Below are 48450 nucleotides of genomic sequence, written 5' to 3' on the forward strand. Positions count from 1 at the left end.
GAAAAAAGTGGGTGATTTTTGAAAAATAGGTTCTGAAAGCCCCATGAAATAAGGGCTGAAGATTCCGAGAAGTTATAATGCGTCCAAAGGAGGATTGTTTGGTGAAGCTGATTAAAACCGCCGCCCTGACAGCGGCCCATAAGCGCGATCTGGGCAGGCTGGAGGATGCCTGTAAAAACGGGGCGGACGCCCCTGTCCGCTTTCCCCTTGAGGATGCGGATCTCACATTCCTGCTCTATGAAACAACCCCGCCCGCCCGGCTTGCCGCCGCGCTTTTTCTTATTATGCCCCAAATCCCGGATTCTAACGACGCGGCCGAATGCATTGCCTATACCCATCCCGCGCTTCGCAGGAGGGGATACTTCTCGCGTTTATTTGAGGCGGCCGAAACGGAGATCTCAGAAACGGATCTTCTGTTTCCCGTGTGCCGGGGCGGCAGGGGGACTCTCAAAGCCTTAGAGGCCCTGGGCGCTGAATTTTCCCATGCCGAATACCGGATGGATCTCTCCCTGCCCGGGCGCGGTCCCCTTTCCGGCGGCGGCCTTTTTGCCGTGTCCCGGCCTCAGGCCGCCGCCGGCCTTCAAGCCTCGCCCCCGCCTCAGAGCCGGAACCGCGACGCCCCCCTTATCTGCGCGGTCACCCAGGAGGCAACGGACGTCTTTTCCTACTCCTTTTCTCTTGGAAACGGCGAGGACGCCGCCTGCCATACCATACGCTGTGGGACGTCTGCCTGCCTCTACGGCTTATCCGTCCGGCCCGCCCTGCGCCGCAGGGGGATCGGAAGCCGGGCCCTCTCCCATGTCCTGGCATTTCTCGCCCGGGAAGGCGTGCGCCTCGTCTTCCTCCACGTTTCCGGCGATAACCTGCCGGCCGTATCGCTGTATAAAAAAGCAGGGTTCCGTATCGCCGAAACCCTGTCCTACTATCTCTATTGAAACGCTGTAACGGTTCCGAGCGCCTCTCAACCGCTACAAAACGCCGCCGCTGTCCGCAATCGCCCGCCGCCTGAACGCTAAGTATTATCCACAACAAAGCCCTTATCCTCAATCCGGCGGCGGATATCCAGCATCCTCCAGTCCGTTCCTGCTATGATCTCCGCGCATTCCTTGAGCTGCGCGCCGATCTCGGCGGCGTCAAATTCATCAAGCTGCTTTTTATATTTCAACTGATGGTCAAGGCTGGCCCAGAAATCCATGGCAATGGTCCGGATCTGCACCTCCACCCGCATCATCTTTTTGCAGTTTGAGAAAAACACCGGCACCTCCACAATCATGTGATAGCTGCGGTACCCGTTTTCCTTCGGGCTGCGGATATAATCCTTAATGGCGATCACCTTGATATCATCCTGCCGGGCCAGCATCCGGCTGATCTCATAGATGTCGTCAATAAAGGAACATATCACGCGGATCCCCGCGATATCGTCCAGATGCTGCGTCATGGATTCCACCGTCACGGGAAGGCCGCGCCTGTGCAGCTTATCGATAATGCTTTGCGGCCGCTTCACCCTTGACTTGATCATCTCAATCGGATTTCTGGACTTCTTTACGGAAAGCTCGTCATTCAAAACCTCCAGCTTTGTCTTCACTTCCCGTATGGCGCAGGTATACTGCATCAGGCTCTCCTTAAGCTGCTGAGCCATCCCCATCAGGCTCTCAGGAATCTCAATTTCCTTTGGGGCATTCAGCGCAAAATGGCTGATCTCGCTGCTCGGATTCAAATTCGTGTTCATCAAAAGCACCCCATTTTTTCTTTCGGTTTAATCTGCTTTTATTATACATGAGACGCCGCTTTGACACAACTAAAGAATCCATTAAATTTGTATCGGCCGGATGCTAAACCCGCTCCGCCGCATCCACCGCCTGCGCAAGCCACGGGGCTTCTATATATTCCACGGCGCCCTGATCCACGGCGTCCGCAATCTTCGGGTCAATGGGTATTTTCGCCAGCACGGGAATCCCGTACTCCTTCGCCGTCTCCTCCACCCGGCTCTCCCCGAATACGGAGATCCGCTTTTTGCAGTCCGGACATTCCAGGTAGCTCATATTTTCAACCAGACCGAGAATCGGGATGTCCATCTTTCTGGCCATATTGACCGCCTTGGCCACGATCATGGAAACCAGCTCCTGCGGGGAGGTCACGATGATAATGCCGTTCAGCGGAAGGGACTGGAATACGGTCAGCGGCACGTCTCCCGTCCCGGGAGGCATATCCACGAGCATATAATCAATATCCTTCCAGAGCGCCTCGCTCCAGAACTGCTTGATCACCCCGCCCACAATCGGGCCGCGCCAGATCACGGGATCCGTTTCGTGATCCAGAATCAGGTTGGAGGAGAGCGCCTGTATTCCCGTCGCGCTCTCCGCCGGCAGCATGAGCTGATCATCGGTCACATGCACTGTCCCATGCAGGCCGAATGCCTTGGGGATCGACGGCCCTGTGATATCCGCGTCCAGAATCCCCACCCTGTGGCCCCGCGCCCGCAGCCCGCAGGCAGTCAGGGAGGTGACAAGCGATTTGCCCACGCCCCCCTTGCCGCTGACCACGCCGATGACCTTTTTCACCGAGCTCTGAGGATGTAACGGCTCCAGAAAACTCTGCGCCGTGCGCTGCGAACAGTTCTCGCTGCAGCTTTCACAATTATGATTGCAACTTTCACTCATTTTTACATTTTCCTTTCTGCATATATGGAAGTTTGACGGCGCGTCACCTGCGGACCGCGGCCCGGCAGCTCTTTCCTTCCTTCCGGCCCCGGATCGTCCGCACAAGGCCGATCGCCTCCAGACGGCTCACGATCAGGTACACAATCATGGAGTCCACCGGCCATTTAATCAGGTTCTTGACTGCCCGCACCGGTAAAAGCGCGAGAAACGCCTTGCCCGAGGTCAGGCTGAGCCACAGCGTCGTGAGGCCCATATTGACGATCAGCACGATCGCCAGATGCACGGCGAGCACACGTGCAAACGACAGCGGCCTCTTGTAGAGGAAGGTTCCGTAAATGACGCCGGCCAGGGCGGCGTTAAACGTATATCCCGGAAAATACGGGCCTGTGGGCTTGGCCACAAACTTGACGATATCCAGGATTGCCCCGTACACACCGCCTAACACCGGGCCGAATAAATAATAGACAAACTGGTTTACCACGCTCCCAAAGCCGATCTTTAAATACGGCCCGGCCTCGATGGTAAAATACCCCAGAACGACGGAAATTGCCATGAACATGGCCGCCGCGGTAACGGCCCTTATGTTTTTCAGTTCACGGTAGGAATCCCTGTAAATGGCTGCAAACTTCTTCATAAAAAAATACCTCCTTTTCATGCAGGCCTCTCGATCTACATCAGAAGATATTTCCTATCCACGATGCAGCGGGATGCGGGGTACAGACCGCGGAATATACCGCGGTTTCGCCCTTCTCCCGGCCGCAAACCGCGTCTACCCTTCGTCCGGCTGGCAACTCCCCGTCCAGCCGGCACTTAACGCCTGTATCCCTACTCTGCGTTTCTCTGATTGTCATGTTTTGCGTGACTTTTTTTTCGCATGTCCAGTATACCATATCTTTTGTATTTTTCAACCAAAATATGTACACAGACCGCGATCACCGCGCCCAGAAGCATCCCGCACAGCACGTCCGTCGGAAAATGGACGAACAGATACATCCTGGAAAAGGCGATGCATGCGGCCAGGGCAAGCATAACGATTCCAAAGGGCCTGTGGTAAAGAAACACGCTGACCGCTGTCTCAAACGCCGCCAGCGTATGGCCGGAGGGAAACGAGTAATCCGCCGGGCTCGCGACCAGCAGCGCAACCGTCCCGTCCAGCCAGCAGGGGCGGCTGCGCATCACCGCATTCTTAAGGAACAGATTGCCAATCAAAAAGCCGCACAGGAGCGAGAGGAGAACTGAAATCCCAACCCGTCTCGTCCGTTTCGGGACGATCAGCAAAAGCCCTGTCACGATAAACAGCCACCCGCCGTTTCCCAGAAAGGAAACCCGCTCCATGAACCAGTCCAGAAAAGGCGCGCGCAGCTCCTGGATACGGTGCAGAAGAAAAAATTCCGCTTCATAAAGCCCCTGCATCCGTCAGCCTTCCTCCCCGTTTTCCCCTGTATACTCGCGGAACGCCTTGTCCATCTCAAGGTAATTGCGCTTTAAGGAAACGGGCTTTCCGTCCCGGTTCAGAAAGCAGTGGCGGCTCTCTCCCACGCAGCGCACCATGTCCGTCTCCTTGTCGATCACCGTGTATTCAAGCGTCATCCGGATCCCGTTATACTCTTTTAAATGAACCAGAATCTGGACCGTCTCCCCGAACCGCGCCATGCTCTTGTACTCGCTGTGGACCGAGAGAACCGGGCATATAATCCCCTGCTTCTCCATCTGCGCGTACCCCATCCCCATCTGATCCATCATATCCACCCTGGCCTCCTCAAACCAGTGCAGATAATTCGCGTGGTGGATGATTCCCATCTGATCCGTCTCATAATACTGCGTCTTGTGCTCATATACCCTTAACTTCATATCAACGCTCCTTTTGCTGAAAGGAGAGTATCGCCCCCTGTGCAATACTCTCCCCCTTTCGTAACTGCAGGAGCTATACTCCCGCAGTTCCTTACCTTTCACTTCCCGTACACATCCCGGCGCGCCCCGCTCCGGGGCCTGCCTTTTTCGGCGCAGGCAGGGCTCAGCCCTCTCCCAGCCCGCTCTCGATCGCCTCTGAAATCGTCTTAAGCGCCTCCGCCTCATCCGGGCCGTCGCAGATAAGCTCAATCTCCGTACCGCACTTGATCCCCGCGGCCATCACGTTTAAAACGCTTTTTGCCTTGATCTCCTTCTCCCCGCACTCGATCGTGATGTTGCTCTTAAATTTCATCGCGGTCTGGGATAATACTCCCGCCGGCCTCAGATGAAGCCCGGACGGGTTTACTACCGTTAATTTTTTCGATAACATCGTTCTCTTCTCTCCTCCCTTTTATGCAGCACTGCTGTAATTTACAATAGAAATTTCCTGTGTAAATTGTTTCGCCTGCTCTGTGATCTGCTCCAGCCTCTTAATCACATCGCCTGTATAGATAATTTCATTGCATTCCGTACATTTATAACAAGGGACATTCCGCACAATCAACAGACAGTTTCCCAAATCTGTAACACTTGTTGTATATCCCTTGTCTGCTCTCGCCCCGCATTCCATACATACCATCATCATCTCCCCCTTCTTACCTTAAAATCACTTTCCCATCGATCTGGATCAGGAAAATATGCTGTTATTAAATATATGAAATCCGTATCACAGCTTACAACTATATGAATATGTTGTGATTTCACAGAAAAACCCAAGAGCAGACAACTTGGTAATGGTTTATCATCTTCATACTGTTTGATAATCTCACCTGTATGGATACCGTTTACAATACCATCAATACTTATCATCCGCTCATATAAGCGGATTCTGGCATGCTCTGTTATCGCTATATTTTCAGGCTTATTTAACGCTTTTAGCTGTTCTATCGTCACCATTTCGCACCGGCTTTTTGATTGATAATTTTATTATATCAAATTTTTCCGTAAATTCAAGCCATATATACCTATTGTCCATGTTATTCCAGAAAGCAGCCGACATAATGCAGACGGGGAAACGCCGTAAGAAGGAGCAGAGGCGGGTCCATGCCGCCTGAAACATTTACATGTTATATACCCTCTTCGCATACTCCACCGAGGCCATCGCGTCCTTACAATACGCATCCGCTCCAATCGTCATTGCATATTCCTCTGTCAGCACCGCGCCGCCCACCATGACCTTCGCCCAGGGCGCGTCCTTTCTCAAAAGGCGGATCGTCTCCTCCATGGCCGGGACCGTGGTGGTCATCAGCGCGCTTAAACCCACCAGCTTCACATGGCCTTTAACCGTCTCTTCGGCAATCCGCTCCGGGCTCACGTCCTTGCCGAGATCCATGACCTGAAAACTGTAATTTTCCAGCAGAACCTTTACGATATTTTTTCCGATGTCGTGAATATCGCCTTTTACGGTGGCGAGGATCACCCGCTCCTTTTGTCCCTGCGCGCTGCCGGACGCTTCCATGCTCTCCTTTATGACGCCAAAGGCCGCCTTGGCCGCCTCTGCGCTCATAAGAAGCTGGGGCAGGAACACGGTTCCGGCCTCAAAGCCCTTTCCGACCCGGTCAAGGGCAGGGATCATGCAGGAATCAATAATCTCCAGGGCAGGGCGTTCCTTCAGAAGCTGCTCTGCGGCCCGCGCGGCCTGATCCTTTAAGCCCCGCTCCACGCTGGCCGCGAGGAACGCCTCCGAATCCTCAGGGGATAGCCGGGCCTCAGAGGGCGCCGCGGCTCCTGATAAGCCCGTCTCAGGAGATGCTGCTGGCCCCGGGAGCGCTCCCTGGCCGCCGGCCTTCTTTTTCGCGGCCGCCTCCGGCCCGTAGATGCGGATATAATCGCTGCAGTACGGATCCAGCGCATGGAGGGCGCGGAAGCTATGGTACGAACACATCATTTCCCTTGAATTCGGGTTTACGATCGCCGCGTCAAGCCCGGCGGACAGCGCCATGGTAAAAAATGCGGCGTTGATGTGTTCGCGCAGCGGGAGGCCGAAGGAAATATTGGAGACGCCAAGGATGGTCCGGCCGCCCAGCTCTGTTTTGACGCGGCGGACCGTCTCGAGAACCGTCAGCGCGCTCTCCGGATTGGAGCTGATGGTCATGCACAGGGCGTCGATCAGGATGTCCTCCCTGCCGATTCCGTATCGCTCTGCCTCCGCGTAGATCCGGCGGGCGATGGCGAGCCGTCCGTCGGCCGTCTCCGGGATGCCCTCTTCGTCGAGCGTCAGGGCGACCAGTACGCCCCCGTAATGCCGCACAAGGGGAAACACGGCGTCCATGACTTCTTTCTTTCCGTTCACGGAATTGACGAGCGGTTTTCCGTTGTAGACGCGCAGCGCCGCCGCGAGAGCCTTTGGATCCGACGTGTCAAGCTGGAGCGGCAGCTCGGTCACGGACTGCAGCTCGGCCACGATCTCCGCCATCACAGAAGCCTCGTCGATCTCAGGAAGCCCGGCGTTTACGTCCAGAACCGCGGCCCCGCTTTCCTGCTGGGCAATCCCCTCCCCCAGGATGAACTCCAGATCATGCCCGATCAGCGCTTTCTTAAGCCGCGGCTTGCCCGTGGGGTTGATCCGCTCGCCGATGATCACAGGCTCCCTGCCAAATTCCACGGCCGCCGCATAGGAGGCTGCCACGGTGCGGTTCTTTTTTTCAATGCGCGGCGCGGGACGCACCCTTACGCGCTCCTTTAAAAGGCGCATGTGCTCCGGCGTCGTCCCGCAGCACCCGCCCACGGCGGAAACGCCCAAATCCAGGATCGAATCCATGACCTCTGCAAATTCGGAAGGCGTAATATCATAGACGGTCCGGTCCTTCTCGCTCCTCGGAAGGCCGGCGTTGGGGTTGACAATCACAGGGATCGACGCGCAGGCGGTCAGGCGCTCTGCCAGTGGCTTCATCTGGATCGGCCCCAGGCCGCAGTTGATGCCCAGGGCGTCCACGCCCAGGCCCTCCAGCATGGCCGTAACGGCCTCCGGCGTACCGCCTGTTAAGAGCTTGCCCGAGCCGTCAAAGATCACGGTCGCAAAGATCGGAAGCTTCGCGCGCTCCTTTGCGGCCAGAACCGCCGCCTTGAGCTCATACATATCGCTCATCGTCTCAATCACGATGAGATCCGCGCCTGCTTTTGCGCCTGCCTCCGCAACCTCCCCGAATACAGCGACCGCTTCCTCAAAACCGAGATCGCCCATAGGCTTTAAAAGCTTTCCCGTAGGCCCGATATCCAGGGCCGTAAAACCCCTGCCCGCGGCCTTTACGGCCCGCTTTGCATTCTCTGTGCCGGCCCTTACGATCTCCTCCACGCCGGGCCCGCCCGTTCCTGCATATTTCAGCCGGTTTGCCCCAAAGGTATTCGTTAAAATAATATCGCACCCGGCGGCAAGATATGCGCTGTGGATGTCATACACCGCCTCCGGATACGTCAGATTCCACAGCTCCGGGAGCTCGCCTGGCTTTAGGCCCCGCTCCTGCAGAAGGCTTCCCATCCCTCCGTCAAACAATATGATCCGTTTCTTAAGCTCGTCCAGTATTCCCATGCTCTATCCTCTCCGGTAAGGGCAGTCCGCCTTCCCGCATGCCTCGCACCCTTCCATCTCACAATGCGCATCTGTCCTTCCCGCCCCGATCACGGCCGTCACAGATTTCGACGGAGCCATCAAGAGACGATCGGTCAGGGTAACGCCAATCTGCTTTTCTGCCTGCAGGGCCCTGAAAAGCCCTTTCTGCGCCTCCAGCGGGAAGTCGCCGTATCCCGGGCTGAAGCGCGGCCGCAGATAGAAGCCGCGCGCCCGCGCCTCCTCCTTTAAGCGTTCATTCTCCTGATTGCAGTACGCCTCCAGAAGGGCCGACGACGCGGCCTGCAGCACAACCGCCCGGCTCATGGACACATGGCTGCAGCGCCGCAGTAGGAAATCCACCCCTGTGCCCAGCGTGGCCGCAAAGAGAACCGCCTCTTCGCAGCCCTCCAGATTCTTCTGTAGCTGGCCGCTTTTCACGGTAAAGCAGCTAAAATCAAGCGTCCCGTCCGGCCATATCCGCAGCGGAAAACGGCGCGAACAGGAACGCGGCGACGCGGCCTCCATAAGCTCCAGAAGGCAGCTCTCTGTAAGCTCCCTCACCCGTTCATCCGGTCCGGCGCTCCCATAGCCCATATAGCGGTAAATTTCACGGCGGTTTACTTCCATACTCATCCGGCTCCTCAAAGAATTTCCGACAGGCTCTCCCGGATCTGCCCCGCCACGTCCGGCTTATTCATAGAATACACATGAACCGCATCGACATGGTTGGCAAGCAGATCAATGATCTGCTCCGTGGCATACGCGATCCCCGCCTGCTTCATGGCCGCCGGGCGATCCCCGAAACGGTCCAGTACCGCCTTAAAACGCGGCGGCAGGCAGGTCCCGGACATGCCCACAATCCGTGCGATCTGCTTCACATTCGTCACAGGCATGATCCCAGCTACCACCGGAACGGTAATCCCCTGCTCCCGGATCCTGTACAGATAATTGTAGAGGAGGTTATTGTCAAAAAACATCTGCGTCGTCACAAAATCGCAGCCGGCCTCCACCTTCTCCTTCAGGTGGACGATATCCGCTGTCTTATTCTCCGACTCCACATGGCCCTCCGGATAGCAGGCCGCGCCGATACACAGATCCGGGGCCGCCTCCCTGATATCGCGGATCAGTTCCGACGCGTACCGGTAGTCCGCCGCCAGCGGGCCGCCTTTGGGGATATCCCCCCGAAGCGCAAGGACATTTTCAATGCCGGCCTCCCGCATCTGCAAAAGGCGCTCCTTCACCTCGTCACGGGTTGAAGAAACACACGTCAGATGCGCCAGGGCGGTAACGCCGCATTGTCTTTGCAGATCCGACGCGATGCCGATGGTATAGCGGCTCGTCCCGCCGCCCGCGCCGTACGTAACGCTCATAAACGCCGGCTTAAGCTGTGCGATCGAAAACGCGGCCCGCTCAACGGACTCATAATTGCTCTCCTCCTTAGGCGGAAAAACCTCGAACGAGAGCGTGGGCTTTCCTTTGCCTAAAATATCTCTGATCTTCAATGTTCATCTGCTCCTTTGTCCCTGTTATTTCCCGGTATACTGTCCGCATTCATCCGAAGCGGACGTACATCTGCGGCAAACGCATGGCCGGGCCGCCCTTCCCCTGTGATGAACGGCGGGGCGGCCGGCCTACCGCTTCTGTACGTTTCCGTCAAGGATGTCCTGCAGGGTGATACTGTCCAGGTATTCGTTGATCACCTGGTAAAGCCCCCTCCAGACCGGAAGCGTCGGGCACTGGCCGCTTCGGCTGCACTCAACCGGATCGTGCTTTAAGCAGGCCACCGGGGCCAGCTTTCCCTCCGTAATGCGCAAAATCTGCCCCACTGTATATTCCTCCGGCCTCCCAAATAAACGGTAGCCCCCCTGAAAGCCGCGGGTCGCCAGGAGAATATCCGACTGGTTCAAAAGCGGAATAATCTGCTCCAGATACTTCTTGGAAATCCCCTGCCTGACTGCAATATCCCTCAAAGCAATGTACCCTCTGTCCTGGTGCTCCGCCAAATCAACCAGCATACGGAGCGCGTATCGTCCTTTTGTTGAAATTGTCATAGCTTCCCCACCTCGCTTGTCATCTGAAGTATTCCAACTCTACTAACATCTACCGGCTTATGTCTCATAAAATCAGGTTACATGATGGCGCTCAGAAGCATTTTTTGTAACGGTGCGGATATCCTGACCGTTACCATCTATAACGATCCGCCCCCTTTACAGGACGGGCCGCCTCAAACATGCCGCAGGCAGGCCAGCGGCCCCCGCTGCATGTCTCAAAACAAAAACACAAGGAAGGGAAGCATCCCGCCCAGCGCAATCAACAGGAGGATGATGATCGTGATAATAACAAACACAGAGGTCATCCCTCCCATCCCGTCGCCTGCCTGGGGCGTCTGCGTGCTCTTCGCCCCTGTCCGGGCCGGCGCGGGCGGCAGATTCCTCATCCCGGCGCGCCCCAGGGAAGTCTGCACGCTCCCCATCCCGGCGGCGCGTCCCGGCCCTGCCTGCGCGGCCCCCGTCCCGGCGCGCCCCGGAGACGGCGGCGGGTTTCCTGTCCCGCGGGCCGGCGCAGGCGGCTGCGCGGCTCGCCCGGGCGCGGGCGGAACCTGGGAAAACGCGTGGTATTCGCAGTTCCTCTCATTCGCCGGATGGCGCTCATTTAAGTAATAATTGACATCAGCCACGTCCGGCCGGCGCACAAAGCTCCTGCAAAAATGGCAGTAATGTCTGGTTTTCATTTCATGATCACAGATCGGACATATCCTTTTACGCATCCCTATTCTCCTTTTGCACATCCCGGCGGCCCGCGCCCTGTCGTCCTCCTTTATTACCTATATTATAACATATCGCAGCGAATGCCTGCAATGAAAATTCACAAAAATGAAAGTTGTCAATCTTCGATTTTCTTTTTGCCGTAAATATGCTACAATAAGATAACGCGCACGCGCGTTAAAATTATCCATCTGCAAAGGAGGGCTTCCCATGAGCCAGACTGCTTTTAAGGATTTTCTGAAACGAAAACAGGTCAACATTTCCGTCCAGGCCTATCTGATCGACGCCCTGGGCGCGATGGCCTTTGGCTTATTCGCCTCGCTTTTGGTCGGAACCATCTTCTCCACCCTTGGCCAGCGCACCCATATCCAGTTTTTTGAGATCATCTCTTCCTACGCAAAGAGCGCTACCGGAGCCGCCCTCGGCGTCTCCATTGCCTATGCGCTGAAAGCCCCGCAGCTCGTCCTGTTTTCCGCCGCCACGGTCGGAATCGCCGGAAATGACCTGGGCGGGCCGGTAGGGGCCCTGATCGCCACAATCCTCGCCGTGGAGCTGGGAAAGCTTATCTCAAAGGAGACGCCGGTCGATATCCTCCTGACCCCCGCCGTCACCATCATCAGCGGCGCTTTTGCCGCCCGGTTCGTCGGCCCCGGCGTCTCTGCCTTCATGAGCGCGTTCGGCAATCTCGTCAAAACCGCCACCGTCATGCAGCCGTTCTTTATGGGGATCCTGGTTTCCGCGCTCATCGGCGTCGCCCTCACGCTCCCCATCAGCAGCGCGGCCATCTGTATCATGCTGGGCCTCGACGGCCTGGCCGGAGGCGCGGCCACAGCCGGGTGCTGCGCGCAGATGATCGGCTTCGCCGTCTTAAGCTTTTCCGAAAATAAATGGGGCGGCCTCCTGGCCCAGGGGCTCGGAACCTCCATGCTGCAGATGGGAAACATCGTCCGCAATCCCCGGATCTGGATCGCCCCCACCCTGGCCTCCATGATAACAGGCCCCGTCTCCACCGTGATCTTTAAGCTGGAAAACATCCCCGAGGGCGCCGGCATGGGGACATGCGGCATGGTAGGCCCCATCGGCATCTATGCCGCTATGCAGGAAAGCCGCAATCCCGCTATGTGGCCCGGTATACTGCTTGTCTGCTTCGTGCTTCCCGCGGCGCTGACGCTTTTGTTTGGGAGTGCATTGAGAAGGCTCGGATGGATCCGGGAGGGGGATATGAAGCTTGATTTATAACGGGCTCCTTATGGATTTAATGTACTCTCGGAATCTCGCTGTGCCTGATTTTGTGAGATGATTTTTTGTCAGATGTGCACAAATTTATGAGGCGTACGTGGAGCGTACGTTGATTAAATTTGGGTGCATCTGGCGGAAAATCAGCCGCAAAAGCAGGCGCAGAGAGATTCCGAGAGTACATTTTAGTATCGGACTCTGGCTGCAGGCCCGGCAAGCTTTAATAAAAGCAACAGATAACATGGCTCATCACGGCTGTATCATAAGAAACATATTCTTACCCGTCTATGCCAGACAAAATTAATACAAAACTTTCGGCAATATGAGATTCGTCCCAAGCCCGCTGATAACGCAGCCAGCTCCTGTATCCATAAGGAACCCGCAGAAAACCGCCGGCGCTTAGCGAGGTCTTTTCGAGCTTAGCGTCCGCTGCGCTTTTCTCCGGGCGGAAGCGGGGTTCCGCTGGATACAGGAGCTGGCGGCCCCCTCACAATAAACCACAGCTCACATACGCCTTAAGCAAATGACACTTCTTCACAAAACCCGAACCGCTGCATCCAAATTCACCCCTCGACCTCCTTCACCTCAACCCCATCAAAGAAAAAGGTCAGAATCGCCTCATAATCCTCCCCCTCCTTTGCCATCTGCTGCGCGCCGTTCTGGCTCATGCCCACGCCGTGGCCATACCCGCCGCCCCAGATAGTAAAAGTCCGTATCCCGGTTTCCTCATCCCTGGCCGTCTCATCCACATCGATAAACGCGCTCGGCAGGCTTGCCCAGTCGGTCATCGTGCTCGCGTCATTTCTTGTATACACAAGCTCCCGCGATCCCAATGTAGAGCGGATCGGCGTCTGCCCCTTAAGCGTCTTCTCCCCTTCGCTTCCGATGAGCTTCACCGCCTTCGCGATGCCGCCGATCCCGCGCTCCGTGACCATGATCGCCTGGAGCCTGCCGATCTCCGGCGCTTTTTCCTCGATCATCGCGCTCGTGACCGTCGTTTTCCACCGGTACAGCGGATAGTCCGAGTCATAATTGCGGCTTCCCTGTCCTCTTATAAACTCAGAAAATTCCTCATTTCCCGGCACGCCGGCCGCCTTCCTTCCGCTGTTTAGGAAAAAGCCTTTGAGGTACGGCACATCCTCCGGCGCGGCGCCCCAGATAGTCCCGTCCGTGGAATAGCCGCAGGAGGTTGAGAAATAAAAGGTCTCCACCGGCTCCCCGCCATAAAATACGAGCTTTCCCTCGGTCTCCTTCACCGCCCGGTCCGTCCGCTCGCTGGCCTTTTCATCGTTATACACCTGATAATTCGTGCTGTCGTCCACATGCGCGCCGTACTGGCTGTAATAATTGGCCTGAATCTGGCGGTATGCATAAGTCCTCGCGCAGACGGCCTGCGCTTTCAGCGCCTCCAGCTCAAAGGAGGTCAGCATCTCGCTCGGCACCACCCGCGTCAGATAATCCTCAATATCCAGCTCATTTAAAAGCAGCAGCCCCTCCGGCTCCCGCATCACCTCAAAGCTGCCGAAATAAGAAGGCGCGCCCTGACGGCGGCTGATGCCCGCCACGGTGATCTCCTTCTGCGGATCCAGCGGTTCAATCCTTAAGCGTCCTTCCTTCAGGCGCGCATCATCCGCTTTGAGGATCAGGCTTGCTCCCGCTTCCACGGTTTCCTCTTTCCCGTGATACGTAAGCCGCATCCCGCATTCGCTGCGAAGCGCAATCTCCTCATGGAAGATCGAAGAAAATCCCGTATTCATAATAAGCACGCGAATATTTTTGGCGGAAAAGCTTTTGGTCAGGAGCGCGGCGCAGATCTTCTGATCCGCCACCACGAATTTCCCCAGATCATAGCCGACCACGATCTGGCTCTTCCTCTGCTCGCGGACCACGCCATATGTCTTATAAACCTTAAAATCCGCGTCCAGCTTAAGCGTCCCGTAGCCCTCGATCTCGATGGAATCCTCCCGGACAGCCAGCACCTTTCCTTCCACCGTATCATTTTTCAGGGACAGCTTTTTTATCTCCCCCTTTTCGAGAGACACGTCGGCCAGCGCTCCGTCCTCCTGCGCCAGTCCGTCCGGAAGGGGGAATTCACGCGCAATGGTTCCTATGTAAAGCTTCATCCGGCCCGCCCCGTCCGGTACGAGCCATACGTTCCGGTACGTCACCTGATCCGACACATCCTCTGTCAGGCGGATGATCTCGCTGCCGCGGCATAAAACCGTAATCTCATGATCAATATACGCGTCCAGCGATTCTCCCTCAAAGCCCATCACGCCCCGGCTCGTATAAGCCGTCCAGGGAGATGCCCCGCTGACATTTTCCGGCGTACCGTACAGAAAAAGGCTCTCCTGCGTAACCTTCCCCTCAGGATCCGCCTCTGCCAGAAAGCTCTCATAAAAAAGCTGCCACTCCTCTTTCGGTATGGGCTTCCCGTATTTTTTCCTGGAAATATTCAGTGCATCCGAAAGTCCGGGCTTCACCTGCTCCGCCGCGTAAGCTGCCTCCCCATACGTCAGGGCCCCGACGGCAAAATCACTGTCCGCCTCTTCCTCTGTCTCCAGATACCCTTCCTCCAGAAGATAGTCCATATATTTGGCATACCAGTTCTCCTGATCCCCTCCCTTAAAATGCGAGCCATGCTCCCGCTGGGAGGAAAGGCAGGTCTCCCGGTCCGCCAAAGCCAGCGCCATGGCTTTGGACGCCATGGCGCGCGAAACAGAATTCTCCGCAATATCCATTTTAACAATGACAATGATCAGGAGCAGCACAACAGCCGGGATGAAAAGCGCCCAGCCCATCATCCTCGCCTTTCTCCCGCCCCCCGCGGCCTCTCCTGTCTTAAGGGCCCGTCTCCGGCGTCTCCTGTCTTTCGTATACCGTCCTCTCTCATGTTCCATATTACAGCCTCCCGGATGTCCCGCACATCATCGCGATCACATGCCGCCGCTCAGATGGCCTGAAAATCAGTAACAGTCCAGTTAGCCTGAACTGTTACGAAAAACGCAAAATTTTACTCTATTTCACAAATTTCCCGCTCGTCTCATCGATATGATCCAGATTTTTATAATCCTCTGTCACCATGGACAATTTCTTCTTATTTAAAGAATGATGCACGGCACGCGAGATCAGATCGTAGATTACCGCAAACACCGGCACGGCAATGATCATCCCCACAAAGCCGAACAGCCCCCCGAACAGCAGGATGGAAAACAGCACCCAAAAGCTCGACAGCCCTGTCGAATTCCCGAGAATCTTCGGGCCCAGGATATTTCCGTCAAACTGCTGCAGAAGCAGGATCCACAAAAGAAAATACAGACATTTCACCGGGCTGACCAAAAGCACCAAAAAACCGGCCGGGACCGCCCCGAAAAAGGGTCCGAAAAAGGGGATCACATTCGTCACGCCCACAATCACGCTTAAAAGCAGCGGAAACGGCATATTCATCAGGGACACGCCGATAAAGCAGATAATCCCGATAATCAGCGAATCAACCAGCTTGCCGATAATAAAGCCCCCGAACATCTGATTGACCAGGCGCATCTCCTCCACCACGCTGTTGGCCCAGCGGATACTCAGGCAGCTATACACGATCTTTTTCGCCTGCGCAATGAGGACATCCTTAATATTTAACAGATACACCATCACGATCAGGCCGATGAGCCAGTTCTTGACAAAGCCCAGAAGCCCGAGAACGCTGCTCGAAACGCCGTTTAAAAACTCCGCCAGACGGTTCACGTCAATATTGATGAACGTATTCTCAAGCCATAGCTGCAGCTTTCCCACTGAGCTCTGGAGATTATTCAGTACAAACTCCTCCACCTCCGGATTGTCGGCCAGGACCTTTTGGAGCCAGTCATACAGGTTCTGCAGATAGGACGGAAATGAATCCCGAAGCCCCATCAGACTGTCCCGCATCTGCGGAATCAGCATCCGGATCAGGCCGGACACCACGGCCAGGATAACGGCCAGGCATACGATCGTCCCCGCCGCCCCCGAAACCGCGGCGACGTGCCGCTCCTCCTTCCAAACCCGGCCCAGCGCCTTTTTGACCGCTGCCGCTGTCCGGTTATAGATCGGGGCCAGCAGATACGCCAGCACCGCGCCGTAGATGATGGGCGCTATGATCCCCAGAATCCGCTTAAATCCCCCGCACACGGACTCCCAGTATTCCACACAATACCAGAAGAGGATACACGTCGCAATCACCGATACGGCCGTTATTCCCATGTATATATATCGTTTTATATCATTCTTTTCCATTGAGCCCACTTTCCTGTCTGTTCTTTACGAAGTGATGCGCATGCAGGGCGCCTGCCCGCTATGCGCGGCCATTTTCTACCACAATCAGTATACAGGATGGCACTTTTTTTGGCAAGTGATATAAACGAAAAGATTTCTTAGGATATGCAGACGTCTGTACATGAAAAAATAAAGCAGCGATTTCTCGCTGCTTTTATCCTTTGTAACCCCAAAATGCCGGTTCTTACAGTATTGACGCCTAGCGCTGCTAGGTGGGCAACCTCACTTAAACTTCTGCCTTCCACTCAAAGGAGGCCTGGCATCCGCTTAAAAATATTGGAATCCCGTTGGTCAAAATGTAGGTTCAAAAAAAGTAAGAGTTGTCGAACATTTCAGGAGTTACAAATATTTATCGGATATCGCTATTATACAACAGGACTGACGATTTTTCAAGTTCCATTTGATAGCTTCTTTTCCATTTTTTCAGAAAACGCGTTGAGGTTCAGATAACCTCTGAAGCGCTGCAAAAAAATCCCGTTTATCATCGAACCTGAATATCTCAGCCCCAAACATGCCCTCATCTTTCAAAGCCTCAGAACATCTCTGCCCCATCCCCTGTCACGCGCGCGTAGATCCACTTCCTCTCCCCGGGCTTTTCCCCTTCTATCCGGTAGGAAGCCAAAAGCCTCTCCTTCGCCGCGCCAAACAGCGCTTCATCCGACGCGTAAAGCTCTGCCAGGACCTCGCCCTTCTCCACCGCGTCGCCGTATTTCTTCTTCAATATAATCCCGGCTGAGCTGTCGATCGCGTCGTCCTTTTTGCTTCTGCCCGCCTTTAAGAGCACAGACGCCACGCCGCAGCCCTCTGCATCCATCCCGGCCACATAACCGCTCTCCGGCGCTTTGACACCGAGCATGAACGGCGCCTTCGGGAAGCGCTCCGGATTTTCTATAAACGAACGATCTCCGCCCTGCGCCTCCACCATGGCAAGAAGCGTGTCAAACGCGCGGCCGTCCTCCAGGACTTCCAATGCCATCCCATAGCACGTCCCGGCGTCTCCTCTTCCGGCCGTGTGCAGCATCTCCGCCGCAAGGCGCAGGCTGACCTCCTTTAAATCCTCCGGACCGCGGCCGCGAAGCGTCTCGGCCGACTCGATCACCTCCAGGGAATTTCCGATGGCAAAGCCCAGCGGCACGTCCATATCCGTAATCAGGGCCGTGCAGGCGCGGCCTGCGCCGATGCCGATGGAGACCATCTTCCGGGCCAGGGTAACCGAGTCCTCCAGCGTCTTCATAAACGCCCCGCTCCCGGTCTTTACATCCAGCACGATCCCGTCGCTTCCGGCCGCCAGCTTCTTGCTCATAATCGAGGACGCGATCAGCGGGATACTGTCCACGGTCGCGGTCACGTCCCGCAGGGCGTACAGCTTTTTATCCGCCGGGACGAGGTTGCCGCTCTGGCCTGCCACCGCGATCCCGGTCCGCTTTACGATATCAAAAAACTCCTCCCTCGGGACCGAGGTCTGAAACCCGGGTATAGACTCCAGTTTATCGATCGTCCCGCCCGTATGCCCCAGGCCGCGGCCGGACATCTTGGCCACCCGCACGCCAAGCGCCGCCACAATCGGACCCACGATCAGCGTCGTCTTGTCTCCCACCCCGCCTGTGCTGTGCTTATCCACCTTAAAGCCCTGGATGGGGGACAGATCCACCATATCGCCTGAATGGGCCATCTCCAATGTAAGGGCGGTTGTCTCCTCATCATCCATTCCGCTGAAATAAATGGCCATCAGCATGGCGGACATCTGGTAATCCGGGATCGCCCCTGACACATACCCCTGAATCATAAACCGGATCTCCTCCCGGCTCAGCGCGCCCCCTCGTTTCTTTTTTTCAATCAAATCATACATCCGCATCCCCGTAAACCTCCTCCTTAAGCCAGATTACCGGGCCCGAAGCTTAAGGGAAGCAGCTCCTCAAGCGTCATTTCCCGGTACTCCGAACACGATTTTGCCAGAAGAACCTTAAACGCTTCCGGACGGCAGAATTCCCGCATGACCTGGCGGCAGACCCCGCAGGGCGGGCAGAAATCCGCCGCCTTCCCATCCGTCCCCCCGCAGACGGCAATAGCCTTAAAATCGCGTTTTCCCTCGCTCACCGCCTTGAAAATCGCGGTCCGCTCCGCACAGTTCGTAGCCGGATAGGACGCATTTTCAATATTGACCCCTGTATAAACCGTCCCGTCCGCACACAGGAGCGCCGCCCCTACGTGAAAATGGGAATAGGGAACATACGCCTGCGGCAATACCTCAAACGCCGCGCGGATCAGCGCCTGCGCCTCCTCCTTTGTCAGATCATAGGCCTTATCCATTCGTTCCCTCCATCTCCTTCACCAGCTTCACCACCCGGCTCGTGCCCAGGCGATCCGCGCCCATCTTAAGGAACCGCTCTGCATCCTCCATGGAGCCGATCCCGCCTGCGGCCTTGATCTTCACCCCCGGGCCCACATGCTCTGCAAACAGGCTCACATCCTCAAAGGTGGCGCCCCCTGTGGAAAAGCCGGTGGAGGTCTTGATAAAATCAGCCCCGGCCTCTGTGACCAGGCGGCACATGGAAATCTTCTCCTCCCGCGTCAGCAGGCACGTCTCGATGATCACCTTCAAAATCCGGCCCTGGCAGGCTTCTTTCACAGCCCGTATCTCCGCCAGGACCTGATCCCCACGGCCGCTCTTTAACGCGCCGACGGGAATCACCATATCGATCTCATCCGCCCCGTCCGCCACGGCGTTCTCCGTCTCAAATACCTTGACCGCCGTTGTGTTATACCCGTTCGGGAAGCCAATCACGGTGCAGACCGTAAGGCTTTCCTTTCCATATTCCTTTGCCTGCTTTACAAAACAGGGCGGGATGCACACAGAAGCCGTCTGATACCGCAGCGCGTCGTCGCAGAGCGCCTGAATCTGCTCCCAGGTACACTCCGGCGCCAGGAGCGTGTGATCCACAGCCCCTAAAATCCGTTTTATATCCATTTTACAAACCGTATCCTTTCCTGAAAATATACGGGAGACGCCATAAACGACGATTAATGACGTCTCCCCCCTGCCCTTTGCTATACGATCTCGTTCAGGAAGCTCTTACCCGCCGTCTCTCCTTCCACCTCCAGATAGTCGAGAATGGTCGCCGCGATATCGGCAAAGCTCGCCCGCGTTCCCAGATTCACGCCTGCCCGGACGGAAGGCCCGGCGATCACAAGAGGCGTATATTCCCTCGAATGATCCGTGGACGGCGTGCTGGGATCGCAGCCGTGATCCGCTGTGATCATGAGAATATCCTCCTCTCCCAGCATAGCCAGAAGCTCCGGAAGACGCCTGTCAAAGTACGTCAGGGCCTTTGCATAGCCCTCCACATCATTCCTGTGGCCGTAAAGCATGTCATAATCCACCAGGTTCGTAAAGCACAGCCCGTGAAACGCGCGCTTCCCCCACGCGAGCGTCTTGTCAATGCCATCCGCATTATCCACAGTGCGCGCCATTTCCGTAATGCCGCTCCCGGCAAAAATATCGTTGATCTTCCCGACCGCAAGCACGTCCTTCCCGGCCCCGCTGATGTAATCAAGCATCGTCTTTGCCGGCGGCTTCAGCGAATAGTCGTGACGCCTTGGCGTCCTCGTAAAGGGGGGCGTCCCCTCAAACGGACGGGCAATCACACGGCCCACCCCGTATTTCCCCGCGCACAGACGCCTTGCTGCCTCGCAGTAGCGGTACAGCTCATCGATCGGAACCAGATCCTCATGGGCCGCGATCTGGAACACGCTGTCCGCCGAGGTATAGACGATCAGATCGCCGGTCCTCAGATGCTCTTTTCCGTAATCCCGGATCACATCCGTCCCGGAATACGGCTTATTGCAGAGCACGCCCCTGCCCGTCTCCCTCTTAAATTCGTCCAGAAGCTCATCCGGAAAACCGTCCGGAAACGTGGGAAGCGGCCGCCCGGAAACCACGCCCGCAATCTCCCAGTGGCCGATGGTCGTGTCCTTGCCCTTTGACGCCTCGGTCATCCTGGCCACCGCTCCCTGCGGCGCATCCGCCGGCTCGCCGCAGTCCACGCCGTCAATATTAAAAAAACCAAGCCTCTGCATATTCGGCATGGAAAAAAGCGGGCTGGACGCCGCCGCCGCTACGGTATTGCTGCCCTCGTCGCCGTATTGTGCCGCGTCCGGCATCTCGCCTATCCCCACACTGTCTAATACTATTAAAAATACACGCTTCATATGTTTGAAACCTCCTGGGTTCATTATATCTGCTTTGAGGATAAATTGCAAGATTTGTTCAGGCAAAAGCACTTGTATTCCTGCCCGGACACTGGTATAATTATAGTAATATTGCACGATTTTTCATTGTATATGTCAGGAAAATCTGTCAAAAAAACGAAACTGAATTTTCAAGGGAGCAACAGGTATGAAAAAGACAACAAAAGAAACATCCCGGTCCGGTTCCGTCAGGCGGGGCTGGGGCATCACAGGAAAGCTGGCGTCGTCCATTGTTGTAAGCGTTGTGATCGCGGTGGCAATTCTGTTCGCCGTAGTCTATTTCCAGATGTCGCGCGCACTGCTTGACAAGAGCGAGCGCCTTTTGCAGACCACGACAGAGCGTACGCTCCAGGAGACGAAAGCCTGGATGAACACCACGCTGACCATGCTGGAAACCCAGCGGGACACCATCGAATACGAGGACATGGACGTCCCCGATATGACGGACTATATCAAACACACAGTCAATCAGAATCCCGCCTATCCCGACGGACTCTATGTGGCGCTGACAGACGGCTCCCTGCACCACGCCTCCTTTGTGGCCGGTCCGGATTACGATCCCACCAAAAAGAACTGGTATCAGGACGGCCTTAAGTCCGATGATTTTATTTTAGGCGATGCGTACGTCGATGAGAACAGCCAGTCCTATGTAGTTGGCGCTTCCGGCATTCTCCGGGCCCGGGACGGCTCTGTGCGGGGCGTCGCGGCGGCCGACGTGTATCTGGACTCCATTTCCAATATCGTCAGCGGCATCCGGATCGAGGACACGGGCGGGATCTTCCTGGTCGATACCCGGACGGACACCATCATCGGCCACCGGGATCCATCGGTCACCGGCAAGATTCTCAGCCAAATGAACGAGGGCATGTATGCCTACGCCGGCCAGCAGATCCGCCAGGGAAAGACCGGCCTGTCCCTGTATGACAATACATATATCCAGGTGGAAAACGTACCGGGCAGCGACTGGGTGGCCGTGGCGTTCGTCTCCAGAGGGGAAGTCCTGCAGGAGCTGCGCGAGCTGACGGCCTCCATGCTGGTGGTAGCGGTCCTGGCCGTGCTGGTGCTGATTCTCCTGGTAGTGTTCCAGGTGCGCCGCGTCATCGGACGTCCGGTTAAGGAGCTGAGCCAGGCCGCCACCCGGATCGCCGAGGGCGAACTCGAGCAGACCATCCGCTACCATTCCAGAGATGAGCTCGGCGTGCTGGCAGACGACTTTAACCGCGTCACCCTCCGACTCCGGGACTATGTGACTTACATCACGGAGATCTCGGAAAAGCTGCACGAGATTGCCACGGGCAATCTGGCCTTTACCCTGGAAAATGAATACGCCGGAGAGTTTAAGCGGATCAAGTCGGCCCTGGACGAGATATCCCATTCGCTCAACAATGCCATGGGACAGCTTCGCGCCGCCTCCAGGGACGTGGCTGCGGGAGCAGAGCAGGTTTCCGCGGGCGCGACGACCCTCTCCCAGGGTTCTACGGAACAGGCGGCTGAGGTCGAGACCCTGGCCGAGCACATTAATGCCGTGTCCGACAGCGTACACAAGATCGCCATGGGCGCACAGAAAGCCAGCGCCATCTCTGAGGGTGTTAAGACTGGTATTTTATCAAGCAATGACAAGATGCAGAATATGACCCTTGTGATCCAGCGCATCAGCGACAAATCGACTGAAATCCACAAGATCGTCAAGACCATTGAGGATATTGCCTTCCAGACCAACATCCTGGCTCTGAATGCCGCCGTGGAGGCTGCCAGGGCAGGAAGCGCCGGAAAAGGCTTTGCCGTGGTCGCCGACGAGGTCCGCGCCCTGGCCGGCAAATCTTCCGCCGCTGCCCAGGAGACCACAATCCTGCTGCAGCAGACGGTGGACGCCATGGACGAAGGCGTGCACGCCGCCCAGGATACGGCGGATTCCATGCTGAAGGTAGTCTCCCAGGCGGACGAGATGAATAACCTGATTGACGGCATTGCGAACTACACCAGGCAGCAGGAGGCTGACACCGCGGAGATCACCCGCGGCATTGATCAGATCTCCACGGTTGTCCAGACCAATGTCGCCACCGCCGAGCAGAGCGCCTCCGCCAGCGAGGAACTCTCCGGCCAGGCCATCATGCTGCGCGAATTAGTCGCCAGATTCCGGCTGCTAGATCAGTAAGGCGGCGTTACAGCCAGAAACTGAAAAACAACTCCTTTTTGATACGAATCCAGTTCGGCAATCCGCAATGTACCCGCAAAATCAGGCGCGGAGAGACTCCGGGAATACACCGTATCAAAAAGGAGTGTTTTTATATCCTTTCTCTGTATATATACATATACAATATAAAACACAAAAAGGAGCTTTATCATGGCAAAAAGAAAAGCGGTTGTCAGCGCCCGCGAATGCGTTGCCTGCGGATGCTGCATGAAAGTCTGTCCGAGAGACGCCATCTCTGTCCCGCAGGGCATCTATGCACAAATTGACCGCGAATTATGCATCGGATGCGGAAAATGTGCAAAAGAGTGCCCTGCAAGTATTATCCGACTGGAGGTGGCCGAACCGTGAACCAAAAAAAGAAATGGTATGATTACCTGTGGATTGCCTCTCTCACATACCTGATCCTGGGATTCTTCAACATCCTCTTTGCGTGGCTGGGACTTCTCTGCTTTTTTATACCGCTCCTCATTGCGGCTGTAAAGGGAAATAAAGCCTACTGCAACAAATACTGCGGCAGAGGACAGCTATTTTCCCTCATAGGAGGCCGGTTCGGGCTCTCCCGGAAAAAAGATATCCCTGCCTGGATGAGATCAGCCGGTTTCCGGTACGGATTTTTGACCTTCTTCTTTGCGATGTTTTTCCTCATGCTGTGGAACACCTGGCTCGTCTTCGCCGGCGCCCGGGATCTTCGCAGGGCGGTAACGCTGCTGTGGACCTTCAAGCTCCCATGGCACTGGGCCTATCACGGCGCCCTGTTTTCTGACGGCGTCGCGCAGTTTGCCTTTGGCTTCTACAGCGTGATGCTCACCTCCACTGTGCTGGGGCTGTTTACCATGATCCTCTTCAAGCCCCGCTCCTGGTGTGTATACTGCCCCATGGGAACCATGACGCAGCTCATATGCCGCGCCAGAAACGCGGCCCCGAAACGCAGTCCGGAAGAAGCGCAGGGCGGCGGGAAGTCAACACCCCCGCTGCAGACAACGGGGCATCAGGCTGGCAGCGCTGCAGAGCAGCGGGATATTTGACCCTCGCAGCAGCCGTCAAATGTGCATGCAGGCATGCCCGCTGCTAGAGCGTGTTTGAAAATTCATTCCTGGCATCTGCACGCCCCACTTCGCGGTATATTTGTGCCAAATTCACTTAACGCAGCCCGCTGCGCCGCGGTCATTTGGCCCAAATCTCCCACAAAGCGGAACGCACATCTGGCAGAAAGTATTTTTCAAACACGCTCTAGCGGAAATACATAACTGCCGCATCGTGCGCTGGATTTTTCTTCGAGAGCGCCGCCCCCAATCAGGCGCATAGCGGGCTATGGAACTGATTGGGAGGCGGCGGCCTCATCCCTCACTCTCCCTCAAATATGGCGTCATACTCATACGAAAAATAGAATTCCTCTATGCTCTCCAGATATGCCTCATAATTCTCCGCCGTAATCCTGTGTTCCCCCTCATGCATCCACTCCAGTATCATCGCGTTCACTGCCTCGCTGTAATGCGCCATATCCTTATAGTTATTCAGATCGCACACCAGTTCAAAACAGTCGCTGAACGAATACAGCTCAATATTCTCCTGCCCAGCCAGCGCCTTTATCGCCTCCCGCTCGGCCTCAATATGCTGCCTCAGCGTCCCGCTCTGCTTCAGTGAATCCCAGTACACGATGCTGTAGGGCGAAAAAAACACCAGGAACGTCGTATCCGGGCATTCCCTTGCCAGAGACAGCACATTCTGCTCCAGAGAGCCCCGGATGCGCTCCTTAAGCTCCATCGAAAGACCTTCCTGTTCCGCGCTTTCGCCGGGCCTCGTATAGCCCTTTAAAACCGGCTCCTTCCCAAAGGTATACGATGCGTTCCAGTTGGAATATGTATCAAAATCCGTGGTCGTTCCCCCGTCCTTCGTATACTTTAACACGCCCAGCGTATTGTCAAACAGCACGGACTTGTTCAGCACATATTTGACATCATTCCAGGGAATGTCGTCATACAGATACCAGGGGTAAAAATCATGTTCATAACGCATACTGTCTTTATCACTTAAAAGCATCGAATAATCCAGGCACCGCACCACATACTTCACGCGCTTTTCCTTTCGCAGAATCCGCGCAAGGCTGTCGTTGATCTCCTTATACGAGCCCCCGGAAAAAGGCGTCTTTACGGTTTTCACGCCCCACAGCCGCTCAAAATCCGAAGCCTTAAAATTCTCCGTCATGGAGGTCCCTGTGATCACCGCCTCATAGTCAAAATGGCGCAGAATCCCGTCGTTCATATATCTCTGGTTGTGAATCGGATACGCCAGCCCGGCCTGCGGTTTGTGGTAATGAAAAAACGGATCCACCCAGGCCGTAAGTCCCGCCAGGCCGCACAGAGCCGCTGCCATTGCCAGAAATGTGCACGCAAACCAGCGCTTCTCCCGGCCCGTCCCCTGTTCTTTGCCAGCCGCGCCCGCTGGCCGCCCCATTCTCCCATCCTCTGTTCTTTCATCCGCCATCGTCCATTTCCCCCTTAAATATTGTAACAGTTCAAGTTCAGGGCATCTTCTTGTCCGTCTGTGCCGGACAAGAAGCATCGGATGTCCATCCAATGTGGAATCTGGAGGAAATTTTGGATTTTAAGCAAGCTTAACGCCAAAATTTCCTCCAGATTCCCCGCCGTCTGAACGGTTATTAAAAATTAAAATACAGAAACGTGCTGACCCCGGACAGGGAAAAGATGCCCCACACCATCAAAAGCGCTGTCAGCGCGCCCTCCGAAAACCGGGCCGAGAACCGCTCCATCCTCTCATAGCTGTTTCGTTTCCCCAGCAGCACAACCAGGGCAAGCGCAAAGCAGCCTGCCATCCATACCTGCGGAAAATCCCGGTAAAGCCTGTCAAGACCCAGCTTCCCGGCCAGATAAAGGATCTCCTTAAGCTGAAACGCCTGGATGATATTCGCATCAATCGCGCCCATATTCAGGCATACCGCCCTCTTTAAAATCACCAGCGCCTGCAGAATCGAATCCGCGCGGAAAAACACCCACATGATATTCACAAAGGAAAACGTAACCAGCCAGTTAAGCGCCGGGTGCAGACCCTTAAAAAAGTCCGCAAACACCTTTGCCGCCACACAGAACGCGCCATGCACGCCGCCCCAGAGGACAAACGTCCAGTTTGCGCCGTGCCACAGCCCGCTGGTCAGAAACACAATCATGGTATTGAGGCACATCCTGGCTGTCCCCTTCCGGTTCCCTCCCAGGGGAATATACACATATCGGGTAAAAAAACGCGTCAGCGTCATATGCCACCGCTCCCAGAATTCCGTGATCGTAAGCGCCTTGTACGGCGAATGAAAATTCACCGGCAGATCGATATTTAAAAGTTTCCCGATCCCGATCGCCATATCACAGTACCCGCTGAAATCGAAATAAATCTGAATCGTATACGAAAGGATCGTCAGCCAGGCATTCGGCGCGTTCAGCTCCAGATAATGCGCAAAGCCCCAGTTCGCCGCATTGCCGAACATATCGGCAACCAGAACCTTCTTCGCCAGCCCCATGGAAAAGATAAAAAGCCCCTGCGACAGATTCCGCCAGTCCATGCGCCTCTTTTCCATATCCGAAAACTGAGGAACCAGCTCGTCATGCGTCACGATCGGCCCTGCGATGAGCTGCGGAAAAAAGCTCACAAACAGCGCATACCGCAAAAAACTGTAATCCGGTATCTCCCCCCGGTAGGCGTCAATCACAAACGAAAGCTGCTGAAACGTAAAAAAACTGATCCCCAGAGGCAGCAAAAGCCCTTTCAAAGCCATATCCGTCCGAAACAGCGCATTCACATTCTCCACAAAAAAATCGTAATATTTAAAATAAAACAAAACGCCCAGATTACACGCGATCCCCAGCAGCAAAATCCCCTTTCTGCGCGCGCCCACTCCCCCGCACACGCCAAACAGCCGGTAGATCCCATAATTAAACACGATACTGAACAGCATAATGGGCAGATAAGAAACATTGAAATACGCATAGAACCACAAAGACATCCCCAAAAGAAACACTTCCGCCAGCCCGTACCGCTTAAGGCGGTTCAGCAAGAAATAACCTGCCGCTGTAACGGGCAGGAAAAATAAGACAAACAGATAGGAATTAAACAGCATCTTTCGTTTTCTCCTTCAGCCTTTCTACAGCGGACCGGTAAAAACGCCCCGCCGTGGATTTCGTAGAATAACTAATTCTACGAAATCCGGCTGATGAAAACTTGCGCTATTTTCTGATATATTATTTTTTATTTCCTATTTAAATGATAAAAATGGATTATATTTTGTAAAAACCTCACAATTTCGACAGCCATTTTCCTTGAAATCCCCCATAAACCGTAGTATAATAGATAGAAATTTCTTAGAATTAGTTATTCTACGAACATGGAAGCAGCCGTCTGCCGCGGCGTGACATGGCCAGGCAATCCATTCTTAACAGTTCCTTATTCCCCGCCCCGCAGTAAAATGTATTCCCGGTTACCGCTAATGACAAACCGCCGCTCCCGTGCTATAATACATCTAGGCCGCCGTTTTCCGCACCGCGGCCGTTTCTGCAAAACACCGAAAGAAAAAGGAATGGTAGCATCATGAAGAAAAAACTTGCAAAAGCCCTGGAATTCATCGCTGTTGTCGCTGCGCTCGTATGCGGCGTCCTTGTCGGCAGGAACATCGGCGTCGAGTCCATCCTCCGGGGCAAGGAAGAGCCGGTTACCTTAGCCATGACCGAGGGCGGCCTGCCGGAGGATTACATCGGCATGCCCGCCGCTGACGACATCCCCCGGATTGAGGACGCCGCCTCCTGGGAGGATACCTGGCAGACGAGCTATGTAACCATTGAGCCTGAAGCGATCATCGGCACGGGGATCGGCCCCCGCCACCCGTGGGTTGACCCCTACATCAGACGCCGCCGGGGCGGCCAGAAAAAACGTCCGGAGGTCACGCGCACAGCCCTGGATATTCTCGACGAATACGGTGAATATTTCCTGCTGAAGCTCCCGGATCAATCCTATATCCTGGCGCAGATACCGGTTGACGACGCCAAAAAGCTCAAAGCCGGAAAGGATCTCACGCTGCCCATCGGCCGCAAAACCGCGGCGCACCGCCAGGTCCTCGCCAATATCTCAGACCTCTGCAGGGAGTATAACGTAAATACCGAAGGCGTATTCTATTGTATCAATGATAAATGGAACGAAAGCCATAATTTTATGGTTCTTCTGATACGCATCGGCGTCGTGTTCCTGATCACGATTGCGCTGGGGACGATCCTGATTGTGATCGTAGATAAGATTCTCAAAGTGGATGACTGAGCGCTTTCCGATACGATGTACTCTCGGAGTCCAGCCGCGCCTGTTTTTGCGGCTGATTTTCCAAGAGTACATTACTTAGATACGCGGCTGGCGCGAAACAGGCCCCTGTTCTCAGCCTCCTTTTACGAACGAGCCGATCTCAACCAGATTTCCCTCCGGATCCGCTACATAGCAGGTTCTCTGTCCCCACGGCTCTGTCACAGGCTCCAGAACGGGCTTCGCCCCGGCGGCCGTGACCGCTGCAAACGCCTTGTCCACCTCCGCATAGCAGGGAACGCTCAGCGCTATCTCATAATGGCCGTTGATCCCCTCCGCATAGGAAAAGGAGGCGCCTGTCATGGTTTCCAAATCCTTTCTCCGGTACAGCATAAACAGGGTGCCGTCCTTTTCGAGAAGCACATTCATCGCGTCCTCGCTCTCTTTGATATCAAAGCCCAGCACGTCCCTGTAAAACCGAACCATCACCGCCATATCCTTAACCAGGATCCCAAAACCGTCTAACTTCATCTTTTTTCCTCCAATCAGGCGCTGTGTACTCCCAAAGCCTCATCACGCCTGATCTTGCGAGATTCCGGGAATACATTATTTTCCGTCCCGCTTTCGCGCATATGAAGCAGCGGCGAAAGCGCATCCGTAAGCTTCATGGATAAATATAGCATATAAAACATGACGTCTGTATGTCATGTTTATGGTAACGAATTGTACAAAAATAACTTTAATGTACTCTCGGAATCTCGCTGCGCCTGATTTTGTGAGATGATTTTTTGTCAGATGTGCACAAATTTATGAGGCGTACGTGGAGCGTACGTTGATTAAATTTGGGTGCATCTGGCGGAAAATCAGCCGCAAAAGCAGGCGCAGAGAGATTCCGAGAGTGCATTTTACAGTTCCCGAAGTCTGAGAATCCGCTATTTTTTATGCCACGTATAAAATTCCTTCAAATCCGCTTTTACATCCTCCGGAAGCTCCGCCTTTTTCACCCCGCGGAGCGCGCCCTCCAGCGCCATTAGCCTGTGAATGCAGGCCGATTCGTCTATCTCCTGAATCTTCAGCCATGCCTGCTTCGCGCCGGCTGATCGCAGCTCCGCCTCCGTAACAATCCCCACCAGGGCAAGCTGCCCTTCCACCGTTTTCCCAATATTCGGCAGCTTCGACAATTCCCCCATCCTTCTTCCTCCTTTATCTGAATCTCATGATACCAGGGTCAAAAGGTCTGATTTCATTACCAAAATCACCGGCCTCGCACAGCACAACCCTGCTGCCCGCCGCGCCGCTTCCGTCCAGCATCACGCAGTCAAAATTTCTGTTCAGCAGGCGTTATAATCTGATAGCCCGCTTTCGCCAACACCTCCAGCGCTTTATGATACGCCTCCTGTTTCGTAAAAATATAATCTGTATTATAAGTCGATACAGCAAATATCCCGATCCCGTTATCTGCCAGCAGCGTAGAGATCTCAGCCAGAATGCCGATAAGGGAAAAATCCAATATCCCCTGAATCCGAAAGGCCTTCCACCCGTTCTCACATGCAGCCGCATTGCCGGGAACCTTATCTGTCCGGCATACTAATGATTTCTCCTCATCTGTCCTGCCAATAAAGCAAAACTCGCTTTCTATATCTGTCTGCGAATAATCGGCTACTTTACAAACGGAAAAATCGTACTCGATTGTTTTAATCAGCATATCTCCTCCCCGTGCCCGGTAACACATTCCTCGCTGGCTGATGTATGAACAGCAGCTCTTTCATCAGATCATTCAGGCAGCACAGAGCGCTTCGCCATGAACCGATCCACCGCAAGCGCCGCTCTCCGGATCCCCGTCCACGCATACGGGATCAGGAGCACAGCATAGCAGACCGTATACTGCCCCTTGGCCTCCCACACCAGATGGAACAAAAATCCGCCGATAAATATAATCCCCGGAATCAGATTTCCCCACCGTATGCGTTTCCATTCCAAAAGAACCCACAGCAGCGCGCCCGCATAGATCAGCGTCTGCAGCCAGTTGACCGTGAGAAGGTACAGCGCATTCAGGACGCCTCCCTTTTTAAACAGCGACCGTTTCATGTCATGCAGGAGCGCCAGGCCGCCCCCAACCTCCTGGATCCAGAGGCTCTGGAAGGTGGGTTCAGCCCAGATCGACGCGGTTTTCCTCACAAAAAAGTCCGCGCAGGCCCCCGGATCGGCCGCCAGGTCTGATATCGTCTCCGCCAGATCCCTTCGCACCGCCTCCTTTGCCCGCTCCGTATCGCCTCCATTTTCCCAAAATACCCGGACATTGTAGCCATTGTACCATCCCGGTCCCCTTTTTCCCTCCGAGAGCCCCATCTCGGCCCATGCGGCCATGGGAATCCCTTTGGAGGCCGGAGCGCCTGTCAGCCGTTCCATGCAAAAGCCCAGCCCCTTACTCCCGGCCATATAAACCGCGGCCACGATAAGCGCCGCGGCAAAGAGCCGCCGCCTCTTTTGAAACACCGCCTCAGCGGCCAGATCGATCACCAGCGCTGCCAGAGCAATCTGATAATTCGATTTCAGGAAAACGGCCCCTGTTGCCGCCGCTGCGCCGATCCACAGATCCATCCCCCTCTCCTCGCGGATATAGCGGCCGATCCGGTACAGCGCTAAGCAGGAAAGCCCAAAGCCAGGCATGGTTCCATAGGTAAATACGACGTAAAAGGAAAATGGAAGATACAAAATCAGGCAGAGAAAAAGCCCTCCTGCCTGCCCCGGCAAATCCGCTCGCCGGCGCTCTCCCCCCGAATGCCTGACAAAGGCGGCAAGACACGCCATCCCCAGAATCAGAAAGCCAATGTTAAAAAGCTGCATCGCATACGGTGCGGCGCCGCGAAATACCGAATAAAACACCGCCATATAAAGGATCAGCCCGTTCTGGAGCGGGTACGTATACGCGTACCCCTGCGCCCCTCCTTCTGAGCCATAGCTAAAACGGACTGGGGCCCAGGGCGACCTATCCCCCTCCAAAAGGCAGCGGGCCGATTCCATGCAAAGCCTCGAATCACTCCCCGCCCAGCCCATCAGCAGAAGCGTCCACACAGCCAGCGCTGCGGCCGCAATCACCGTCAGGCGGGTATAGCGCCCGGTTGCCGCCCGTTTTTCCCGCGCAGAAAGCGCTTTCCCCGCTTCCCCCACCCTCTTTTGCCTCAAAAACCACAGCAAAAGCGCAAAGGCAGAGACATGGAACAACGGGTGATCCCGGCCGTATTCCACAATCTCCGCCCCTCCGTAAACTGTGCAGGTAACAAAAGCGCTGAGCCCGGTCAGAAACAACAGGATCCCGCACAAAAACGCCTGCACAAACCGGATACAAAACCGCTCCGGCAGAGAAACGCCGGATATGGCCGGAGACGGCGGCATTTTCGTCTTATCTCCCATCCGCCGTGTTCTGCTCTCCGACCGCTGTGCTCTGTTTTCCGTCCATTGTATTCTGCTCTCCATCTGCCACATCCTGTTCTCCATCGGCTGCGTTGTGCTCCCTATCCGCCGCCTTTTGCTATACATCCGTTGACTCGCTGCATTAACCTCCGCGCCCGCTCCTGCGTAAAGAAAAAAAGGCGGACATGCCTCGCCGGCTCCGCCCTTTTTCCAGCCTCCTCTAACCGCTGCGCCTCCCGTTTTTCTCCTGATGTGCTCCCGGAGTCCCGCTGCGCCTGATTTTGTGAGATGATTTTTTATCAGTTGTTAATCAATTTCTCATTCTCATTATTCCAGCTATAGAGTTTGCGGATCTCCTCGCCGATCTTTTCCGACGGATGCTCAGCAGCAAGCTTTCTCATCGCCTGGAAATGAACCTGACGGCCGGCCGGGGACATATCAAGAAGGAATTCCTTTGCAAATGTGCCGTCCTGGATATCGGAGAGGATCTTCTTCATCGTCTTCTTCGTCTCCTCTGTGATGAGCTTCGGCCCGGTCACATAATCGCCGTACTCCGCCGTGTTGGAGATCGAATACCGCATGCCCGCAAAACCGGACTGATAGATGAGATCCACAATCAGCTTCATCTCGTGGATACACTCAAAATAGGCATTTCTCGGATCATAGCCTGCCTCCACCAGCGTCTCAAAGCCGGCCTGCATCAGGGCGCACACGCCGCCGCACAGAACCGCCTGCTCGCCGAACAGATCCGTCTCTGTCTCGGTTCTGAATGTTGTCTCAAGTACGCCGGCCCTCGCGCCTCCGATGGCCAGGGCATAAGCCAGGGCAATATCAAGCGCCTTGCCTGTCGCGTCCTGCTCAACCGCTACCAGGCACGGAACTCCTTTTCCCTCCTGATACTCGGAGCGCACCGTATGGCCCGGTCCCTTAGGGGCAATCATCGTCACATCCACGTTTTTCGGCGGCTTAATGCACCCGAAGTGGATATTAAATCCATGGGCAAACATCAGCATATTGCCCTCCTCCAGATTCGGCTCAATGTCCTTCTTGTACATATCCGCCTGCAGCTCATCATTGATCAGGATCATGATAATATCCGCCTTCTTTGCCGCCTCGGCCGCGGTATACACTTCAAAGCCCTGCGCCTCGGCCTTTGCCCAGGATTTGCTCCCCTCATAAAGGCCGATAATCACCTTGCAGCCCGATTCCTTTGCATTCAGGGCATGCGCATGTCCCTGGCTGCCATAGCCGATCACCGCGATCGTCTTTCCATCAAGTAATGATAAATTACAGTCCTCCTGATAATAGATCCTTGCCATCTCGTTTCCTTCCTCCTTGGGATTATTCATTTTGATTGTATGCATCATGCGCCGCCGCCCGGCCTTTCCGCTCCGGCAAAAAGCTTACGGAAGGTAACGCACATCGTCGCTCCCCCTGGAAAGCCCGGTAAGGCCCGTCCTCGCCAGCTCCAGAATCTCATAGTCCTCCAACAGGTTAATCATCGCGTCCAGCTTGGACTGATCCCCGGTCAGCATGACGGTGACCGAATCCTTTCCCACATCCACCACGGAAGCGCGGAAAATCTCCGCAATCGCATTGATCGCCATGCGCTGGCTGGCGTCAGCCCTCACCTTCACCATCATCAGCTCGCGGTAAACCGAATGCCCTTCCTCCAGCGCCTTGATGTGATGGACATCCTCCAGCTTTCCAAGCTGCTTCTGAATCTGCTCCAAAACCTGATGATCGCCCAGCGAGACCACGGTCATCCTTGAATATCTCGGATCCGCCGTGACGCCCACGGTCAGGCTTTCAATATTGTACCCGCGGCGGCTGAACAGGCCCGCGACGCGGCTTAAAACGCCGGCAGTATTATCTACCAGCAGGGATAAAACAATTCTGCTCATGTACATTCCCACCTTGCTGTATCATATTTATAGTGTTTCACTATAAATTCACTTAATCATAGCAATCAATTGTGGCTTTGTCAACTAACTAAATGGAATAGATTCTATTCCTTAACGGTATATGGCCGCCCGTTTCAGACAGGTCTGCGCAGACGCCGCGGGATACACCGGCCGGGAAGATGCGCAGCCTGTGCGCGCAGGTAATATTCATATCTTTTTTCGTTATGTACTCAGACATCCGGGCCGGCATCCGGATCCCACGTCCTGTATTTAAACGCCATCTTCATCTCGCTTCCCACGCTGATCATAACGTCGTCATCCGGAATCTCTTCCCTGGTATACCATCCGGCCTCTGACAGCTCGTCCTCCTGAAGGCGGATCGTATCATCTCCGTCAAGCTCTGCAAAAAAACCGATCATCTCTGTATCTGTAAAAGCCCAGGGCTGGCTTTTGAAATAACGGATATGTTTGACCTTTAACCCTACTTCTTCCATCACCTCGCGCCGGACCGTCTCCTCAAAGGTTTCGCCAATTTCGACAAAGCCCGCGATCAAGGCGTACCCCCTGTAGGGCCGGTCCCGGTAACGGGACATTAAAAGCCGATCCCCGTCTGTGATTGCCACAATCACCGCCGGAGAAATCTTCGGGTATTCAATCTGCCCGCAGGAAGGGCAGACAAGAGCCCGCTCGGTCCGGCTTTCTGTCATAGCTGACGCACAGCGGCCGCAAAAACGGCGGCTCTGCCTCCACCGCCACAACTGCGTGGCCGTGATCGCAGCAAATGACTGATAAGCCGGCTCCATCGTCCTGAAATACTGGGTTTTCTTCCACTGAAGGCCGGGATTTTCGGGGGAATCCGCACAGGCAGAGTCCTCCTCTGAAGGCTCGACGAGAAAATACGGCTTCTCATCAATCGAAAATAAATAAACCGCCCTGGTAAATGCCTCCGGAAAAACCGGCAGAATCTGCGAAAAGCAGGGGATCGCAGCCTGCGTCTCCTCCCCGCAAAGCAGAAGCGTTTTATTCTGCACAATACAAAGCGCGTAATCCGATGCCGTTGGCTTAAGATCCCGGTAAGCGTTATCATAGCGGTGCGGTGCAATATCCTGTATCATCTGTACTCTCCATTCTGTCTGCAGTCAATTAACAGCTCCTCATCCAACTGTCTGTGAACAGTTACATTGTATTGCTTTTCAGTCCGGGTTGCAAGCAGATATTAAACCGATATGCGGCGATATGCAAAAATCAGTTACTGTTCACACACCAGCCAATGCGAGGTGTTTTTTGTGAGCGCATCGCAGCGGAAGTCACGGAAAACCCGAGGGCAGCGGCGCCAAACCGCGTTTTTTTGCGGTTTGTGCGCATCGCGAAGCGTGTTACTGGGCACAGCCCGGCAGGGGTGTGAACAGTAATAAAAATCATGCCGTTCATGTTACGCTTCACGGTTTCCTTTGGAACATAGCGGCATGCTGTCATCTTCCGCCAGCTCCCCGTCAAACAGCATATTCGGCGCCGTCCTGCAGTGCTTTAGACAACTCCTTGTCTCCAGCAATACGGTTCCGTCCGCGGACAATGCCCCCTCAGGCGGAATCGCGCCCTCAATGCCCAGCCGCTTCTTAAGCCTCCCAAGCCGTTTTTCCTGCTGTTTTCTGTGTTCCTTACTCATACACCGTTCTCCCGTACAGACCGTGATCCGGTGCTCATACGCCGCAGGCTTTAAGCTTTTATAAAGTTTCATAATACAGTCAATGACGCTCTCCTTCACTCCCGCCGCCTCGGCCGCCAGCGCCCGGCATTCCGGAGAAATAAATCCCCGGATCTCCTGAATCTCCTTCAGCATCGCCGCAATCGTTTCCTGAGAGGCCGGCTTCTTCATGCTGGAATAAAAGCTCCAAACTTCCGCCAGCTCCTGGCTCTTCTCCTTCCTCTTTTCCTGCGCCCTTTCCTGTGAATCCTCCTGTTTTGAAAAAAGCTCCTTTAAATATCCCATCATACACACCTCTGCCCTGTCACTATTTTCCATACATTATGCGCAAAACAGAATCATATCATTCATCATGAATCCACTTTTGCCGTCCCTCCCCGGCAAACCGTGAACCGACAGCCCAAATATCCATTGACAGCCCCCCTTTTTTCCGCTACAATTGAGACAGAAAATGAAGTAACGGCAATCTCTCCCCGCCGTTCCCAAAACACATTCTTTACGGGACTCCCGTCCGGATCTCCCCCTCTCAGATAAGAACCCTGAACCCCGTAAGAATAGACGGGTCTTTTTTGTTCCGTTAAATAACACACTGGAGGAACCATACTTATGAAGTTTTATGAACGCTTAGATGCCATAATGAAACAGGATTTCGGCGCAAGGGGGCTTTTGAGCTCGCTCCCCGCCTCCCCGATCGCACAAACGGCGCGCTCCCTCGCGCAGGCCAGGCATGCCATACTCCTGACCGGCTTTCCTGTGCGCCTTCCGGACGGCAGCGTCGTCGGAGAGACAGACGGGCCTTCCGGGACCGCCAACTTAGCCTACGCTCTGATGGAGACAGGCTGCCGGGTGTCCGTCGTTACAGATTCTGTTTCCCACGCTCTCTTAGAGGCGGCTCTTGCCCTGCGCGTTCCGTCGGCAGAGCTGATTCTGCTCCCGAAATCCGAACCGGAACCATTTATCGCAGAGCTTGTAGAAACGCTTAAGCCAACTCATTTTATCAGTCTCGAACGGCCCGGGAAGGCGGCGGACGGCCATTACCATAACATGCGCGGCGAACAGATTGACGACATGCTCACCGATTCCGCCGCCTTTCTTTCGGAGTCGAAAAGAGCCGGGGCTGTCACCATCGCCATCGGAGACGGCGGTAATGAGATGGGCATGGGCGCTTTCCGGAAAGAAATCGTGGCAGGCGTCGCCTGCGGAGATATGATCTGCGCCAGCGAAGCGGCTGACTTCACCCTGGCAGGCGGCGTCTCCAACTGGTGGGGCTGGGGTATCGCCGCCCTTTTATCCATCCAGCTCGGCCGTTCCCTTCTTCCCTCTGAGGAGACAGAGGCAAGGCTTTTACGGCAGGTGGTTCTGGCAGGCGGGGTAGACGGAGCGACAAAGGAGGCTACTGTCACAGTAGACAATCTTTCACTTGAAACCAACCTGTCCGTCCTGCGCGCTGTGTCCGGACTGACCGTTGACGCGCTTGCCTCTGACCGGAAAAAAGCCGGCCAAAAGGCGGTTCTTCAGCAGGCGGATGCCTGAAACGGATTTTCACCGGACTCCTTTTCAAGCCTCCCTTCCGGATCGAGGTAATACCAGCGCCCCTTCCACTCCTGCCAGCAGCTTGTTTTCGCCGCCCCCATTCCGTCGAAATAGTACCAGCAGCCGTCGAGAAACAGCCAGTTTTCCTGCGGCATACAGCCGTCCTTTTCCAGATAAAATTTCTGGTTCTCCTTAAAACGCCATCCTGACGCCTCTTCCTCCGGGAGCTCCTCTCCCGGAACGGCGTCTGCCTCCTTCTGAAATATAGAAGCGCAGAGCCCGTCCCGAATCTGATCCGCCTCCTCTTTTCTCACCTGCCTAAGTCCCGATTCGGCCGGACTGCCCTTTTTCCCGCTCTCTGTCAGGGGATAAACCTTACAGTAATAGATCCCGCTCTCCTGCATCAGCGGCGCAAAATCATATGTAAGACCGGCCGTCCGGTGGGGATATCCTACCCGCCTCTGGTTGCGGTACAGCATCGCCAGATAGGACGAAGCATTGGGGGCGGCCTCCCATCTCGCGCATGTTCCTTCCAGCGCCGCGCGCCCGATCTCCCCCACAAGCTCGCCGGGCGCCTCAAGCTCCACCGTCAAAAGCAGGCTCTGTCCCGCATCCCCGCGGACTGCCTTGGTGCAGACCGCGGAAACCCCCGAAAAGCGTATTTCATCCTGATCTATCCGGCCAAACACATCCTCATCTTCCGCCGTCAGCTCAATTTTAATATACCGGGTTCCCTCTTCCTCCGTCCCTTGCTTTGATTCGTTTCTCTCCTCCTCTGTGATTCCTTCCTTCCCTGTCTCTTCCTCCTCGCTTTCCTTGTCCGGATATGGTATCCCATCCGCGGGATCCGGAAAAACAGACGGGCCGTTTCCCGGATTCCCAGCCTCCCCTGACTGCCAGATGCCTGTTACTGTGTACTGGCTGCTGGCGCAGTATGCCTCCACCAGCGGCCATCCGTCCTCCTCAAAGGACTCCGCCTCCAGACGTATCTTAATCTCCCGTATCTGCGCCGCTGCCGCTGGCATACTCCCCAGAAAGCTGAATCCGGCTGCAAAAACGGTCAGGGCGGAGGCCCTGATGCAGCGGTTCATCCTGAAACGGCTGATTCTGCTTGTTCTTTTTATCATAAATGACATACCCCGCTTTCCTTCGCGGCAGCCGCCAGATGTGCATACGAAGATGCTCATCCGGCCATCTGCCCGCGAAAATCATAATTTCTTCGTGCTGTGTAACAAATTTAGCGCCTTATGTTTCTCTCCCGCTCCCCTTTTCTGTCTGAAGCCCGTCTTGTATACAAAATCAGAAGCAGCAGCGCGGCCGCTGCCAGGCCGGTTATCAGGAAGCCTTCCGGTATCGGCAGAGGAGCTTTCCCCTGTCCCTCTCCCTCCCCGGTTTTCGGAAGCGGGGGAATCGTTTCGGCTCTCAGCCAGATATCCCCCTTTCCTTCTATGGTTTCGTCATAGTAAAGCGTCAGCGTCCCCTCGACCGGTATATCCGGCTTTTTCGGCGTCTGCGGGCGGCCAGGCCGCTCCGGCCTCCCGGGCTTCTGGGGCGGCGTCTTTTCATCGTACATCAGAACGGTAATGCCCTGCCCATTTTCCGGAACCGTAAAGGTAACCGGATCGGACATCTCATATCCGGCAGGCGCGGACTCCTCTGCCAGACGGTAGGAAGCGCCTGCCTCCAATACCCCCGTAAATTCTCTGGAACCGCTCTCATCCGTTGTAAAGCGGCATACCTCCTGGCCGTCCTCTGTCTCGATCCGCAGCGCCGCCCCGGGAAGAGGGCCGATCGGCGTTGTCCCGTCGCTCTCAACCGCTAATTTCCGTATCGTCACTCTTGTAGGCGTATTGACAAGCTCCAAAACGATTTCCCCGCCTTTTTCCGGAACGGTAAAGAGAATCGGCCCGGCCATGGCGTACCCGGCCATGGGCATCCTTTCCTCCAGACGGTAAGCAGCTCCGGCCAAAAGCGCGGCCTGAACCAGATGCGGCGTCCCGTCCGAAACCCACTGCTCCACGACGGTTCCGTCCGGAGTGCAGATCGTAAGCTGCGCCCCGGCCAGATCGTCCGTCTCTCCTTCTTTCTCCCCGGGCTCTGTCTTCCTGACAATCACCCGGACTGGCTGATCCTCCATCTGGATTCGCAGAGCGCCGCCTTCCTCTGGCGCTGTAAACGCGATATCCTCTGCCCGGCCGTAGCCGGGAGGCGCTTCACGCTCTCTGAGAACCGCGGATTCACCCGGACTTAAAACAGCTTCAACCTGGTGAACAAAACCGTCGGAAACCCATTCCTCCAAAAGTGTCCCGTCCTGCGCCAGCAGCTCCATCTTAGCTCCGGAAACACCCTTTCCCGTCTCGAAATCCGTTTTCCCGGCCAAAATTTCCACAGGCGCATCCGTCATGTCAAACCATACCGGAGCCGCCTCCCCATTAAACCCAAAGGAGCGGCGTCCGGTCAGGGCAAACGTTCCGTCTGAATACCCTGTATGCTCTGTCAGGATGTACGTCCCGTCTTTTGTAAACAGCTCCCGCCTGCTTCCATCGCGTTTTTCGTAGAAAAATACAGCGCTTTCCGGATTCTTCCCGGTTGTTCCCTCTGTATTCCGGCTGTTTTTCGCGTGCATGGCCGCTTCTGTCTCCCGCCTGGTTTCCTCAGTCTCCTCGATCTGATAACGTGTTCCCCACGGCAGGCCGGTAAACGTAACCGCCTCCCCCGCCGCCAGGGAAACCACATCCCCGCTCCGAATCCTTCCGGTAAGGCTTCCCTTAAAGGGAACAAGCCCTGTAAAATCCTCCCCGGACGAACCGCGCAGATGGATCCGATACGAAAAGCGCCCCGTTACGCTCCCGGCCCCTGTGCCTGTCACACGGTTTACAAGCGTCAGGCTTCCGGCCTCCCCAATGGGGTTTACGGCTTCATATACTTCACCCTCCAGCTCCAGCGCACACCGGATCACACCCTCCGCCTCCGGCCGCGCCGCTGCTGTGAGAACGAGCCTGCATTCCTCACCGGGCTTCAAAATGCCTGTTTCAGCCTCCAAAACGCCCGGTTGTCCCTTCATGTTCCATGCCGCCGACGAATTCGCAGGCATCCACTCAAGGCCGTTGCCCAGCCGTACAAGGGCCGTATACCCCTTCTCCTCCTTTTCTGTATTTTTGCATGTCGCTTCATAGCGTATCACGCTGCCGGAAAGAATGGCCGCGCCGCCTTTTCCGTTTGCGCTGAAAACCTCTATCCCCCTTTTTTCTTCATATTCCGGATTATATAGCGTCTTCTGATAGCCCTCTCCCGGCGTATTTTCCACGCGCCACGACGCCAGCGCCCCGCCGTTTTCATCTTTGATGGCAAGAAGCGTCTCATCCGCCAGACGCCATCCCGGCGTATAGAGCCCGTCTGCGCCGCGCTTCATGCGGAATATGCGGCGCTCCGTCGTCTGCTCCGAACCATTTGTGTAGAAGGTCAGCTCCGTTTCTTCATAAAGCCTCCCTTCCCATACTTCTAAAACATCCGGCTCTTCTCCCTGCTTTGTCTGCTCCTGCCGCCCTCTGTCCTTTGTCCCTCCTTTCCCGTCTGGACCATGTTCATCCTCCCGCGGGCGGACGGGCAGGCTTTGCCCGTATGTCAGCTCATACTGCCCGCCGCTCTCCAAATCTGTGAGAATCCGCCTTGTGCCAGCCGCCCTTCTTCCCCAGATATCCAGCCTCTCAATCGCGTCCGGGAAATCGGAGGACGCTGTAAAGCGCACGCTTCCCGTACCTGTGGAAATGCCGGAAACCCGCCTCCCATCGTCAGATATGGAAAATAGAACCGGTTCTGCCAGCGCATACCCTTTTGGCGCTTTCAGCTCCTTCAGGAGATACACCCCGCCCGCCGAGAGCACGCCTGCGACGAGATGGCTTCCTCCGCCGGAAATCCACGTCTCAACAGGAGGCCCGTCCTCTGTATAATTCCCGTTTTCTTCCTTTGTCTCATAGATTGCCAGCACGGCGCCTTTCACCAGATGCCCGCTTTTGAAATCCGTTTTGGCTATCTCGATCCGCGTCGGCTCATTTGACGCCTCCAGCCGGTACAGCAAAAGCTTCTGATCCGGATCGTCTGAAAAGGTAAACGAATATTCCGTTACCGCCCGGGCGTAGCGCGGCGGGGGAATTACCTCTTTCACCGAAAAACGGTACGGTTTCCACACCCCGCCCACTGTTCTCCCGGTTTCCAGCTCCCCGCTGCGCGCGGTTCCGCTTTCGCCTGTCGCCATCAGAATATGCTCTCCTGTGTCGAGATTTTTAAGCTCGAACACCGCCTCCGCAAGCGTCAGCCCGGAATCCGCCGCGTCTGTCTTGACAATTTCCACCACTCCCTTCTTTTTCTCGTTGACCGCCTGAAACACCGCCTTCCCCTGTTCAAACCGCCCTCCTGAAAGCGCCAGCCGCTGCGGTTCAAAGCCTTTGTATCCGTCCGGGGCCTCCTGCTCGGCCAGATAATAGATTCCGTCCTCCAGCCCTTCCAGCCGGTGCGGGCGCAGGCTTCCCACGGACTGCTTTTCCGGGATTCTTCCCGACTTGCGATCGTCCTCTGTATAAACGCCGTCTTCCCCCGACACCCACGAAGCGGCCAGATACGCCCCGTCCTCGCAAAAGCCGCCGTCCGGATCGGCTTTATAGAGCGCAAGCCTGGCGCCGGCCAGCGAAACGCCCGCTTCATCGGTCTTTACTATTTCGACCCCCTGCTTCCTGTTTTCCATACCGTAAAGCTGGATCTGTTCCGTCTGCGCAACCTCCACGACCCTGGGCGGCGCCGTTTCATAGCCGGGCGGCGTCTTTTCCTCTACCAGCACGTACGGCGTGCCGCTGGCCAGATAATCGATCCGGCGCCGTCCCTGCGCCGTGTCATAGCTGACCGCGTACGGGCTTTTCCTGTATGTAAGCGTCTGATAATTGAACTTGTAGTCAAAATTGTATCCACACTTTCCCTCTGCGTTTAAGCCGCGGCTGATATGGATCAAAATCTGTTTTCCACTCTCCGTCTCCCACATCTGGCGCACCGATTCTTCGCCAACCGTGGCCTCGGCGTCTGTCAGCCGCGCGCTCCGCGCGGACAGCCAGCGAAGCTCCCCTGCGCCCGGATTCTTCTGGTACTGTCTTAAAAAGGCGTCCCTGTCTTCCTGGCAGACATCCGCGTCAAAGGTGAACGCCCCATCCCGGTATACGGCCCTTTTACCTCCGTCCAGTGTATAGACAAGAGGGCTTTCGGACACACGGACAGCCTTTCTGGCCGCCTTCCAGCCCACCTCCTGAAAGGAAGGGCCATATTCTGCGTACAGGGACTCAAAATTGTGGGTAAAACCGCTCTTTGTCTCCTCCTTTCGCGGTCCGAACACACGGGCAAAAATGGATTTCTCCGGATTTTCCTCATAATCGGACACTTCAATCGTCTCTGTGTATTCCAGGCAGTCATCCGCCGTCCAGGTATCGATCCGGACGTCCTTTTTGTACCTGGGAACCCCATTCTCTGTGACAATCCCGCCGCTGTCCGTCTCCGCCTCATAAAGCGAGAGCACGGCCCCGGCCGCTGCGGGAAGCGCCTGTTTCTCTCCCTCCTTCTCTTCATATTTGAGTATCTCCAGCTTGGTATGGTCGTTGGGGAGCGCGATGTGATGGAGCCCGCGCGTCCCGCTTATGGACACCCACTTCGACGCCGGAATATAGCCCGGCGGCGTGTGGATCTCTTCCAGAATATAGTCTCCCTTAGGAACCGCCTCCAGGTAAGCCGGCGTATCTCCCGCCGTCCACTGCGCCGTATAGGTATGGATCCCGTTCTCTCCGTCCAGGACGTCCCACTGTGCAGGCGTATCCTCCATTTTTTCCAGATAATAGCCAAAGGGATGGGACGAAAGCTGGTCTGACGGAACGCGCCTTGCCCGGAACAGGGCGAGCTCTGCGCCCTTCACACTCCGGAAAGAATAGCCGGCCTTTCCCTCCTGCCGGATCTCTGTCTCATCAAACAGCCCATCCCGGTCCAGAACCGTTATTTTAAAGTTCTCAGGCGCGTCCACCTTTTCTATATAGGCGCTGATCGGCCAGTCCACCGCCCTCGCGATCGGCGCTGCCGTTCCGTCTTCCCCCACGGTCAATCCGACAGGCATGGTCTTCACATATCCGGCCGGAGGCACAAGCTCTTCCATGATATAACTGCCGGCCGGAACCCGTTTTAATACATCCGCCTGTCCCGGCGTCATGGCGTGGGAAAAGGGATCGTTTGGCGCCGCCTCCCCGGTGATCCAGGTGTTTTCCATGATATACCCTTCTCCCCGCCTGTGAAACAGCGGCTTATCATCCCGGTCTGACTCAGGATCCGGGCCGATATCAGCAAGCTCCCCGCTGGTCTGAATCTCCCAGGCGTTTGTATTATACCTTCTTAAGCGATCGTCATATTTATAGCGGACAAAATCCCTGTCCCGGTCATAAACCGCCTCTCCTTTTTTATAGATTTTCTGCGATTTTTGGTAATAAACCGGCTGCCCGTGTTCATTTAAGGCCGGGGAAAGCGACTTTTCCAGCTTCCCGTTCCGGTAGGTCCCAATCGTATATTCGTTCTCTGTATCAGAAAATATTGAGGCCAGACGGCCGGTCTTTATCTTCTCCCTTACGATCACATTTCCATACGGATCCCTCGAAATCCGGACCGGCCAGACCAGAACCCTTCCTTCCTCATCCTCCACATAAGCCATGCCCGTATAGGGCTCGACCAGGCTGTCCCTGTTTTTATCCGCGTCCAGATGGTACATCCTCGTCCCCTCCGGAACCTCTGTAAAGGCGCGATCCGCCTTGCTGTAGAGGAGTCCTTCCCAGTCCGGGCAGGTGATTTCAAGGAACGGGGCGCCGTTTTTCCATGCAAACAGCGCCATGCCTGCCTTTGCCTGAACCCGGTTTCCGTATGCGTCACGCCCATAGTACGCGCCATTTATCTCCTCCAGAACGGACAGATTCCCCAGATCATAGAAGAGAATATCCGTATCCTCCCGTTCCACGGTCTTATAGATCCAGGTTCCCTCTCCCCGGTCGTCCTCCTGATCCGAATAGGAATAGCGCTTCAAATCTTCCGGATCCGCGCTGGCATCCGCTGATTTATCCAGCAGGTACTTCACCGCGGTTCCCGCATATCCCTTCTGGACATACATCCGCTTCACATTTCCGAACGCATCACGTTCAATATTCACACCCGTGAACCTGTAATCCTCCTTATCTCCGCTTTCCTTTATCTCAATCGCGTCGTATAGGGTCATCCGCGCGCCCGGCAGATAGCGGTTTTTGTCATCCGCGCTCTCTAGGCGTCTGGTCAGGCGCGCCTTTCCGGTAAATACGCCCTCTTCATAGAGGAGTTCAAGATCCTCCCCGGCATCCTTTTTCTTTTTAAGCGCGTCCAGAAAGCCCTTCCTCCAGGCATAGCCCAGATAAGTCCCCGAATCGTTGAATGCCAGCTCCAGATTCTCCAGGCCGTATCTTCCCTTTAGCTGCGTTATGCTTCCCTCCAGGCGGCCGTTCAGCTCAAAGACGGCTGTCTGTTCCTCCGGCTTGGTCTTTGCAACCTTTAAGCGCAGCGGCGTGTTATCGATATAGACACGCGCCATGTCTCCCCGATCCTGCGGTTTATTCCCGTTTGATTCCGTCCCGTCCGGGGCTGTGATCTCCTCACCGTTGTCTGCCGTACGGCTCACCCTTTCATGGTAAACCGCCGCACGCACGCGCTGATCCGGATTCCCGTCCAGGTAATAGGCCGCCTCATCCGAATAGATCTCGACTGCCACCGGACGGCTGCGGGCATAGCCTGCCGGAGCCTTGATCTCGCACAGGACATAGCATCCCGCCCCGAGCGGCTGCGGCGTTTCCAGATAGCCGACGGTCTGCCCTCCTGTCACGCCTTCCCCCAGCTCCCCGTCCCGCACAGTCGTAAACGCTTCAAACTGCCCGGTCTGATTTCCGTATGCATCTGTTAATACTACCTGCTCCTGTTCCCGGCAGATCGGCGTTCCCGCCGGCGCGATTCCGAAATATATCCCATTATACGGAATCTCCCACGGAAGCGCCGCCCTGGCCGCGGGCGTGATATTCTCAGCCCCCATTGCCTCCAGAAACTCTCTGCTACCGGTTATAAGAGCCGGCTTTTCATAAAATTTCACACGGCCGTCCTCTGTCTCCTTATCCTCCCGCTTCGCACTGTAAATGGTAAATATGGCTCCGTCATGCAGGATGTCCTCCCCCGTCTCTGAATCCAGCTTCTCAAGCCGGAGTTTTGACGCATAAAAGGTATTCCTGAACGTCTGATCCGCATATCCGGCAAAAACAGAAGCATCGTATGCGTCAGGCCCCGGAGGCTCCGTAACCGTCCAGGGAACCAGCGCCGCAAAATACTGCCCGTCATACCCGGTCAGGGCGCCGGTTATCGTTTTCACCTGATCCTTAAAATAAAAACCAGATGGGTTGTTGGCGTCCGATTCCGGGCCGTGCCGGTACAGCACGCCATCCTCTGTCCCGGACTGTTCCGACACAGAGGCATAATGGTAATACGCCCCAACCGCCGCGTTGCTGTGATAAACGCTTTCCGGATGATCGGTGTGATAGAGCGCTTTATACGGGGCGTACTCCTCCTGCGTGAAGGTATAGCCCTGATAAGAGCCGCCGTCCTCAAACACAGCTCCCTGTCCCGTCCTCTTATCCGCATCCAGCCCGTATTTGTAAACTTCAAACGGCCCGTCGTTTCCCTGTGCGCGGATCACATAGCGTTCCGCTTCATCCGTATGCGTCTGCGCCCACTCCTCATTCATCCGGATCAGGTATTTTGACGCAAGCTGCTCCGGCGTATCCTGGCTGCCGTATTCATAGAAGGGGTCAAAGGCCGGCGGCGACTCCCGGTTTCCGTCCGTTTGATACAGGGACGGAACCGCGATCTCCTTTGGCTGGTCGATCCGGTAATGCTTATTGTAAAAGTCTCCGAGCCTTGCTATACAGGGCTGCTGCTCGACCGCCACATAGATCCCGTAAGGCAGGTATTTTGACACTCCGTAATAGTGGCTTTTCCCCTGCGCTTCACCGGATGAGTCTGCCGACAGCGTGGTTTTATCTCCGTCCTTTCCCCCGTCCGGCTCGCCGTCCCACTCTATGGCATATATCTCGTCCAAATCGTAGGTAAAAAACGGCTTTAAGTAGTTCTCCGCCTTTTGGATCGCCTCACGGAGCGCTTTGTCATACGCCTCCTCCTGATAAGACTGCGCGCCTCCTTTCGCCTGCCGGCTCCCGTCTCCGCTCCTTTCTGTCAGCTTTTTCACCTCCTCGTCCAGATACCATGTGACGGCAAACTGGCGGACCGCGTCCGTGGCCTCCTGGTTCTTTAACGCCTCCTTGGATGTATTGCTCTCATTTTGCACCGCCCCGCCGCCCGGAAGCGCTGCGCTTCCCGCTGCCGTCCGGGCGCCCTGTTTTTCTTCCGGCCCGGTTTTCCCCTGTCCGCCCGGCGTAAAGCCCTGCATTCGCTCCAAAATCCAGGCCAGCGGCTTAAACGACGTGCTTGACGCCCCCTTCTGATCCCATTTGTCAAAATTTGCCGTCCTCATTGCATCAAAAAACTTCTCATAATTGTACGCTATAATTGTCCTTGTTTTTCCCGCTCCGTCCTCCATGACCCGCGGCACGCTTTCCAGGAGCCTCGTATAGCCCGTCTGCGGCTGCGCCTCAATCAGCCCGTCCTCACCGATCCGGTACAGGATCGGATTTACGCATACCGCTTCACTGGATGTATTGTTATTGACGGATCCAACCGTGACGGAATCCGCCCGGTGCGGCGCTTTTGTGTACCGCTTTTGCACATCCGCACACGGATCCTGTCCCGGATACCTGTTTTTATCCCCCATGGGATCCGTCTCCTCCCCGTTTTGGTCAAGCCACACAATCTCTCCGTTATCATTCCGGTAAAGCCGTTCCAGATTGGACTTTAAATACGCCTTAAACCGGAAATTCGCAAGCGCGCCCGCGCCCGTTTTCCCGCCCGGGCCCTCTGTGAAGCTGTCCTTATGCCCGGCGGCCTCATTGGTATTGTGGGCATAGCCTCTGTCCGGCATGGTCTGGATATCCTTTATGACCTTCACTCTCTGCCGGATTACCCGCTCAAATACATGTCCCGGCTTCTTTCTGGTCCCGGCGTCCTGGTTTGTCTTCTCCTGTCCCGGGTAGACGAGCTCTGCGGGGAGCAGATAACTGTTCTCCCCCGTCAGATTCCCATTGGAGGCGTCCAGATATGCCTTTACAAAGGCTTTTTTCACATGGAGATAATAGCTTGCGCTGTCCATCGTGTTTCCGGGTGCAAAACCTGCGCCCAGCATAGCCGCCTCCCCGGCTGACAGGACCGCCTCCTTTTCCTTTAGCGCGATCTTCCATTCCGTCGTCTGGGACGCGCCCTCATCCGTATGGGATGCGCCGAACGAATCTGTATAGGCCGTCTCCACTGACACGACATAGCTCCCATCCTTCCTCCTCACGGCGGGAAGCTTCTGCCATCTCACGTCTTCGGTTTCCACAAGCTCCGTCTTAAGGCGCTCCCGGTATTCAAACGCCTGGATCCTCTTCCCGTCCCGTCCATATACCTCCTCCCCGGGCTCATAGTACACATTTTCCTCAACGGTTTTTCCGTGCAGGCTGCCTGTCCCGTCCGCTTCGGCCGCCGGTATCAGAACCGCGCTTCCAAGCACAGAAGGGGGATTCCCGTACTCCTTATACGACCCGTAAGTCCCAAACGCGCTGTAAGCCGTGTTATTTGAGTAGGACGCATAGACCAGCCGGGGCGGCTCTGACACATCCTGCGGGAGAAAGCGGACCGCACGGAAAATGATGCTGTCATCCTCTGCGTCGCTTCCCAGCGCCATAAAGCTCTCCGGATTTCCCGTTACGCCGGCATATACCTCAAATTGAAATCCGCTTCCCGTCTCCTTCACGGAATCAATTCCCCCATAGCTATAGTACGGATGGCTGTCATAGAAGCGCAGCACAGACAGAATCGCCTCCCGGACGGTAAGCCGTGTCCCGCCATCCCCCATCTTCAAAGCTTCCACGCTCTGAACCGGCGCCCCATATACCGTAAAAGCAGCCGGGTTTCCCGGGGTAACGCCGCTTAAGCCGTACATATCCGGCTCGCCCTCCCGCACCCCGCTGTCAAATACGCCGGCGTAAATGCTGGAATAATCCATCCCGCCGCCCGCCAGACGGCTTCCGGGAGTCGCCTTTTTGTTCCTGCGCAGCGCCGCCTCTGCCTTTCCCTTTACAAAAGCCAGCTTATCCCGCGTAAAAGGCTGCTCCAGCATTTCCAGGTTTTCCGCCTCCGTCATGCCCCCGTCGGCCCGTTCAAGCGCCTCCCTCACCGCCTGCTCCTGCAGGCGTCGCGCCGAAACCTGCCGGAAGCGGTTCACCGCCTCATTGGTCAATACCTCCTGCTTCATCAAACTTCCGTCCGCGTTATATTTGGGGTACTGGAAGGGGCGTTCTGCCTTCAGATATACCGGCGTTCCGTCCGGATTCGTCAAAAAGACCTTCTCATAGACGCCGGTTCCGACTAAAGCCTCCGCCTGTCTCGTTCCAGCCTCCTAGTATAATAATGGTGTAGTCAAAAATGACTACTGGTTAACAGTTACAACGTCCAATCTAATAAATCTATATA

38 protein-coding genes, 1 other RNA gene, 1 pseudogene and 1 riboswitch are annotated in these 48450 nt (G+C 55.5%); of the genes and pseudogenes, 8 read left to right on the plus strand and 32 right to left on the minus strand.

Going from position 1 to position 48450, the window contains the following annotated elements:
• Positions 1 to 101: 101 nt before the first annotated feature.
• Complete coding sequence (locus tag NFS31_RS18345; RefSeq protein ID WP_251498340.1) at positions 102 to 935, plus strand: GNAT family N-acetyltransferase; 834 nt, start codon at positions 102 to 104, stop codon at positions 933 to 935.
• 77 nt (positions 936 to 1012) lie between these two features.
• On the opposite strand, the gene NFS31_RS18350 is transcribed toward NFS31_RS18345, so the two are convergent.
• The 13 genes from NFS31_RS18350 to NFS31_RS18410 all read right to left on the minus strand — a co-directional run bounded on the left by NFS31_RS18350 (position 1013) and on the right by NFS31_RS18410 (position 10927).
• Positions 1013 to 1729: a GTP pyrophosphokinase gene (locus NFS31_RS18350; RefSeq protein WP_251498343.1), complete on the minus strand. Its 717-nt coding sequence runs from the start codon at positions 1727 to 1729 to the stop codon at positions 1013 to 1015.
• 103 nt (positions 1730 to 1832) lie between these two features.
• The gene (locus NFS31_RS18355) at positions 1833 to 2660 is read right to left on the minus strand and encodes an Mrp/NBP35 family ATP-binding protein (RefSeq protein WP_251498346.1); all 828 of its coding nucleotides are present in this window, start codon (positions 2658 to 2660) and stop codon (positions 1833 to 1835) included.
• 43 nt (positions 2661 to 2703) lie between these two features.
• Positions 2704 to 3294: a folate family ECF transporter S component gene (locus tag NFS31_RS18360; protein WP_251498349.1), complete on the minus strand. Its 591-nt coding sequence runs from the start codon at positions 3292 to 3294 to the stop codon at positions 2704 to 2706.
• A 64-nt stretch (positions 3295 to 3358) separates the two neighbouring features.
• Positions 3359 to 3495, minus strand: a riboswitch (THF riboswitch).
• The gene (locus tag NFS31_RS18365) at positions 3486 to 4073 is read right to left on the minus strand and encodes a phosphatase PAP2 family protein (protein WP_251498352.1); all 588 of its coding nucleotides are present in this window, start codon (positions 4071 to 4073) and stop codon (positions 3486 to 3488) included. (Overlaps the previous riboswitch by 10 nt.)
• Positions 4074 to 4076: 3 nt before the next feature.
• On the minus strand, positions 4077 to 4511 hold the full coding sequence (locus NFS31_RS18370) for an acyl-CoA thioesterase (protein ID WP_251498355.1): 435 nt from the start codon (positions 4509 to 4511) through the stop codon (positions 4077 to 4079).
• Between the two features lie 163 nt (positions 4512 to 4674).
• Positions 4675 to 4941 carry an HPr family phosphocarrier protein gene (locus NFS31_RS18375; RefSeq protein ID WP_251498358.1) on the minus strand — a complete coding sequence of 89 codons (267 nt, stop codon included), beginning with the start codon at positions 4939 to 4941 and terminating at the stop codon, positions 4675 to 4677.
• 21 nt (positions 4942 to 4962) lie between these two features.
• The gene (locus NFS31_RS18380; RefSeq protein ID WP_251498361.1) at positions 4963 to 5196 is read right to left on the minus strand and encodes a YgiT-type zinc finger protein; all 234 of its coding nucleotides are present in this window, start codon (positions 5194 to 5196) and stop codon (positions 4963 to 4965) included.
• Positions 5193 to 5507 (minus strand): DUF4258 domain-containing protein, encoded by a 315-nt coding sequence (locus NFS31_RS18385; protein ID WP_251498363.1) that lies wholly within the window; start codon positions 5505 to 5507, stop codon positions 5193 to 5195. Before NFS31_RS18385 ends, NFS31_RS18380 begins: the two co-directional genes overlap by 4 nt.
• Before the next feature lie 163 nt (positions 5508 to 5670).
• Complete coding sequence (locus NFS31_RS18390; protein WP_251498367.1) at positions 5671 to 8139, minus strand: homocysteine S-methyltransferase family protein; 2469 nt, start codon at positions 8137 to 8139, stop codon at positions 5671 to 5673.
• A 3-nt stretch (positions 8140 to 8142) separates the two neighbouring features.
• Positions 8143 to 8787 (minus strand): vitamin B12 dependent-methionine synthase activation domain-containing protein, encoded by a 645-nt coding sequence (locus NFS31_RS18395; RefSeq protein ID WP_416389482.1) that lies wholly within the window; start codon positions 8785 to 8787, stop codon positions 8143 to 8145.
• A gap of 14 nt (positions 8788 to 8801) precedes the next feature.
• The gene (gene metF / locus NFS31_RS18400; RefSeq protein WP_251498372.1) at positions 8802 to 9662 is read right to left on the minus strand and encodes a methylenetetrahydrofolate reductase [NAD(P)H]; all 861 of its coding nucleotides are present in this window, start codon (positions 9660 to 9662) and stop codon (positions 8802 to 8804) included.
• A gap of 129 nt (positions 9663 to 9791) precedes the next feature.
• The gene (locus NFS31_RS18405; protein ID WP_251498374.1) at positions 9792 to 10211 is read right to left on the minus strand and encodes an RrF2 family transcriptional regulator; all 420 of its coding nucleotides are present in this window, start codon (positions 10209 to 10211) and stop codon (positions 9792 to 9794) included.
• Positions 10212 to 10426: 215 nt separating this feature from the next.
• On the minus strand, positions 10427 to 10927 hold the full coding sequence (locus NFS31_RS18410; RefSeq protein ID WP_251498377.1) for a hypothetical protein: 501 nt from the start codon (positions 10925 to 10927) through the stop codon (positions 10427 to 10429).
• Between the two features lie 208 nt (positions 10928 to 11135).
• Here NFS31_RS18410 and NFS31_RS18415 point away from each other — a divergent pair, with 208 nt between their 5' ends.
• Positions 11136 to 12164, plus strand: coding sequence for a PTS sugar transporter subunit IIC (locus NFS31_RS18415; RefSeq protein WP_251498380.1), 1029 nt, complete (start codon positions 11136 to 11138; stop codon positions 12162 to 12164).
• Positions 12165 to 12724: 560 nt separating this feature from the next.
• Here the strand turns inward: NFS31_RS18415 and NFS31_RS18420 are convergent.
• From NFS31_RS18420 to NFS31_RS18450, 7 genes are all read right to left on the minus strand, one after another.
• Positions 12725 to 15061, minus strand: coding sequence for a SpoIID/LytB domain-containing protein (locus tag NFS31_RS18420; RefSeq protein WP_251498382.1), 2337 nt, complete (start codon positions 15059 to 15061; stop codon positions 12725 to 12727).
• 118 nt (positions 15062 to 15179) lie between these two features.
• Positions 15180 to 16424, minus strand: a complete 1245-nt coding sequence (locus NFS31_RS18425) for an AI-2E family transporter (protein WP_251498385.1) — start codon at positions 16422 to 16424, stop codon at positions 15180 to 15182.
• A 201-nt stretch (positions 16425 to 16625) separates the two neighbouring features.
• Positions 16626 to 16805, minus strand: a non-coding RNA gene (gene ssrS / locus NFS31_RS18430) — 6S RNA.
• A 190-nt stretch (positions 16806 to 16995) separates the two neighbouring features.
• The gene (locus NFS31_RS18435) at positions 16996 to 18318 is read right to left on the minus strand and encodes a pyrimidine-nucleoside phosphorylase (protein WP_251498388.1); all 1323 of its coding nucleotides are present in this window, start codon (positions 18316 to 18318) and stop codon (positions 16996 to 16998) included.
• Positions 18319 to 18335: 17 nt separating this feature from the next.
• Complete coding sequence (locus NFS31_RS18440; RefSeq protein WP_251498392.1) at positions 18336 to 18773, minus strand: cytidine deaminase; 438 nt, start codon at positions 18771 to 18773, stop codon at positions 18336 to 18338.
• On the minus strand, positions 18766 to 19431 hold the full coding sequence (gene deoC, locus NFS31_RS18445) for a deoxyribose-phosphate aldolase (protein ID WP_251498395.1): 666 nt from the start codon (positions 19429 to 19431) through the stop codon (positions 18766 to 18768). The genes NFS31_RS18440 and deoC overlap by 8 nt, the downstream gene beginning before the upstream one ends.
• A gap of 80 nt (positions 19432 to 19511) precedes the next feature.
• Positions 19512 to 20672 (minus strand): phosphopentomutase, encoded by a 1161-nt coding sequence (locus NFS31_RS18450; RefSeq protein ID WP_251498397.1) that lies wholly within the window; start codon positions 20670 to 20672, stop codon positions 19512 to 19514.
• A gap of 187 nt (positions 20673 to 20859) precedes the next feature.
• Here NFS31_RS18450 and NFS31_RS18455 point away from each other — a divergent pair, with 187 nt between their 5' ends.
• From NFS31_RS18455 to NFS31_RS28375, 4 genes and pseudogenes are all read left to right on the plus strand, one after another.
• Positions 20860 to 22866: a methyl-accepting chemotaxis protein gene (locus tag NFS31_RS18455; RefSeq protein ID WP_251498399.1), complete on the plus strand. Its 2007-nt coding sequence runs from the start codon at positions 20860 to 20862 to the stop codon at positions 22864 to 22866.
• A 189-nt stretch (positions 22867 to 23055) separates the two neighbouring features.
• Positions 23056 to 23253: a 4Fe-4S binding protein gene (locus tag NFS31_RS18460; RefSeq protein ID WP_251498401.1), complete on the plus strand. Its 198-nt coding sequence runs from the start codon at positions 23056 to 23058 to the stop codon at positions 23251 to 23253.
• Positions 23199 to 23819, plus strand: a pseudogene (locus NFS31_RS18465) (4Fe-4S binding protein); the annotation flags it as partial. The gene NFS31_RS18460 and the pseudogene NFS31_RS18465, both read left to right, overlap by 55 nt.
• A 144-nt stretch (positions 23820 to 23963) precedes the next feature.
• Positions 23964 to 24152 carry a DUF6783 domain-containing protein gene (locus tag NFS31_RS28375; protein WP_416389483.1) on the plus strand — a complete coding sequence of 63 codons (189 nt, stop codon included), beginning with the start codon at positions 23964 to 23966 and terminating at the stop codon, positions 24150 to 24152.
• Positions 24153 to 24249: 97 nt separating this feature from the next.
• Here the strand turns inward: NFS31_RS28375 and NFS31_RS18470 are convergent, their stop codons facing one another.
• A complete protein-coding gene (locus tag NFS31_RS18470; protein ID WP_251498405.1) occupies positions 24250 to 25389 on the minus strand; it encodes a hypothetical protein in 1140 nt (379 codons plus the stop codon).
• Positions 25390 to 25564: 175 nt separating this feature from the next.
• Entirely contained in the window at positions 25565 to 27031 is a 1467-nt protein-coding gene (locus NFS31_RS18475; RefSeq protein ID WP_251498407.1) for an MBOAT family O-acyltransferase, read from the minus strand.
• A 467-nt stretch (positions 27032 to 27498) separates the two neighbouring features.
• Here NFS31_RS18475 and NFS31_RS18480 point away from each other — a divergent pair, with 467 nt between their 5' ends.
• The gene (locus NFS31_RS18480) at positions 27499 to 28218 is read left to right on the plus strand and encodes a hypothetical protein (RefSeq protein WP_251498409.1); all 720 of its coding nucleotides are present in this window, start codon (positions 27499 to 27501) and stop codon (positions 28216 to 28218) included.
• Positions 28219 to 28329: 111 nt separating this feature from the next.
• Here the strand turns inward: NFS31_RS18480 and NFS31_RS18485 are convergent, their stop codons facing one another.
• The 8 genes from NFS31_RS18485 to NFS31_RS18520 all read right to left on the minus strand — a co-directional run bounded on the left by NFS31_RS18485 (position 28330) and on the right by NFS31_RS18520 (position 35505).
• Entirely contained in the window at positions 28330 to 28725 is a 396-nt protein-coding gene (locus NFS31_RS18485) for a VOC family protein (RefSeq protein ID WP_251498412.1), read from the minus strand.
• 401 nt (positions 28726 to 29126) lie between these two features.
• Positions 29127 to 29384 (minus strand): TfoX/Sxy family protein, encoded by a 258-nt coding sequence (locus tag NFS31_RS18490; protein ID WP_251498415.1) that lies wholly within the window; start codon positions 29382 to 29384, stop codon positions 29127 to 29129.
• 128 nt (positions 29385 to 29512) lie between these two features.
• Positions 29513 to 29899, minus strand: a complete 387-nt coding sequence (locus NFS31_RS18495) for an ACT domain-containing protein (RefSeq protein WP_251498417.1) — start codon at positions 29897 to 29899, stop codon at positions 29513 to 29515.
• Positions 29900 to 29967: 68 nt separating this feature from the next.
• Positions 29968 to 31671 carry a hypothetical protein gene (locus NFS31_RS18500; RefSeq protein WP_251498419.1) on the minus strand — a complete coding sequence of 568 codons (1704 nt, stop codon included), beginning with the start codon at positions 31669 to 31671 and terminating at the stop codon, positions 29968 to 29970.
• Positions 31672 to 31907: 236 nt separating this feature from the next.
• Positions 31908 to 32927, minus strand: a complete 1020-nt coding sequence (gene ilvC / locus NFS31_RS18505) for a ketol-acid reductoisomerase (RefSeq protein WP_251498421.1) — start codon at positions 32925 to 32927, stop codon at positions 31908 to 31910.
• 84 nt (positions 32928 to 33011) lie between these two features.
• Positions 33012 to 33512: an acetolactate synthase small subunit gene (gene ilvN / locus NFS31_RS18510; RefSeq protein WP_251498423.1), complete on the minus strand. Its 501-nt coding sequence runs from the start codon at positions 33510 to 33512 to the stop codon at positions 33012 to 33014.
• Between the two features lie 230 nt (positions 33513 to 33742).
• Positions 33743 to 34627: an NAD(+) diphosphatase gene (gene nudC, locus NFS31_RS18515; protein WP_251498425.1), complete on the minus strand. Its 885-nt coding sequence runs from the start codon at positions 34625 to 34627 to the stop codon at positions 33743 to 33745.
• 317 nt (positions 34628 to 34944) lie between these two features.
• A complete protein-coding gene (locus NFS31_RS18520) occupies positions 34945 to 35505 on the minus strand; it encodes an NADH-quinone oxidoreductase subunit NuoE family protein (protein ID WP_251498427.1) in 561 nt (186 codons plus the stop codon).
• Between the two features lie 318 nt (positions 35506 to 35823).
• Here NFS31_RS18520 and NFS31_RS18525 point away from each other — a divergent pair, with 318 nt between their 5' ends.
• Complete coding sequence (locus tag NFS31_RS18525; RefSeq protein ID WP_251498429.1) at positions 35824 to 36750, plus strand: DUF4392 domain-containing protein; 927 nt, start codon at positions 35824 to 35826, stop codon at positions 36748 to 36750.
• Here the strand turns inward: NFS31_RS18525 and NFS31_RS18530 are convergent.
• Entirely contained in the window at positions 36732 to 37877 is a 1146-nt protein-coding gene (locus NFS31_RS18530) for a hypothetical protein (protein WP_251498431.1), read from the minus strand. The two genes, NFS31_RS18525 and NFS31_RS18530, sit on opposite strands and share 19 nt — an antisense overlap.
• A gap of 110 nt (positions 37878 to 37987) precedes the next feature.
• On the minus strand, positions 37988 to 48316 hold the full coding sequence (locus tag NFS31_RS18535) for an MSCRAMM family protein (RefSeq protein ID WP_251498432.1): 10329 nt from the start codon (positions 48314 to 48316) through the stop codon (positions 37988 to 37990).
• Positions 48317 to 48450 lie beyond the last annotated feature (134 nt).

The sequence above is a fragment of the Otoolea muris genome (assembly GCF_943193115.1).
Lineage (GTDB): Bacteria > Bacillota > Clostridia > Lachnospirales > Lachnospiraceae > Otoolea > Otoolea muris.

Excerpts from the sequence above, each read along its gene's own strand:
- NFS31_RS18435 (WP_251498388.1), bottom strand. The coding sequence starts at position 18,318 with ATGCGGATGTATGATTTGATTGAAAAAAAGAAACGAGGGGGCGCGCTG.
- NFS31_RS18415 (WP_251498380.1), top strand. The coding sequence starts at position 11,136 with ATGAGCCAGACTGCTTTTAAGGATTTTCTGAAACGAAAACAGGTCAAC.
- NFS31_RS18410 (WP_251498377.1), bottom strand. The coding sequence starts at position 10,927 with ATGCGTAAAAGGATATGTCCGATCTGTGATCATGAAATGAAAACCAGA.
- NFS31_RS18350 (WP_251498343.1), bottom strand. The coding sequence starts at position 1,729 with ATGAACACGAATTTGAATCCGAGCAGCGAGATCAGCCATTTTGCGCTG.
- NFS31_RS18365 (WP_251498352.1), bottom strand. The coding sequence starts at position 4,073 with ATGCAGGGGCTTTATGAAGCGGAATTTTTTCTTCTGCACCGTATCCAG.
- NFS31_RS18370 (WP_251498355.1), bottom strand. The coding sequence starts at position 4,511 with ATGAAGTTAAGGGTATATGAGCACAAGACGCAGTATTATGAGACGGAT.
- NFS31_RS18385 (WP_251498363.1), bottom strand. The coding sequence starts at position 5,507 with ATGGTGACGATAGAACAGCTAAAAGCGTTAAATAAGCCTGAAAATATA.
- NFS31_RS18390 (WP_251498367.1), bottom strand. The coding sequence starts at position 8,139 with ATGGGAATACTGGACGAGCTTAAGAAACGGATCATATTGTTTGACGGA.
- NFS31_RS28375 (WP_416389483.1), top strand. The coding sequence starts at position 23,964 with ATGCCCGCTGCTAGAGCGTGTTTGAAAATTCATTCCTGGCATCTGCAC.
- NFS31_RS18470 (WP_251498405.1), bottom strand. The coding sequence starts at position 25,389 with ATGGCGGATGAAAGAACAGAGGATGGGAGAATGGGGCGGCCAGCGGGC.
- NFS31_RS18450 (WP_251498397.1), bottom strand. The coding sequence starts at position 20,672 with ATGAAGCGTGTATTTTTAATAGTATTAGACAGTGTGGGGATAGGCGAG.
- NFS31_RS18355 (WP_251498346.1), bottom strand. The coding sequence starts at position 2,660 with ATGAGTGAAAGTTGCAATCATAATTGTGAAAGCTGCAGCGAGAACTGT.
- ilvC (WP_251498421.1), bottom strand. The coding sequence starts at position 32,927 with ATGGCAAGGATCTATTATCAGGAGGACTGTAATTTATCATTACTTGAT.
- NFS31_RS18455 (WP_251498399.1), top strand. The coding sequence starts at position 20,860 with ATGAAAAAGACAACAAAAGAAACATCCCGGTCCGGTTCCGTCAGGCGG.
- NFS31_RS18395 (WP_416389482.1), bottom strand. The coding sequence starts at position 8,787 with ATGGAAGTAAACCGCCGTGAAATTTACCGCTATATGGGCTATGGGAGC.
- NFS31_RS18460 (WP_251498401.1), top strand. The coding sequence starts at position 23,056 with ATGGCAAAAAGAAAAGCGGTTGTCAGCGCCCGCGAATGCGTTGCCTGC.
- deoC (WP_251498395.1), bottom strand. The coding sequence starts at position 19,431 with ATGGATATAAAACGGATTTTAGGGGCTGTGGATCACACGCTCCTGGCG.
- ilvN (WP_251498423.1), bottom strand. The coding sequence starts at position 33,512 with ATGAGCAGAATTGTTTTATCCCTGCTGGTAGATAATACTGCCGGCGTT.
- NFS31_RS18425 (WP_251498385.1), bottom strand. The coding sequence starts at position 16,424 with ATGGAAAAGAATGATATAAAACGATATATATACATGGGAATAACGGCC.
- NFS31_RS18440 (WP_251498392.1), bottom strand. The coding sequence starts at position 18,773 with ATGGATAAGGCCTATGATCTGACAAAGGAGGAGGCGCAGGCGCTGATC.
- NFS31_RS18530 (WP_251498431.1), bottom strand. The coding sequence starts at position 37,877 with ATGATAAAAAGAACAAGCAGAATCAGCCGTTTCAGGATGAACCGCTGC.
- NFS31_RS18490 (WP_251498415.1), bottom strand. The coding sequence starts at position 29,384 with ATGGGGGAATTGTCGAAGCTGCCGAATATTGGGAAAACGGTGGAAGGG.
- NFS31_RS18500 (WP_251498419.1), bottom strand. The coding sequence starts at position 31,671 with ATGGAGAGCAGAATACAATGGACGGAAAACAGAGCACAGCGGTCGGAG.
- nudC (WP_251498425.1), bottom strand. The coding sequence starts at position 34,627 with ATGATACAGGATATTGCACCGCACCGCTATGATAACGCTTACCGGGAT.
- NFS31_RS18525 (WP_251498429.1), top strand. The coding sequence starts at position 35,824 with ATGAAGTTTTATGAACGCTTAGATGCCATAATGAAACAGGATTTCGGC.
- NFS31_RS18495 (WP_251498417.1), bottom strand. The coding sequence starts at position 29,899 with ATGCTGATTAAAACAATCGAGTACGATTTTTCCGTTTGTAAAGTAGCC.
- NFS31_RS18360 (WP_251498349.1), bottom strand. The coding sequence starts at position 3,294 with ATGAAGAAGTTTGCAGCCATTTACAGGGATTCCTACCGTGAACTGAAA.
- NFS31_RS18480 (WP_251498409.1), top strand. The coding sequence starts at position 27,499 with ATGAAGAAAAAACTTGCAAAAGCCCTGGAATTCATCGCTGTTGTCGCT.
- NFS31_RS18380 (WP_251498361.1), bottom strand. The coding sequence starts at position 5,196 with ATGATGATGGTATGTATGGAATGCGGGGCGAGAGCAGACAAGGGATAT.
- NFS31_RS18420 (WP_251498382.1), bottom strand. The coding sequence starts at position 15,061 with ATGGAACATGAGAGAGGACGGTATACGAAAGACAGGAGACGCCGGAGA.
- NFS31_RS18375 (WP_251498358.1), bottom strand. The coding sequence starts at position 4,941 with ATGTTATCGAAAAAATTAACGGTAGTAAACCCGTCCGGGCTTCATCTG.
- NFS31_RS18475 (WP_251498407.1), bottom strand. The coding sequence starts at position 27,031 with ATGCTGTTTAATTCCTATCTGTTTGTCTTATTTTTCCTGCCCGTTACA.
- NFS31_RS18520 (WP_251498427.1), bottom strand. The coding sequence starts at position 35,505 with ATGATGGGATATTTAAAGGAGCTTTTTTCAAAACAGGAGGATTCACAG.
- NFS31_RS18405 (WP_251498374.1), bottom strand. The coding sequence starts at position 10,211 with ATGACAATTTCAACAAAAGGACGATACGCGCTCCGTATGCTGGTTGAT.
- NFS31_RS18485 (WP_251498412.1), bottom strand. The coding sequence starts at position 28,725 with ATGAAGTTAGACGGTTTTGGGATCCTGGTTAAGGATATGGCGGTGATG.